The 50539-nt window shown below is 67.5% G+C and carries 45 protein-coding genes and 4 pseudogenes (1 of these 49 only partly in view); 16 read left to right on the top strand and 33 right to left on the bottom strand.

The window, feature by feature from the left end:
• The first annotated feature begins 123 nt into the window (after positions 1–123).
• The gene (locus CHC08_RS25895; protein ID WP_089209253.1) at positions 124–861 is read left to right on the top strand and encodes a response regulator transcription factor; all 738 of its coding nucleotides are present in this window, start codon (positions 124–126) and stop codon (positions 859–861) included.
• Complete coding sequence (locus CHC08_RS25890) at positions 837–1187, top strand: GtrA family protein (protein ID WP_089209975.1); 351 nt, start codon at positions 837–839, stop codon at positions 1185–1187. The genes CHC08_RS25895 and CHC08_RS25890 overlap by 25 nt, the downstream gene beginning before the upstream one ends.
• Before the next feature lie 584 nt (positions 1188–1771).
• Here CHC08_RS25890 and CHC08_RS48540 read toward each other — a convergent pair.
• The 4 genes from CHC08_RS48540 to CHC08_RS25875 form a co-directional block, all read right to left on the bottom strand.
• The gene (locus CHC08_RS48540; RefSeq protein ID WP_143653347.1) at positions 1772–2290 is read right to left on the bottom strand and encodes a hypothetical protein; all 519 of its coding nucleotides are present in this window, start codon (positions 2288–2290) and stop codon (positions 1772–1774) included.
• Between the two features lie 236 nt (positions 2291–2526).
• Complete coding sequence (locus CHC08_RS25885; protein WP_218825480.1) at positions 2527–3951, bottom strand: sensor histidine kinase; 1425 nt, start codon at positions 3949–3951, stop codon at positions 2527–2529.
• 2 nt (positions 3952–3953) lie between these two features.
• Positions 3954–4619, bottom strand: a complete 666-nt coding sequence (locus CHC08_RS25880) for a response regulator transcription factor (protein ID WP_275937209.1) — start codon at positions 4617–4619, stop codon at positions 3954–3956.
• A gap of 331 nt (positions 4620–4950) precedes the next feature.
• Positions 4951–6006 (bottom strand): trypsin-like serine peptidase, encoded by a 1056-nt coding sequence (locus CHC08_RS25875; protein ID WP_245878569.1) that lies wholly within the window; start codon positions 6004–6006, stop codon positions 4951–4953.
• Positions 6007–6679: 673 nt separating this feature from the next.
• Here CHC08_RS25875 and CHC08_RS25870 point away from each other — a divergent pair.
• A complete protein-coding gene (locus CHC08_RS25870) occupies positions 6680–7126 on the top strand; it encodes a hypothetical protein (protein WP_089209960.1) in 447 nt (148 codons plus the stop codon).
• 637 nt (positions 7127–7763) lie between these two features.
• Here the strand turns inward: CHC08_RS25870 and CHC08_RS25860 are convergent.
• The 5 genes from CHC08_RS25860 to CHC08_RS25845 all read right to left on the bottom strand — a co-directional run bounded on the left by CHC08_RS25860 (position 7764) and on the right by CHC08_RS25845 (position 11233).
• Entirely contained in the window at positions 7764–8006 is a 243-nt protein-coding gene (locus tag CHC08_RS25860; RefSeq protein WP_089209973.1) for a recombinase family protein, read from the bottom strand.
• Positions 7999–8139 carry a hypothetical protein gene (locus CHC08_RS49730; protein WP_179282206.1) on the bottom strand — a complete coding sequence of 47 codons (141 nt, stop codon included), beginning with the start codon at positions 8137–8139 and terminating at the stop codon, positions 7999–8001. Before CHC08_RS49730 ends, CHC08_RS25860 begins: the two co-directional genes overlap by 8 nt.
• 304 nt (positions 8140–8443) lie before the next feature.
• Positions 8444–9061, bottom strand: coding sequence for a maleylpyruvate isomerase family mycothiol-dependent enzyme (locus tag CHC08_RS25855; protein ID WP_089209959.1), 618 nt, complete (start codon positions 9059–9061; stop codon positions 8444–8446).
• A 100-nt stretch (positions 9062–9161) separates the two neighbouring features.
• Positions 9162–9923 (bottom strand): alpha/beta fold hydrolase, encoded by a 762-nt coding sequence (locus CHC08_RS25850; RefSeq protein ID WP_089209958.1) that lies wholly within the window; start codon positions 9921–9923, stop codon positions 9162–9164.
• The gene (locus tag CHC08_RS25845) at positions 9920–11233 is read right to left on the bottom strand and encodes a M14 family zinc carboxypeptidase (protein ID WP_089209957.1); all 1314 of its coding nucleotides are present in this window, start codon (positions 11231–11233) and stop codon (positions 9920–9922) included. Before CHC08_RS25845 ends, CHC08_RS25850 begins: the two co-directional genes overlap by 4 nt.
• A 26-nt stretch (positions 11234–11259) precedes the next feature.
• Between CHC08_RS25845 and CHC08_RS25840 the strand changes: the two genes are divergently transcribed.
• Positions 11260–11874 (top strand): TetR/AcrR family transcriptional regulator, encoded by a 615-nt coding sequence (locus tag CHC08_RS25840; protein WP_245878568.1) that lies wholly within the window; start codon positions 11260–11262, stop codon positions 11872–11874.
• Positions 11875–12127: 253 nt separating this feature from the next.
• Here CHC08_RS25840 and CHC08_RS25835 read toward each other — a convergent pair whose 3' ends face one another.
• The 4 genes from CHC08_RS25835 to CHC08_RS25820 form a co-directional block, all read right to left on the bottom strand.
• Positions 12128–15178: a Tn3 family transposase gene (locus CHC08_RS25835; RefSeq protein WP_089209955.1), complete on the bottom strand. Its 3051-nt coding sequence runs from the start codon at positions 15176–15178 to the stop codon at positions 12128–12130.
• A gap of 165 nt (positions 15179–15343) precedes the next feature.
• Positions 15344–15595: a hypothetical protein gene (locus tag CHC08_RS25830; protein ID WP_089209954.1), complete on the bottom strand. Its 252-nt coding sequence runs from the start codon at positions 15593–15595 to the stop codon at positions 15344–15346.
• 415 nt (positions 15596–16010) lie between these two features.
• Complete coding sequence (locus tag CHC08_RS25825) at positions 16011–17279, bottom strand: alpha/beta fold hydrolase (protein ID WP_089209953.1); 1269 nt, start codon at positions 17277–17279, stop codon at positions 16011–16013.
• Between the two features lie 75 nt (positions 17280–17354).
• Positions 17355–17579 carry a hypothetical protein gene (locus CHC08_RS25820; RefSeq protein ID WP_218825479.1) on the bottom strand — a complete coding sequence of 75 codons (225 nt, stop codon included), beginning with the start codon at positions 17577–17579 and terminating at the stop codon, positions 17355–17357.
• A gap of 153 nt (positions 17580–17732) precedes the next feature.
• On the opposite strand from CHC08_RS25820, the gene CHC08_RS25815 reads away from it, so the two are divergent.
• Positions 17733–18584 (top strand): LysR family transcriptional regulator, encoded by an 852-nt coding sequence (locus tag CHC08_RS25815; protein ID WP_089209952.1) that lies wholly within the window; start codon positions 17733–17735, stop codon positions 18582–18584.
• On the opposite strand, the pseudogene CHC08_RS51690 reads toward CHC08_RS25815, so the two are convergent.
• Together CHC08_RS51690 and CHC08_RS25805 are read right to left on the bottom strand one after the other, a co-directional pair.
• Positions 18562–18883: pseudogene (locus tag CHC08_RS51690) on the bottom strand (hypothetical protein); the annotation flags it as partial. The gene CHC08_RS25815 and the pseudogene CHC08_RS51690 sit on opposite strands and share 23 nt — an antisense overlap.
• A gap of 432 nt (positions 18884–19315) precedes the next feature.
• On the bottom strand, positions 19316–20179 hold the full coding sequence (locus tag CHC08_RS25805; protein ID WP_089209972.1) for a LysR family transcriptional regulator: 864 nt from the start codon (positions 20177–20179) through the stop codon (positions 19316–19318).
• Between the two features lie 93 nt (positions 20180–20272).
• Between CHC08_RS25805 and CHC08_RS25800 the strand changes: the two genes are divergently transcribed.
• Positions 20273–21010 (top strand): SDR family oxidoreductase, encoded by a 738-nt coding sequence (locus CHC08_RS25800; protein ID WP_089209951.1) that lies wholly within the window; start codon positions 20273–20275, stop codon positions 21008–21010.
• A gap of 317 nt (positions 21011–21327) precedes the next feature.
• Here CHC08_RS25800 and CHC08_RS25795 read toward each other — a convergent pair whose 3' ends face one another.
• Both CHC08_RS25795 and CHC08_RS25790 read right to left on the bottom strand, forming a co-directional pair.
• A complete protein-coding gene (locus CHC08_RS25795) occupies positions 21328–21786 on the bottom strand; it encodes a hypothetical protein (protein ID WP_143653346.1) in 459 nt (152 codons plus the stop codon).
• 182 nt (positions 21787–21968) lie between these two features.
• Positions 21969–23204: an iron-containing alcohol dehydrogenase gene (locus CHC08_RS25790; protein WP_089209949.1), complete on the bottom strand. Its 1236-nt coding sequence runs from the start codon at positions 23202–23204 to the stop codon at positions 21969–21971.
• On the opposite strand from CHC08_RS25790, the gene CHC08_RS48535 reads away from it, so the two are divergent.
• Positions 23203–23445, top strand: coding sequence for a hypothetical protein (locus CHC08_RS48535; protein WP_143653345.1), 243 nt, complete (start codon positions 23203–23205; stop codon positions 23443–23445). The two genes, CHC08_RS25790 and CHC08_RS48535, sit on opposite strands and share 2 nt — an antisense overlap.
• Here CHC08_RS48535 and CHC08_RS25780 read toward each other — a convergent pair.
• From CHC08_RS25780 to CHC08_RS25755, 6 genes are all read right to left on the bottom strand, one after another.
• Positions 23421–24881: an NAD-dependent succinate-semialdehyde dehydrogenase gene (locus tag CHC08_RS25780; protein ID WP_089209947.1), complete on the bottom strand. Its 1461-nt coding sequence runs from the start codon at positions 24879–24881 to the stop codon at positions 23421–23423. The genes CHC08_RS48535 and CHC08_RS25780 overlap by 25 nt on opposite strands.
• Before the next feature lie 251 nt (positions 24882–25132).
• Positions 25133–26209 (bottom strand): ABC transporter ATP-binding protein, encoded by a 1077-nt coding sequence (locus CHC08_RS25775; protein ID WP_089209946.1) that lies wholly within the window; start codon positions 26207–26209, stop codon positions 25133–25135.
• Positions 26209–27276, bottom strand: a complete 1068-nt coding sequence (locus CHC08_RS25770; RefSeq protein WP_089209945.1) for an ABC transporter ATP-binding protein — start codon at positions 27274–27276, stop codon at positions 26209–26211. Before CHC08_RS25770 ends, CHC08_RS25775 begins: the two co-directional genes overlap by 1 nt.
• Entirely contained in the window at positions 27276–28187 is a 912-nt protein-coding gene (locus CHC08_RS25765; RefSeq protein WP_089209944.1) for a carbohydrate ABC transporter permease, read from the bottom strand. The genes CHC08_RS25770 and CHC08_RS25765 overlap by 1 nt, the downstream gene beginning before the upstream one ends.
• A complete protein-coding gene (locus CHC08_RS25760) occupies positions 28187–29053 on the bottom strand; it encodes a carbohydrate ABC transporter permease (protein ID WP_218825478.1) in 867 nt (288 codons plus the stop codon). Before CHC08_RS25760 ends, CHC08_RS25765 begins: the two co-directional genes overlap by 1 nt.
• Before the next feature lie 80 nt (positions 29054–29133).
• Positions 29134–30513 (bottom strand): extracellular solute-binding protein, encoded by a 1380-nt coding sequence (locus CHC08_RS25755; RefSeq protein ID WP_218825477.1) that lies wholly within the window; start codon positions 30511–30513, stop codon positions 29134–29136.
• 439 nt (positions 30514–30952) lie between these two features.
• Here CHC08_RS25755 and CHC08_RS25750 point away from each other — a divergent pair, with 439 nt between their 5' ends.
• The 3 genes from CHC08_RS25750 to CHC08_RS25740 all read left to right on the top strand — a co-directional run bounded on the left by CHC08_RS25750 (position 30953) and on the right by CHC08_RS25740 (position 33199).
• Positions 30953–31696, top strand: a complete 744-nt coding sequence (locus CHC08_RS25750; RefSeq protein WP_089209941.1) for a GntR family transcriptional regulator — start codon at positions 30953–30955, stop codon at positions 31694–31696.
• 92 nt (positions 31697–31788) lie between these two features.
• Positions 31789–32358, top strand: coding sequence for a DJ-1/PfpI family protein (locus CHC08_RS25745; protein WP_089209940.1), 570 nt, complete (start codon positions 31789–31791; stop codon positions 32356–32358).
• A 19-nt stretch (positions 32359–32377) separates the two neighbouring features.
• A complete protein-coding gene (locus CHC08_RS25740; protein WP_089209939.1) occupies positions 32378–33199 on the top strand; it encodes an alpha/beta fold hydrolase in 822 nt (273 codons plus the stop codon).
• 426 nt (positions 33200–33625) lie between these two features.
• Here the strand turns inward: CHC08_RS25740 and CHC08_RS25730 are convergent, their stop codons facing one another.
• From CHC08_RS25730 to CHC08_RS25705, 6 genes and pseudogenes are all read right to left on the bottom strand, one after another.
• Complete coding sequence (locus CHC08_RS25730) at positions 33626–34807, bottom strand: zinc-dependent alcohol dehydrogenase (protein WP_089209937.1); 1182 nt, start codon at positions 34805–34807, stop codon at positions 33626–33628.
• A 24-nt stretch (positions 34808–34831) separates the two neighbouring features.
• A pseudogene (locus CHC08_RS25725) lies at positions 34832–35232 on the bottom strand (SDR family oxidoreductase); the annotation flags it as partial.
• Between the two features lie 558 nt (positions 35233–35790).
• Positions 35791–38061 carry a catalase/peroxidase HPI gene (katG, locus tag CHC08_RS25720; protein ID WP_089209936.1) on the bottom strand — a complete coding sequence of 757 codons (2271 nt, stop codon included), beginning with the start codon at positions 38059–38061 and terminating at the stop codon, positions 35791–35793.
• 15 nt (positions 38062–38076) lie between these two features.
• Positions 38077–38508, bottom strand: a complete 432-nt coding sequence (locus CHC08_RS25715; protein WP_089209935.1) for a Fur family transcriptional regulator — start codon at positions 38506–38508, stop codon at positions 38077–38079.
• A 253-nt stretch (positions 38509–38761) separates the two neighbouring features.
• Positions 38762–39622: an alpha/beta fold hydrolase gene (locus CHC08_RS25710; protein WP_089209934.1), complete on the bottom strand. Its 861-nt coding sequence runs from the start codon at positions 39620–39622 to the stop codon at positions 38762–38764.
• A 432-nt stretch (positions 39623–40054) separates the two neighbouring features.
• Complete coding sequence (locus CHC08_RS25705) at positions 40055–40672, bottom strand: NAD(P)/FAD-dependent oxidoreductase (RefSeq protein ID WP_245878567.1); 618 nt, start codon at positions 40670–40672, stop codon at positions 40055–40057.
• 229 nt (positions 40673–40901) lie between these two features.
• On the opposite strand from CHC08_RS25705, the gene CHC08_RS25700 reads away from it, so the two are divergent.
• The 3 genes and pseudogenes from CHC08_RS25700 to CHC08_RS25690 all read left to right on the top strand — a co-directional run.
• Positions 40902–41177 (top strand): DUF2795 domain-containing protein, encoded by a 276-nt coding sequence (locus CHC08_RS25700; RefSeq protein ID WP_179282205.1) that lies wholly within the window; start codon positions 40902–40904, stop codon positions 41175–41177.
• Positions 41178–41588: 411 nt separating this feature from the next.
• A complete protein-coding gene (locus CHC08_RS25695; RefSeq protein ID WP_089209931.1) occupies positions 41589–43886 on the top strand; it encodes a catalase in 2298 nt (765 codons plus the stop codon).
• Positions 43887–44008: 122 nt separating this feature from the next.
• Positions 44009–44227 (top strand): annotated as a pseudogene (locus tag CHC08_RS25690) (VOC family protein); the annotation flags it as partial.
• Between the two features lie 389 nt (positions 44228–44616).
• Here the strand turns inward: CHC08_RS25690 and CHC08_RS52800 are convergent.
• A pseudogene (locus CHC08_RS52800) lies at positions 44617–44970 on the bottom strand (transposase); the annotation flags it as partial.
• Positions 44971–45205: 235 nt separating this feature from the next.
• Here CHC08_RS52800 and CHC08_RS25675 point away from each other — a divergent pair.
• Positions 45206–46426 carry a GAF domain-containing protein gene (locus CHC08_RS25675; protein ID WP_218825476.1) on the top strand — a complete coding sequence of 407 codons (1221 nt, stop codon included), beginning with the start codon at positions 45206–45208 and terminating at the stop codon, positions 46424–46426.
• Between the two features lie 692 nt (positions 46427–47118).
• Here CHC08_RS25675 and CHC08_RS25670 read toward each other — a convergent pair.
• On the bottom strand, positions 47119–47331 hold the full coding sequence (locus CHC08_RS25670) for a winged helix-turn-helix transcriptional regulator (RefSeq protein ID WP_245878570.1): 213 nt from the start codon (positions 47329–47331) through the stop codon (positions 47119–47121).
• Between the two features lie 5 nt (positions 47332–47336).
• Between CHC08_RS25670 and CHC08_RS25665 the strand changes: the two genes are divergently transcribed.
• Positions 47337–48260, top strand: coding sequence for an alpha/beta fold hydrolase (locus tag CHC08_RS25665; protein WP_218825474.1), 924 nt, complete (start codon positions 47337–47339; stop codon positions 48258–48260).
• 172 nt (positions 48261–48432) lie between these two features.
• On the opposite strand, the gene CHC08_RS25660 is transcribed toward CHC08_RS25665, so the two are convergent.
• Entirely contained in the window at positions 48433–49158 is a 726-nt protein-coding gene (locus tag CHC08_RS25660; protein WP_089209929.1) for an SDR family oxidoreductase, read from the bottom strand.
• 134 nt (positions 49159–49292) lie between these two features.
• Here CHC08_RS25660 and CHC08_RS25655 point away from each other — a divergent pair, with 134 nt between their 5' ends.
• Complete coding sequence (locus tag CHC08_RS25655) at positions 49293–49757, top strand: MerR family transcriptional regulator (RefSeq protein WP_089209928.1); 465 nt, start codon at positions 49293–49295, stop codon at positions 49755–49757.
• Between the two features lie 616 nt (positions 49758–50373).
• Here the strand turns inward: CHC08_RS25655 and CHC08_RS25650 are convergent.
• A protein-coding gene (locus CHC08_RS25650; protein ID WP_089209927.1) for an iron-dependent transcriptional repressor DtxR crosses the window boundary here: on the bottom strand, positions 50374–50539 show its 3' end. The gene runs 527 nt beyond the window's last position; 166 of the gene's 693 nt are visible here — the last part of the coding sequence; the start codon falls outside the window, past its right edge — the gene reads right to left on this strand; its stop codon occupies positions 50374–50376.

The following is a 50539-nucleotide window of genomic DNA, read 5'->3' as shown; positions in this document are numbered from 1 at the left end:
CGGCGCCATGCCGGTGGCGCCGGCAGGCCACGGGCACCCGATGCGATCGTGCGCCCGCATTCGCACAGGTGATACACAGGATGTGAAAAGGATGCCGACAGCTTCGCCGCTGATGATCGGGTGATGACGATGGCGAACGCGCAGACCCGCGGGCCGATGCGCCGGCCGGACGGCAGCCCCGTACGGGTGCTGGTGGTCGACGACGAGCCCACGCTGGCGGAGCTGCTGACGATGGCGCTGCGCTACGAGGGCTGGGAGGTGCGCAGCGCCGGCGACGGCCTGAGCGCCGTCCGGACCGCACGCGACTTCCGGCCCGACGCCGTCGTGCTCGACGTGATGCTGCCCGACATCGACGGCCTGGAGGTGCTGCGGCGGCTACGCGCGGAGACCTCGGATGTGCCGGTGCTGTTCCTGACCGCCAAAGACTCCCTGGAAGACCGGATCACCGGCCTGACGGCGGGCGGCGATGACTACGTCACCAAGCCGTTCAGCCTCGAAGAGGTCGTGGCCCGGCTGCGCGGGCTGATGCGCCGCACCGCCCGCTCGGAGCTGAGCCCCGGCTCCCAGCTCGTCATCGGCGGCCTGACCCTGGACGAGGACAGCCACGAGGTCCGGCGAGACGGCGAGCTGATCACTTTGACGGCCACCGAGTTCGAGCTGCTGCGCTTTTTGATGCGCAACCCGCGGCGGGTGCTCAGCAAGGCACAGATCCTGGACCGGGTATGGAACTACGACTTCGGCGGCCAGGCGAACGTGGTGGAGCTGTACATCTCCTACCTGCGAAAGAAGATCGACGCCGGCCGGGCACCGATGATCCACACGTTGCGCGGGGCGGGATATGTCCTCAGACCCGGCGAATAAGCCCCGCATCAGCCGCCGGCGCCCAGGCGGCCAACCTCATCGCCCTCCTCGTCACCGCCGTGGCCAACACCGCCCTCAACCGCCGGCTCACCTTCGGCATCCGCAGCACCGGCCGCCTGTGGCTGCACCAGGCCCAGGGCCTCGCCGTCTTCGCCGCGAGTCTCGGCCTGACCGGCGGCTCGCTGGCCCTGCTGCACACCGTCGACGATGCTCCGGCCCGGCCGCTGGAACTCGGCGTGCTGGTCGCGGCCAACCTGGCCGCCACCTGCCTGCGGTTCCTGCTGCTACGCACATGGGTCTTCGGCCCTCAACAGCGGCCGAGATGAAGGCCTGATACGTCCCGTCTTGTATGGAGTTGGAGCGTGCAGGAGACGACCGATGCCTCGGAGCGCTCCAGCTGATGCGACCCTTGCAGGCAGCCGCCACGGCCGACGGCCGAGAACGACCGATCATCTGACCCGTGGCGTCGACCGGCGCGCCACCGAGGCTGCTGCGGAAAACGGCACTGCGGTGGGTAGAAAGCACCACTGTGGAAGTTGAACTGGTAGCGCCCCAGGACGTTGATATGCCGGGATGTGGAGCGGGACCGGCTTTGCGCTGTTTGCTACGACGTCCACGACTGTGCCAGTGGAAAGTTCCGGCCGAAGGTCTCGGCCCATTCGTGACGGCCGACGAACCAGGGGGCAGGCCGATCACCGGCTGCCATGTCCCAGACCGGGCGGAGCCTTCAGAGGATTATCCACCCGCACGTAGAGTGCGGGTGGGAGGGGTGTCTGTCTCGGGCGTCACAAACTGAGCGTGGGCACCTTCGCCCTGTCTCCGCGGCCGCGTCTTCCTGCAGCCATGAATGTGGTACCGGGAATCCTGAAGATGGCGTTGCCACGGCTGCCGACCCGTATTTCCGTCTGCTCTACCCGGCGGATCCACCGGATGTCGGCCTGAGCGAGCCGCAGGCCTCAACGGCTTTAGCGATCTTCGGGTCGCTCTCGTCGAGCCCCTGGGCGCCCGCTCCCTGGGGCAGTTCCGCGCCGTTGTCCTTCATACAGGTGCGGAATGCCTGCATGGCCGAATTGTTGGAGCCACCACCCGTGGAGCCGGAACCGTTGGTGGGGCGCAGGGACGCGCAGGCCTGCATCGCCTTCTGCCTGTCGGGAGACACCCCCGCCCCGCCCCGGCCCGCACCGGGACCGCCTGACGACCCATCAGTCGGCCTGGGCCGGGCGGAGGGGTCTCCGCCCGGCCTGGTGGAGGGTGCGGACACCCCGTTCTTCTGCAGGCACTCGGCGTATGCGGCGTCTTGGCCTCCGGGGCCGGCCGACTGCGCCGGGGCGGCACTCGCAGGCGCCTCTCCGCCGCAACCGGTGGCGAGCAGAACGGCGGTGGCGACGGCAGCCGCGACACCGACGAACCGCGAAGAGATCAATTCCACGATGAGACTCCCGGGGTGAGACCTGCAGATTTACGGCTCAATACCAGCTCATGAACCTATGCGTGAGATAGCACGAACCTGAGAGCCACCTGGCAACGTCCGCGGCAGGAAGACTGACATGGGAAGGCTCCTCCCGAACCCGCGGTTCACGGGGCGGGCGTCCCTCCGTCTTGCCAGGTATGCGAATCCTGTGGGATTCCGTGCTCAGAATGCTGGGAAGTGGCGGGATCATCTGCTCAGCAGCGGAGCGCCGCCACCGGAAGCACCAGGGCGAAGATGGTGTCGCCCGGCACGCTGGTCACCTCCACCCGCCCGTCGTGCGCCGCCGCCACCGCGGAGACGATCGCCAGGCCCAGGCCCGCGCCTCCGGCCCGGCGGGAGCGCGAGTCGTCGCCGCGGGCGAACCGGCTGAACACCCGGGGAAGCACGTCCTGGGGAATTCCCGGCCCATCGTCCCGCACCCGCACCGTCAGCCTGTCCGGCTCGACGTGGATCGAGGTGGTGACGGTGGTGCCGGGCGGGGTGTGGGTGCGGGCGTTGGCGAGCAGATTGGTCAGGACCTGGTGGAGGCGGTCGGCGTCACCGATGACCAGGGCCGGTTCGTCGGGCAGGCTGATCAGCCAGCGGTGGCCGGGGGCTACCGTGTAGGCGTCGCCGACGGCGTCGACCACCAGCGGGGACAGGTCCACCTCCAACTGCTCCAGTGGCCGTCCCGCATCCAGCCGGGCGAGCAGCAGCAGGTCTTCGACGAGCGTCGTCATCCTGGTAGCCTCGGACCGGATGCGTCGCAGCGCGTGCGTTGTCTGCGGCCCGTGGATCTCGCCGCTCCGTGCCGTCAGTTCCGCGTAGCCGGCGATCGAGGCGAGCGGTGTGCGCAGTTCGTGGCTGGCGTCGGCGACGAACTGGCGCAGCCGGGTCTCGCTCTCGTGCCGCACCGCGAAGGCCTCCTCGACATGGCCGAGCATGCGGTTCAGCGCCGCGCCCACCTGCCCGACCTCCGTACGCGTGTCGGTGCCGATCGCCGGCACCCGGGCCAGCCGGACCGCGTCCCCATTGGCCAGCGGCAGTTCGGAGATGCGGGCGGCGGTGGATGCCAGGCGGTGGAGCGGGCGGACGGCGAGTCTGACGGCGACGGTGCAGGCCAGTGCGATCAGCGCCACACCGCCCAGGGTCACGGCCGCCTCCACCGCGACGAGGCGTGTCAGCGTCGCCTGCACCCCCTCGGCGGGCAGCCCGGTGACGAGCAGGTCGCCGTCCGGGGCGCGGGCCGCCGCCAGCCGGTAGTCGCCGAGGCCGCCCAGGGTCAGCGTGATCGGAACGTCGGTGACGTGGACGACCAGCGGGGGGGCGTCCACGTCCAGGACCGTGCCCGTCCCGGTCAGGATCGCCGCGCGCCGCACGGCGCCATGGTGGACCCGGGCCCCGAACGTGCCCTCCGCCTGGCCGGGGAAGAGCAGGAAGGCCACGCCGATGTCGGCGGTCGGGCCGGTGCCGGGCCGCCCCGCCGCCGTGGTGGAGCGCTGGGCTGCGGACGTCACCCGGCTGTCCAGCTGATCGACCAGGAAGACGTTGAGGAGCAGGGTGGTCGCCGTGGCGATGACCGCGGAGACCATGGCCAGGAGCGCGATCGAGGAGAGCACGAGCCTGGTTTTGAGCGACATGGTCATCGGGCTGGTCTGAGCAGGTATCCCACGCCGCGCACGGTGTGGATCATCGGCTTCCGCTTGGTGTCGATCTTGCGTCGCAGGTACGAGACGTAGAGTTCGACGACGTTGCTCTGCCCGCCGAAGTCGTAGGTCCACACCCGGTCCAGGATCTGCGCCTTGCTCAGAACCCGCCCGGGATTGTGCATCAGGAAGCGCAGGAGCTCGAACTCGGTCGGGGTGAGACGGATCTCCTCCCCGTCCCGCCACGCCTCCCGGGTCTCCTGGTCCAGGGTGAGGCCGCCGACCGTGAGCCGCGAATCCGGGCGGGCCTGCACCGCACCCGACCGGCGCAACAGGCCGCGGAGCCGGATGATGACCTCCTCCAGGCTGAACGGTTTGGTCACGTAGTCGTCCGCCCCCGCCCTCAGCCCGATGATCCGATCCTGGACCGAGTCCTTGGCGGTCAGGAAGAGAACCGGCACGGAGGGCAGCACGGCACGGAGCCTGGGCAGCAACTCCAGTCCGTCCATGTCGGGGAGCATGAAGTCGAGGACGATGGCGTCGGGACGGAAGGTGCGGGCTGTCTGGATGGCGTCGCCGCCGTCGTGCGCGCAGCGCACGTCCCAGAACTCCAGTTTCATCACCATCGAGAGGAGCTCCGTCAGCGGCGGTTCGTCGTCCACGACAAGGATGTTGATTGAGCCGCCGTCCGGCCGGCGCACGGGTTCGGACCGAAAGCTCGGGGTGATTGCGTGCATCCCGCCACGATGCCTCGCATGGATGTGGGTTTGCTTATTTTCGCATGTGAATCACCTATGACCTGCACAGAAGCGGTCCGGGGCCGCCCTGCGGCCCGGCGTAAGCGGGTATCCGAGGGTGGCGGGGTTCCGGCGGAAGCGGGCATGCGAGAGGGCCCGGCGGTGTGCCAGGCCCCCTCTATCCCTTTATCGCTTCCTCCGCCAAGAAGTACTGTCCTGGGCGTCCCTCCTCCCTGTCGTGTGCCCTGGGCCGGTTCTAGAGGAGGGTCCCGGACCAGAGGTTGGCGGCGGAGGCGTAGACGTTGTAGGTGTCGCCGTCGAAGTAGGGGGTGCTGAGGTAGTCGACGCGGTTGTTCTCGTCCTGGTCGTTGAAGGTGCTGGTGACACCGTTCAGGTAACCAAGCCGCTTGGTGTTGCTGTACTTGAGCAACCACGGGCCGCCGTCGGCTCCGGCGGTCATCGAGCACTTGATGCCGACGTGCTCCTCGATCTTCTTGGCGGCGTCACCGACGGTCTTGGCCGTGGTCTTGCCATAGCACCACTTCGGCGTGGCTCCGGTGAAGGGCTTGTTGCCGTCGGGCTGCGCTGCCTGGGGATAGCCGAAGACGAAGTTCGCCTGCTGCAGCTTCTGGTTCCAGGCGAAACCCTGCCCGGCGACATTGTCACCCAGGCGGCCGGCGTCCGTCACCGTGATGTCGCTGAACTGCTTGACGAAGGCGTAGTCGCGGTCGTAGTCCTCATAGACACCGAAGTCATAGTGGACGAAGGCCTGCTTGCCCACGTAGATGCCCCACGGGGCCTTGCCCTGGTAGTAGCCGGGGACAAAGACCCACTTGTCGAGCAGCTGCTCGTCGTTGGCGGTGTCGTACGTGCAGTGTCCGGCGGTCGCGACCACGTTCTGGTACTTGGACTGGACCGAGGTGGCGGAGCACCACTTGTTCTCGCCCGCGGCGTTGACGAAGAAGACCTTGCCGATGGTCCTGGGCAGATTGACGTTCTTCGACGTCGTGGTGGCAGTGGTGGTGGTCGGCGCGACCGAGCCGGGCTTGGTGTCGGCCTCCGCGGTGCCGGTGGAGGTCAGCTTGGAGACCTCGGTCGTGTCCTCCTCAAGGTAGGTGGCGGCCTCCAGCGCGGCGGCGTTGTTCCTCAGCCAGAAAGTGGCGATGCCCTGAGCGTCGGGGGTGCCGACGCTCTCGGAGTGCTTCACGATGTCCGTTGCCTGGGCGGTGCCGGGCATGGACGCGCCGAGGAGCGCAGCGACGGCGAGGCCGCCGCCGAGGGGAAGGAGGGTGCGCTTCAGTGGGGTGTTCAAGGATGCTCCCTGATCGTCGCGAGAACGCTTGAGGCGTTCGGTGCGTCTGTGGGGGAGAAGGTATCGACGTTGACGAAGAAACCTAAGTCCGCTTTGTCCGGATTTGATGACTCCCAGTCTGGCGTGACACCGCCGTTACCTCCGGCGGCCCCAAAAGTGCCGGCGAGAGCGGTCGAAAGGGGCCGAGTTTCGCGAGGTCAGCGCCGTTGCTGAAAATAACCTGAATGCATCTTAGGGGCGACATGTGTGTTTCTTTTGAGAGTTTATGTGTTTCAGATCACAGATCATAATGGGGTCAGAATGGCCCGGCGGATACGTCTAAGGATTTTTCTATGAAAATAGTAAGCGGTCTGTGGATTCTATGAGAGACGTTTCCGGGGTCCGGCCGCCATTCCTTTCCGCTCCCGGCGGACCATCGTCGCCCTCCATGGTCACCGCAGGTCAGAGAGGATTTTCGTGGGACGGGCGTAGGCCGTCGCACCGGCACCGGCGTGTCGGCGTAACGGTGGCGCGGATCTTGGTGCCCTGCGGCGCGGGGGCCGCCCTGACAAAAAATGCTTAGGGCAATCACAGATTGTTCTCAGCTTCCGGCTGCAGAGTGCTTCATGTGTAAGCGGCCTCCGTGAGCCGGGTATCAAAATCCGGTCGGGCCGTTCATGATTGGAATTACGCCATGCGTTTCGCTAAGCCTCTTGCGGCCACCGTCCTCGGCATGACCCTGATCGGCGTCCCGTTCGCGGGTAGCGCGCTCGCCGACAGCGGTTACAAGCCGGCCCCCACCAAGCACGCGGCGCCGGCCAAGCCCGCCAAGCCCGCCAAGTACAACTCCAGCGTGACCTCGCTCAGGGCCTCGGTCAGCCCCGGTGAGGTCAAGCAGGGTGGCTCCTACACGGTGTCGATCCTCGCCCGTGGCGCGGCAGACGGCGCCACCGCCACCGTGACGAGCCCGCAGGGCAGGAGCTACTCGGTGACCGTCACGGGCCAGAAGGCCTCGAAGACCCTCACCGTCGCGTCGGATGCCGAGCTCGGCGACAAGACGGTGACCGTCACCGTCGGCAACAAGACCGCCACGGCCGAGTTCACCGTCATCAGCACCAAGAAGCACAGGAATCACAAGTAGCGTGACCGTGTGGGCCGCTGACCTGCCCGCCGTCAGGTGAATCGTCGCATAGGCCGGCCCCTCCCCGGAGGGGCCGGCCTATGCGTTTCACCGCGGAGATTGGAATCGACTGGGCCGAGGAGTTTCATGTCGTCACCCTCGGCCGCCCCGATGAGGGAGGGACGACGGCGACGGGAAGATCCGGCGGGAGGGGTGTGTGCGTCCGCACGGGGTTCTCAGTCCGTGCCACTCGCGTGCCAGTAAGGCCGGGAAACAAGGGGGAATCACGGGGGCTCACGGGCAGGATAAGACCGCCTCTGACCTGGCTTGTAGCAGCTCACAGGGTCGCGTACCGAGATCTTCCAAACTGGCGGTCTAGGTCCCCTCAGATCCCACACCGCTACGCTTGCTAACGGGCTCTTTCGGACAGCAGTCCCGCCCACCCTTGGGCTGTCCTTGGGCATGACCCGCCCTGGCGATTCCCTTCCTCGCGCTGGAGTCCCTGCTCGGTTTCGCCGGCCTGGGCGCCGGAGCCGCCGTGATGATGCTCATCGGCAACCCGCTGTCCGGCATGACCGGCCCCTACTGGCTGCCCACCGGCTGGGCCACCCTCGGCCAGCTCCTGCCCCCGGCGCCTCCGGCGGCCTGGTCCGCGCCATCAGCTTCTTCGACGGCACCGGAGCCGGCATCCCCGCCCTGACCCTGGCCGAATGGTGTCGCCGACGGCGGCCTCGTGCAGCAGTGTGGTGAAGCCTGCGCGGTCGAGGGAGAGTTGCCGGCTGGAGGTGGCGGGATCTTCGTAGACGGGGGCGCCTGCGGCCAGCAATGCGGTGAGGGCGTGCCGCTGGCGGGCGTCGGTCTGCTTGTCGGTGGAGTGCCGCAGGTAGACCAGGTCAGCCACGCCCGGCATCCGCGGAGTGGTTGCTGGTGAAGGGGATCTCCGTGCCGTTCCAATCGGTCTGCTTGACCAGGGCCATCGTGTCCCCTTCCCGAAGGTCGGCCTTGTGGTAGCCGGTGGGTGTCTGCGCGACCACTTTAAGGGGGCGGAAAGGGGAGGCGGAAGTCTGTATCGGATTCCATTGGATCGACCGGCCGTTTCCGCAGGTGGCGGACGGCGGCTTGATTGGATCCGCTTATGGGGGCGAAATTGACTGATTCAGCCCCCCCGCTCTTCATTCGACAGGTATCCAGACGATCACCACCGTGCCGAATGCGGCGGGGTCGCGGGAGATCGCGGGTGGGTGGTCCTCATAAGTGCAGGCGATGCGGGCGGCTGACTGTCACCCGGTTCAGCCGAGGCGATGCCGACATCCAATCCGCTGAGTCGGGACATTCGGTTCACGCGGCGATGTATCGATCCCAGGCTGAGCCGTGGAGGTGTCCCGGCGGTAGCTTGCGGCCGTAGGCGACCAGCAGGAGGTCCTGGGCGGTGCCGGTTAGGGGTGTGCCGGTGCCGAAGGACCACTCGAGGTCGTCGGCGCGCAGTTCGACGCCGTCGAGATCGGCTCCGAAGAATTTAAGGGTCCGGGGAGTGACGTGCTCCAGGAGGACGCGCACGCGGTCTTCCGGGACGCGTCGGTCGATGCCGAGGGCAACGGTGATGTCCAGGCCGTGGATCACATCGTGGCCCAGGGCGGCCGTGATGCCGCCGACCGGTGGCTTCCAGGGGTGACCTGCGTTGTCGCGGATCGCGCTGACCAGTTCGGCCGTGGACAGGGTGGCCGCGTCCTGGAGGGCCCGCCGGTCTGCCATCCGGTTGATGTCACCCCGCGCCTTGATGAGTTCGAGCACCATCCTGGGCAAGGGATAGCGGAATCCCATCGACATGTGAGCCGCGACCTCTCGTACGCGCCATCCGGCGCACAAGGTCGGTGCGTCCCACTGCGCCGGTGTCAGGTTGTCCAGCATCGCCGCCAGTTCCCGGTGTTCGATCGCGATTGCGGTGGTGATGTCCATGGTTGTGCTCTTTCTTGGGAGTTCAGTGCCCCCGTTGGCCGCTCCGGGCCTGGGTCGGCTCGCCGCGATCAGGGGTGGCCAGGATCAGGTCGGTGGTTGATCAGCCATTGAGGAGAAAGGTCAGCGCGTCTGACACGAACCGCTTGTCGGTGAATGTCGCGGCGTGACTTGTGCCGGGGTAGCTGATCAGGCGCGCGCCGGGGATGCCGCGAGCGGTCTGGCGGGCCAGTTCCAGCGGGTAGACGAGGTCTTCCTCGCCTTGGATCAGCAACGTGGGAGCTTTGATGTCGTGCAGTCGCCCGCGCAGGTCGTAGGCGTCTTCGGCGTTGAGCATGGTGGCGGCGTCGGTGTGGTCCTTGCGGCCGTCGGCTACCCAGCCCAGAGCCTTGACGAGGGCTCGGCCGATCGCCGACTCGGTCACCAGTTCGGCCAGGGCGGGGCTCGGGCGTTGTCCGCGGCGTGCCCGGTCGACGTAGGCACGCTGGGCGCGTTTGCCGATCGGCCCGAGCGTGCATGCCGTTCCGCCCAGGACCAGGCGGGCGACCAGGTGGGGGTGGTCGGCGGCGAGCTGGAGGGCTATCGAACCGCCGGTGGACATGCCGAGCACGTTCACCGACTCGGAGAAGGTTGCCTCGATCGCCCCGGCGTAGTGGGCGGCCAGCTCGGCCATGGTCGTGGTCGGCGACAGCCCGGGCCGGCGGGTGAGGACGTGAACGGTGAAGTGCTCGGTGAAGGGCCCTACCGTTCGCATCAGGTAGCGGCGTCCCAGGCCGGTCGGGATGGCGGCCTCTGGCGTGAAGAGCAGGACGATCAGCGGCGGTCCGGCGCCGATCGACAGGCACGGCAGTCCGCTCATCATCATGCCGCCCCTTCTGCCAGGTGGAAGGCGGCGGCCAGAGCGGCACCCAGCTGGACAGCGACCAGCTTGCGCAACTCGATCGGCAGGCCGGGCGGGTCCGCTTCGGCCTGGCCGTACCACGTCTCGAACTGCTCGGCGAGCAGACGTCGTTGCTCGCGGACGGCCGACGTCAGGTTGCCCGCGGCGATCTCCGCGTCCAGCATGCGGAGGAAGGTCCCGAGCGGGCGCAGCCGCATCAGGTGCAGCATCTGGCGGTTGCCGAACTCCTCGGCGACCGTGGCCGGGCGGGCCAGATCAGGCATGGTCTCTTCGAGTTCGCCGAGCTTGCGGAAGGTCTCCAGCGTGTTCTCGGTCGAGCGGCGGAACGGCGAGCGCACGCTCAAGTCGCCGGCGACAGCCCGCATGCCCGCCAGGATCGTGTCGATCAGGTCGCGCCGGGCCGCCCCCTCGGCGAGGACCTGCCCGTAGGTGCGGCCCGTCGGGCTCTGGTCGGCCACGCGTTCGTCGGCCCAGGTCGGCACCTCGGTGACCAGATGCAGCGCGCCGAAGGCGGCCGAGTAGTCGGCGCTGCTGCCGCCCGAGCCGAAGGCCTTGCCCACCTGCGCCCCGGGCGGGGTCAGGTAGACGGCGGGGACGATCGGTTCGGCGCCGGGCAGCTCCGGCTCGCCATGGTGCAGCGGGAGACCTTCCAGGCCGGGCAGGGCGGCCAGCCGCCGCGCCAGCGTCGCATCGTGGCGGTTGAGGTAGAAGAACGCGCCCTGGTACTCACCGTTGTGCAGCGAGCAGACCAGCGACGGGCGTACCCCGTCCATGAGGCGCATCAGCGCCTGCGTTTCCGGCAGCGGCTGGTCGAAGCGGTAGGCGTCCGTGGTCAGCGGGAAGGTCCACTCGACCTGGTCGGCCAGGTCGGGACGGTAGAAGTGCTCGGCGTAGGCGCGTCGGTCGCCCGGCCTGGCGTACCAGCCCTCGTTCAGCCGGGCCCCGTCCGGGTCCGCGCACGCCACGACGTGCCAGCGAAGGCCCAGCTCTGCCTGGAGTTTCGAGTCCTCGCAGAGCAGTTTGATCAGCGTGAGGGCGGTCAGGGCCCCGACAGGCTCGTTGGGATGCGGCCCAGCGATCACCACCGCGTCCGCCGGCCCGTCGCCGACGGTGACAGCGTGCAGCGGCTCACCCAGCCGCGAGTCGCCGATGCGGCACAGCCGCACTTGGTCGGGGCGGGCGGCTGCCAGCTCCTGCAGCTCGGCCTGGAGGGCATCGACGGTCGGGAACACGGCACAGCCGGGGTCACGGCTCATGTGCTCAGCAGCATTCATAATGATATTACTGTAATAATAAGATTATGAGAATGACAAGAGCCGAGGCCAAGGAGCACAACCGGCAGGCCCTGCTGGCCGCCGCGCGCCTGATCGTCGCCCGCGACGGCCACCGGGCCAAGCTGGAGGAGATCGCCGAGCAGGCCGGCCTGACCACCGGCGCCGTCTACTCGCTGTTCGGAAGCAAGAACGGACTGCTCGTCGCTCTGGTCACCGACTACCTCGGCCCGCACTACGACGGCATCGAGCAGGCCGTCCCCGACGACATGAGCCTGGTCGAGGCGGTGGAGGTCTTCGCCCGCCACTACCGCCGCCTGTGCGACGACCCCGACGCGCTGCGCCACCTGTCGTTCGAGATCAGCATTCAGGACCTGGCCCTGCGCGATCCCCAACTGGCGCCCAGGCTTGCCACCTCCGTCCAGGCACATGAGGAACGCCTGACCGCGCTGCTGTCCGGCAGGCTCAACCACGGGAACGCCCTCACACCGCGCCAGGCGCAACGCCTGGCCACGGCGCTGCGAGCGCTCCTGGTCGGCCTTAGTCAGGGTGTCATCCTCGGCCTCGCCGACGCCGCCCCCGGTGACTATTTCGCCGCCACCGCCCGCGCCCTGATCACCCCGGACGTCCTTGGACCGCCCTGACATCCCCGCCCGGGCACAGGAAGCGGTCCGACGTAGCCGAATCGCCAATCACGCCGACGGCTTGCACTCTGTCCTCGTCCCCCGAAACACCGCAGCCGCCTCATAACAAACTCACCGTGGAGGACAGCAACCTGGCTGCATCGGAGTCTGACCCTCTGCCATCGCTCAACCCCATCCCCACGTCCGGTGATCAAGACCGATCACCCTGACACATCGGGACGGGCGGCGGGAGATGGATCAAAACTCCGGACACCTAGAGAATGTCCTCTTCCCAATCCGGCTCGTCGGGGTTGCGAAGCTGCCGGACTCCGGCAGGACCAAGGTCGGGCTGGGCGAAGGAGTAGGTGCCGATCACGTTGATGTGCTGGCGGACGAAGGGTGACAACCGCGCGACGTCTTCCCCTGCCAGCGGATAGCCCTCGGCCTTGAGCTGATCGAGAGCCCGGTCCATGTAGAAGGTGTTCCACAGCGTGACGCAGTTGAGCACCAGGCCGAGCGCGCCGAGCTGGTCTTCCATGCCCTTGTAGTAGCGCTGGTAGATCTCGCCTTTTCTGCCGTGGAAGATCTTCCCCGCCAGTGCATGGCGGGATTCTTGCAGGTTGCGCACGCCCTTGATGTCGCGCCGATAGGGCTCCTCCACGGCGTAGGTGAGGATATGGAGGGTCTTGAAGATCCGCCCGTAGTGGGCGATCGCCTCCCCGAGCGGAGTTGGGTTGCCGTCCCGCTGGATCATGCGCATCACGTCGTAGGCGCGGATCTCACCGGTGTAGATCGACACCACGATGCGCAGGATGTCGCTCCAATGCCGCTTGATCTTTTCCAGGTCGATCTTCCCGCGCGCGAAGCGGGACAGGCTGCCGTAGTCGGCGTCCTGGATGCGCCAGCCCTTCTGGTCGGGGATATCGGCCAGCGCGGGCCGGTACTGCATACCCAGCAGGTGGACCAGGCCGAACACGACGTCGCTGTAAGATCCGGTGTCGGTCACCAGAACCTCAGGGCGTGGTCCGCCGTCCCGCCGGAACGCCACATCGATCATGTGGAGCGAGTCGCGCACGGTCCCGGTGACGACCTTCGCCCCGAGCCCCACTCCACGGTCGTTGATCATGTTGAGCCACGTGACACCGCGCGAACGGCCGAAGAACTTCTTGTTCGGGCGGGTGTAGATCGAGGGCACCGGCACCACGAACCGCATCCCGTCGATCGCCGCGACCAGCCCACCGCCGAGCGCCTGGGCGAAACCGATCTTGCCCTGCTCATCAATGAGCGGACCGTTGCCCAGAGTGTAGGTCTCCGCCGACAAGCAGTTCTGCACCACATGCGACAACCGGCCGCGCTCCAACGCCGGCGTGCCCGCCTTCACCACCGGCGCGTACCCAATATTCAGGGACTGCGCCGTCAGGCAGGCCGCGACCGAGACGTGGAAGTCGGCGAGCTTGCTCACCCCGCCGGCTACCGAGGTGAACGCGGCCTCGAACTCCGGAACCCGGCCCATCACCTCCAGCAGTAACTCGGGCAGATCCACCCGCGGCAACATCGCGAGAACTCGCTTGCGCAGGTCGATCAGGGACGGCGGCTCCGGAAGGGCGGCCAGCTTGGCCACGTGCAGCCGTCCCTCCCCATCCACGCTCACATCCACACCATCCTGCCCGGCCCGGCCCGCGACATCGTTGAGCGCCAGATGCAGCACCAGCGCGTGCTCGGCAAGTAACCGCCCGGGATCCTCGGGAAGCTGGAGGTCGACCAGCGCCGGACCCTTGGCCGCCTCCCACTTCGCACCGTCCAGCAGCTGCCCGCGTGGATCCCGCCAGCGCGCCGAGGCCTCGGCATAGACGTCGCGGCGCTTGAGGTGCCGATGAAACTGGGTGAGCACGCACATGGTGTAGGCGTTCTTGTCCACGGTGCTGCCATTCGGCAAGCTCTTGAACACCAGCCGCTTCCAGGACCCAGTCACCAGCTCGGGGTCGATGTCGGCCTCGGTCACCTTCTTCTTGCGGCCGTCCAGCAGCCGGGGCAACTGCTTCATCGCCGCGAGCGCCCGCGCGCCCTCAGCGTTGGCACCGAACTCGATCACCGTGGTCAACGTCTTGAGGAACCCCGACACGGTGGCGATCCGCGAGGCCAGCAGCGCCCGCATCTCACCGTCGGCATCGACGTCGGGCGACGGCACCATCTCGGTCACCGCTGCGACCGCCTCCCGCAACTCCCGCCGGGGCACGATCGCGTCGATCGCCTCCCACACCTGATCCAGCCTGAGTTCCTCGCCGTACTCGGTGACCTCCAGCAGGGTTTCCACCGCTGCGGCCAGCGTGGCCGAGTGCTTGGCCAACTTCGGATGCTGGCGTACCCGCTCCTTGTCGGTCGCGGTCTCGGCCTTGCCGACCAGTTCGGTGGTGACCAGCAAATCCAGCATCTCCAGACAGTCGTCGACCGCCTTGCCCTCCAGATAGATCACCGTGGCCAGCAACGTGGCGAGCTGGCGAGAGGGGCCATGGCGGCGCAAAGTCGTCGCCGTGGCCTGCATGCCGTACCGCGCCAGGTCGACCATCCGCCGGTGCGGCACCTCCGGCGGCAGCGGCATGACCCCCAGCCCCACACCGAGGGTTTCCGCAGCGAGCTCCAGCGCCTTCTCCAGATTCCTGCGCGAGGGCGCCGCCGGGCCCTTGCGCCAGCGCTCCAGGTTCGAGGAGCGCCGGCCCTCGGGCACCTCCAGCAGCATCTCCAGGATCACCCGCTGCCGCGGCGACAGCACCCCGCGCAGCGCGCCATAGAGACGGTCGGTGGCCTCATCCCGCACCCGGGCGACCAGCCGTGCCAGCGTGGTCACACCCGGGAGCAGTACCTTGTTGGTGCGCAGCCACATCACCCCGTCATAGAAGATCGTCTTCTTGCCGTCGCCGGTGTTCCACGCCCTCGCGCTCGCCCACACGATGAAATCCGCCTCTGCCTGGGAGAACTCCTTCAGCGCGTATGCCTTGCGGATCGCCTCCTGGTGCTCGAACGGCGTGCTGCGCCGCTCGGTGTATTGGTTGGTCTGCGAGACATCCTCGATCCCGAGTTGCTCGCCGAGGTACACCAGCACCTCGTCGGGCACGTCCAGCGGGTCGGTCAGAAAGCGCCCGACGTAGCGGGCTGTCGTTAATTGGAGGGCGAAGCCGAGGCGGGCGTGTGTCCCACGCCGTTCGGCGATCAGCGCCCGATCCGCGTCGTCCAGGTAGAAGAACCGCTCCAGCTCCGCCTGCGACGGAGCACCCGAGAAGCGGTCATAGGCGGCCGCCTCACCATCACTCAAGAACTCAACCGGCATAGACGCCGAAGGTAGGACAGTCTCAGCAAGCAGGACGAGCGGAAGATCAAATAGTTAGCTGGAGCCACCCGCTAACGGGACTTTTCGTTCGGATGCTCGTCATGCCCCGGTGAGCCGGTCCACCACGAACTCGAACTTTCCGTCCATCGCCGGGCGCGCGATCAGCTAGTAACGGTCCTGCGACGACCGTTGGGCGAACCACTCGGACAGCACGGGATCGTCGAAGTCCGGATACGAGCGGAGCAGGATGCCGAGCGCGGCGGCATTGGATTCCACCTGGCGCGAATCCGCGTCCGCCAACGACACCAGGTCGGAGTAACTGCCCTGATCGGTGGTGATCACCTCGGGGTGCTCGACCGCGTCCAGGCGGTGGATGGCGTCCAGGATGAACAGCGAGTCCCGCAACGTGCCGGGCACCAGCAGACCCCCAGCTCATCACCTTGTCCGAGACGGTGTTCAACCAGGTCGAACCTCTCGCCGCTTCCTGATCCCGAAATAGAGAGGTGACGGGCGGGCGTACAGGGGGTGCCGTTGACGAGCGGCGATCCAGGTGACAAGTAACCCGCGAGTAGCTTTCGGATCGAAGATGGGGTCGCCGTAACATCCGCCGAAAAACAACACATATGCCTGCACTCGGGGAGCTTCCGAACGGACAGTCCGTTACGGAAGGTCGCCGCACCGGGCGCGTCCGTGTCCGCCGTGCACCGCGCTGCGCTCGCCTCCATCCCGTTCACCAGCGCCTCGCCAGCTAAATGGGACTTCTCGTTCCATTTCTACCCGTGGGCCGATTCGGGTAGGTACGTGGCGGTTCTCAGCCGGTTGGCGCTCCGCTTCAGATCTGGCCGTGCAGCATTCGCAGCAGGTGGTCGAGGACGCGTCCGCTACTGGCGCGAAGCCCGTCGTGCTCGTACTCGTTGGTCGCCCACAGCCGTAGGCCCCTGATGGTCTCAGCGGTCTGCAGCGAGTGAGTGGCATCGACGTACATGTCGTCGAGGTAGACGGCGGCGGCCACGGGGACGTCGTTCGCGGCCAAGCGCTGAGGATCGTAGAGGTCGGGCCAGTCCCCGCGGGCGAACAACGCCTCGGCCGGCTCGCGCAGGGGCGCGAGCCAGGGTTGGTCGAAGTGGAACCGGTAGGTCATCTCGCCGGTGAACAATATCGGGTCGCCCCCGGCCAACGCCATGCGCGCGTCAAACTGGGGAAACTCGCCGCGCACCCGCTGAGCCGCCCAGTTCGTCGCGCCGGTGCCGCGCTGGGCGTAGGAGAGTTCATGCATGAGCGGGTTCAGCGGCAGTTGGGCGTAGCTGAGGAAAGCCGCGGCGCGGGCGAGGAACCTGTCGGACAGCTCCGCTCCGGCCCAGGTGTCTTCGAGAAGGTAGTGCAGCACGTCCGCGCCGTCGCTCATGCCGAGCATCAGCCCGAGCGACTGGAAGGCCTCGACGGTGAGCAAGGATCCGTCCGGCATCGGTGCCGGACGCTCGATCAGGTGCGCGGCGATGCGGCGGACCGAGGCGGCGTCCTGCGGGTACCGGCGATAGTACGCGGTGTTCTTGCGGTGCACGCGCGGATAGGCGGCACGGTAGGCCTCGTCGGCGGTGACGCGCAAACCGGGAAGACCGCCGGTGATTATTGCCTCGCGCAGGCCCTCGGGCGCGAACGAGAGGTATGTGACGGTGCACATGCCGCCGAAGCTCTGGCCGAGCACCGACCACGGTTCGTCGGTCAGTTCGCGCCTGATCAGTTCGGCGTCGCGGACAATGGCGTCGGCGCGGAAATGGGTGAGGTAGTCGGCCTGCGCGGCGGGCTCGCCACGAGCCGAAAGCGTTTGACGGGTGATCGGACTGGAGCGGCCCGTGCCGCGCTGGTCAAGCAGTAGGACGCGGTAGTCGTCGAGTGCGCGGTCCAGCCAGGAGTCCCGGCCGACCGGACGCGGCGGCAGCATGCCGGGGCCGCCTTGCAAAAACAGCAGCCAGGGAAGCCGCTCGCGCTCGCGTCCGGTGGCCACCACCTCGCGAGCGTAGATCTCGATGTGCTCGCCATCCGGCCGATCATGGTCGAGGGGGACGGAGAAGAGATGATCGGTCAATGTGACACCGGGCATGGAAGGCTCCTTTGCGGCAATGGAGTGATCTTGATACGGGCACTGCTTCGGCGTACGTTAAACACCGTCGCGGCGTCAAGCGTGCCTCGGCTGTGCGAGGATGCTGATGGCGTTAGCCGCGATGCTCAACCAGGCGGCCACGTCGAGCTTCTGTCCCAGAACGAGCGCACCAACGGCTGCGGCGAGCACCGGGTTGACGCTCATGAACAATCCGAACGCCTCTGCGGGAACGCGGCGCAGCGTGAAGGCAAGCGACCCGATCGCGGCGCCGAGCTGGGTCGAAAGGCCGCTGGCGAGCATCGTGCAGACCCCGGCTATGGGCACGGCGCCCCGTTTCGTGGGCAGGACTGCCCGGTCTGCTGGGCGAGTGGGGGGCTGCTTGCATGCATCGATCCTGTGCCACGCCGGACCATGCGCAAAATGCATGGAGACCGCCCACTATACGATTCGGTTATGGATGTCGAGCTGCGTCACTTGCGCTGCCTCGTCGCGATCGTGGACGAGGGCACGTTCACCGACGCCGCGATCGCTCTGGGTGTCTCACAGGCTGCGGTCTCCCGCACACTTTCGGCGCTCGAGAAGCGCCTCGGCGTACGGCTGCTGCGACGTACGTCCCGCGAAACCTCGCCGACTGCGATCGGACTACGCGTCGTGGCGCACGCCCGGCGCGTGCTGGCCGAGGTCGACAACCTGGTACAGGAAGCGACATCGGGCCACGTCGAACTGCGTATCGGCCACGCCTGGTCGGCACTCGGCCGACTCACACTCGCCTTTCAACACCGGTGGCGGGAATCGCACCCGGAAACGCAACTGCACCTGCTTCGCATCAACTCCCCGAGCGCCGGCCTGGCCGAGGGCACCGCGGACCTTGCGGTCATGCGTAGGCCGCTGGAGGACCGCCGCTTCGAGGGCGCCATCGTGGGTCTGGAAGCACGCTGGTGCGCGATGGCCGCCTCCGACCCCCTGGCGCGGCGCCGCTCGGTGCATCTGGCCGATCTCAGCAGCCGCGTCCTGCTCGTTGATCAGCGCACCGGGTCGACCAATGCGGATTTGTGGCCCGCGGACGCGCGCCCCGCGACACAGGAGAGCCGCGAGATCGACGACTGGCTCACGGTCATCGCCACCGGTCGCTGCGTGGGGGTTACCGCGCAGTCCGTCGTTGACCAATATCCAAGGCCCGGCATCGTCTACCTGCCGGTGCGCGACGCCGAACCGGTCGCCGTACGACTGGTCTGGTGGCGCGACGACCCCCACCCGGCCACCCGCACCGTGCTCGAGCTTCTTACCGAGCTTTACCGCACATGACCGATCGAGTGTGCTTCGAACATGCAGAATCTTGTGGGTGCGCCTCTTTGACGGCGCGTTGGATGGGTATCAAGCCGTCGAGATGGCGTGAGGCGTGGTTGGGCTCTCGTTCTTGGTGAAGGTGGAAGTCCCAGCAGGGGTCGAAGTCGCCGTTGGCGTGCAGGGCGCGTAGGCGTACCCTCCAGGCCCCAGCGGGCGCCGGTGAAGTTCATCCTGTCTTTGACTAGGTAGCGGCAGGCGCCCTCGATCATTCCGGTGGCGATGGGGTAGCCATTGGTCAGGGCGGTGGGGTAATCGAGGTAGGCCCACTGCTCCCGAACGTATCCGAGGCCGCCGAGTATCCGCTTCGTGGCAGGTGAGAAGCCCGATCGGCAGATCGTTCGCCCGCATCCTGGGGGATGTACCGAATAATGTGCTCGATCCGTACACGGGGATCAGTAGCTGACGTGCAGGTCACACGGCCTGACGCGGCGTCATGTACGTGATAGCCAGTTATCCCGCACATCGAACTGGACGCGCTCGCTACATGGGACTTCAGGGGGTCTCCGTAGTACTCGCCGAAAATCGGGTGGATATGGCTGAGTAGGCTTCTGGGCTGGGAATCTGTGGGCTCACTGGAGGTCGTTCTTGGCTACGCAGGTGTTCGCCGACGGGGGTTTCCGGAGATCGTGAGCCGTCTTAGCGACTGAGAAGGACCAGAGGCGCATTCCAGCATGCAGGGCAAGAATGGGTCATAGCTGTGCGGCCGTGCGGATCAGCCCGGCGAGGGCGAGGGAGTGGCTGTGCGTGGGCCAGGCGATGTGGGTAACGATGGGGGGCGCGTCGGTCAAGGGGACGGCGGTGTGCTCGGCCCATAGCCAGGCTCGGGCGGAGTCGGGGATGACGGCCACGGTGCGTCCGAGGGCGATCAGCTGGGCCAGCTGCGTCTGGTCGTGGATCTCGGGGCCCGGGCCGGGTGGGTACGTGCCGTGGCGGGGCCAGCGGGCGAGCGGAAGATCGGGGACGTCGCTGACGTCGGCCAGGGACAAAGTCTTGCGCGCGGCGAGGGGGTGCCTGGCGGGCAGGATAGCGATCTGCCCCTCGGTCAGCAGTTCCTCGCTGTCGAACCCGGCGAGGGAGTTGTACGGCGCCTGCATGAGCGCCACATCAGCGCGGCCATCGCGCAGCAGCCCTTCCTGCTCACCAATGCCGCACGGCAGCACCTCGATCTCGGCGGCGTCGGGCTCGGCCGCGTAGGCGTCGAGGAGCTTGTGCAGCAGTTCGTGAGACCCGGCGGCCTTCACCGCCAGCACCAGGCGATTGCGGGGGCCACCCGGACCATCAGCGCCACCGGCGCGACGGGTGCGGCGAGCGGCAGCGGTGGTCGCGTCGAGGGCTGCGCGGCCCTCGTGCAGCAGCACCTCCCCGGCGCCGGTCAGGGAGACACCGCGGCGGTTACGTTCCAGCAGGGAGACACCGAGGCGCCGCTCAAGCTGCTGGATCGCCCGGGACAGCGGTGGTTGGGCCATGCCGAGGCGCTCGGCGGCGCGGCCGAAGTGCAGTTCCTCGGCGACGGCTATGAAGTACCTCAACTCGCGGGTCTCCAAGGTGTCCACGGCCACAACATATCTCAGTGATACCTACCGGGTATGACAGTGCACCGTATCGGTGTTGGATGCACCGCTCGTCCGTGAGCGAACATCAACGGCATGAGCGAAACGAAGATCGCGCTGGTGACCGGCGCGAACAAGGGAATCGGGTACGAAATTGCGACCGGGCTGGGCGCCCTCGGGTACCGCGTGGGCGTGGGAGCCCGCGACGAGGCCCGGCTCGAGACCGCCGTTGAGAAGCTGCGCGCCGCCGGGGTGGACGCATTCGGGGTGCTGCTGGACGTGACCGGCGACCAGAGCGTCACCGATGCCGCGGAACTGATCGAACGGCAGGCCGGGCACCTGGACGTCCTGGTCAACAACGCCGGCATCTCAGGAGAGATGGGTCCGGGGTGGGTGCAGGACCCGACCACTCTCGACCTCGACGTGGTCCGCACGGTCGTGGAGACCAACGTCATCGGTGTCATCCGGGTGACCAACGCGATGCTGTTGCTGCTGCAGCGCTCGACGTCGCCACGCATCGTCAACGTCTCCAGTGGCGTCGCCTCCCTGAACCGGCAGGCGGACCCGGACATCGAGATCGGCCCCATTATGGCGGCCTACGCGCCGTCGAAGTCGTTCCTCAACGCCGTCACCGTGCAGTACGCCCGGCAGTTCGCCGGTACGAACATCCTGATCAACGCCGCCTGCCCGGGCCTGGTCGCGACCGACTTCACCGGCTTCCACGGGCCCCGCACTCCTGAGCAGGGCGCAGCCACAGCGATCCGGCTCGCCACGCTGCCCGACGGCGGCCCGACCGGTTCGTTCTTCGAGGACGACGGCGTCATCCCCTGGTGACCCCGAACCTGTCGTGATCATGTTGTAAGCCCTACGGCTTGTCCAGCTCCATCCGCTCTCCCCGGGGCGCTCGATGTCGCCGGCGCCTCCGCCCTGGCGCGCTATCGCGCCGAGCTCGTCGCCGGGCGCCGTGCCCGGCTCATCTGACGCGCGGTCAAAGCGCTCGGCGCTGGCCTCGTGGTCTGGCTGCTGCTCTCGCTGTGGTTCGTCGCCATGGCGGCTGCGGTCAGCGTCGCCCCAGTCCGCCCCAACCAGACCCCCGACATGGCTCATGAGTCGCCCTCGAAGCGCCGACAGCAGAAAGACGGGACCACGAATCATCCGTGGTCCCGTCGTCGGCGGGGTCTCTCGTGCTGCCGCGGGCTCAACAGTGCTTCGACGCCGTCCGAGTACAGGGTCCACTTCGCACCTTCCACCCAGCAGTCGCCGCTGTTCATCTTGCCCCAGGAGAACGACTTGGAGGCCGTAGACGCGCTGGCCGCGCCGTTCGAGGCGCCTCTGGCCACCCGGCCGGCCGCGGCGGCGTTGTCGGCACGCACCTGCTGGCGGACGGTGGAGGTGACGCAGACGTCGTCGCCGGAGAACGCCTCGCGCCAGACGTATCCCTGGGCGCAGGTGTGCGCGCCGAACGCGCCGGAGACCCAGCGGGAGGCCTTCACCTGGTTGTCTCGCGCGGTTTGGTCCCGTACCGCGGGGGTGACGCAGACGTGGTCGGTGGGGCGGGCCCCGCGCCAGACATAGCCCTGAACGCAGGTATCCGGGGCGGCGGCCGACATCGTGGCAACGGACGCCGCGGCGGCCGAGGCCGAGGTGGCGGGAACGGTGACGGCCAGGCCGGCCTGGTGGGCGCGCAGCCGTGCGCCAGGCCTGGGAATGGGCGGCTCCCATTAAGGCGTAGCCGACAATTCCGATGCCCAGGGTGGGACAGGGAACTCGTCGTCATGTGAAAGGCCCGTCACTATCTCTGCTCCGGAGTCAGGACGTGTCGGGTCCGGTCCCCGGTCCAGGCCGCTTCGAGGATCGCGGTCAGGCTGGCGGTGTCGGTCGGGCCTGGATGGTTCTGGATCAAGCGGGTGACGCCACTGGCCATCTCCGCGAAGCGCGGGAGGTCGGCGCGTGCCACGCCGATGTCCGCCAAGGTGGTAGGGATGCCGATGTCGGCAAGGAGCCCGTCGAGCCAGGTGAGGAACGTATCTGCGCCCTCGGCATCCGAGGCGTCGGTCACGTCGAGCCCGCACACCCCGGCGAGGATGGTCAACCGGTCGCCGATGGCATCCCTGGCCGCGTCCAGCGCGTAGGGCAGCAGCAGCCCGACGCCCAGGCCGTGCGGTGTGTGGGTGGCTGCGCCGATGGGGTACTGGAGGGCGTGCGGAGCCGCGTTGCCTGCGTGGGAAAATGCGAGCCCGGCCAGCATGGACCCGTAGGACATGTCCGCGCGCGCGTCCTTGTCGCCTCCGTCCCTGACGACACGGGGCAAGCTGCGGGCGATCCGCTCCGCGGCCAGGAGCGCGTAGTGATCGGTGATCGGGTTGCGGCCGAGGAAGACCTGCTCCACCGGGTCGCGCGGTCCGTGGGCCCGGGGTCGCGCGGTGTAGCTCTCCACCGCGTGACAAAACGCGTCGATGCCGGAGTAGGCAGTGACGGTCGCAGGGCAGGTGTAGGTGAGCTCGGGGTCGACGATGGCGAAGTCGGGCACGATGTGGACGCTGGAGACCCCCACCTTCAGCTCGCGGTCCGGGTCGGTCAGCACCGAGACGGGCGTGAGCTCGGAGCCGGTGCCTGACGTCGTCGGGACCGCGACGAGAGGAATCGTCGGCCCCGGCACCTTCGACTCGCCGTAGAAGTCGCGCGGCGTCCCACCGTGGCGCCGGATGACGCCGACGATTTTGGCGAGGTCGATCACCGTGCCACCCCCGACGGCGAGGATTACGTCGGCGTCCACCTCTGCGGCGACCGAGACGGCCAGGGCGACATCGGCGAGTGGCACGTCCGGAGTCGCGTCGGCGAACACCCCGACGACTTCGACCTTCTCCCGCACGGCGGCCACGATCTCGGCCACGCCCGGCTGCCCCAGAAGAACCCGGTCGGTCACGATGAGGACTCGCGAGCCACACTCGGCCACCACTCGTGGGATGTTCTGCGCGACCCCTTCACCCACTATCAGCTGGCGTGGTCCGCGGACGGTCTCAAGCATGTCAGTGCCTCTCTGGAACGTCGGCGGTGATTTGCTGGGCGGACGTCCAGGTCACCTGCGAGACCGGGACGGCGTCGGCAAGGTTGGCTGCCGGGTGGCGCAGGCGCGCGCCGGGCTTCCAGACTCGGTCGTGCCCGGGCGCCCTCTGGAGACCGGTCAGGTCATGTGTGCACAGGGCGCGGTGATCCTCGGCGGGCACCCGGAGCAGCGGGCCGGTCACGGTAGGTCGATCGCCGCGTAGGTGACGTCGAGGTACTCAAGGATGCCCTCGTGCGACCCCTCCTTGCCGATCCCGGACTGCTTCACGCCTCCGAACGGAGCTGACGGGTCCGAGATCAGACCACGGTTGATGCCGACCATCCCCGTCTCCAGCCCCTCGGTGAACCGGAGCGCCCGCTGGAGGTCACGGGTGAAGACGTATCCGACCAGGCCGTGCTCGGTGTCGTTGGCCTTCGCCATTACCTCGTCGTCGGACGTGAACGAGATGATCGGCGCCACCGGGCCGAAGATTTCCGCCTCCAGCATCCGCGCGTCTTCGGGCACGTCGACGAGGACCGTAGGCGGGTAGAAGTGGCCCGGCCCATCCGGACGCTCGCCGCCCACCAAGACACGGGCGCCGCGATTGACCGCGTCGGCGACGAGCTCGTCGATCTTGGTGACCGAGGCCTCGTCGATCAACGCCCCGACGTCCACACCGTCGTCGAGACCATGGCCCACCGAGAGCGCGCCCATCCGCTCGGCGAAGCGCGCCGTGAACTCCTCGCGCACCGGCTCCTCGACGTAGATTCGGTTGGCCGCGATGCAGGACTCCCCGATGTTGCGCATCTTGGCCACCATGGCACCGTCGAGCGCGACGTCCAGGTCCGCGTCGGCACACACGATCAAGGCCGCGTTGCCGCCCAGTTCCATGGAGGTGCGCAGCACGTTGTCCGCCGCCTGCCGTAGCAGCACGCGCCCGACCTCGGTCGACCCGGTGAACGAAAGCTTGCGGGTCCGACGGTCGGCTAGCAGTGCTGAGACCACCTCGCCGGCACGCTTGGTTGTCACGACGTTGACGACGCCCGGGGGAACGCCGACCTCCTCCATGATGCGGGCCAGGAACAGCATGGTGAGTGGCGTCTGGGCTGCCGGCTTGGTGATCGTCGTGCAGCCCGCCGCCAGCGCAGGAGCGATCTTGCGGGCACCCATGGCCAACGGAAAGTTCCAGGGCGTCACGAAGACGCACGGTCCGACCGGCTTCGGCACGGTGAGGATGCGATATCCACCGGCGGGAGCGGTGTTGTAGCGCCCCTCGACGCGCACCGCCTCCTCGGCGAACCAACGGAAGAACTCGGCGCCGTAGGCCGCCTCTCCCCGAGCCTCGGCGAGCGGCTTGCCCATCTCGAGCGTTATCAGCCGGGCGACCTCCTCGGATCGCTCGGTCAGTGCCCGGTACGTCGCGGTCAACAACTCTGACCGTTTTCGCGGCGGGGTCGCCGCCCACTCCGCCATTGCCTCGCTCGCCGCGTCCAGGGCGGCGAGCCCGTCAACGACGTCGGCGTCCGCCACCTCGGCGATGGTCTTGCCGGTGGCCGGGTCCTCGACGACAAAGGTGGCTCCGCCGGCGGCGTCGCGCCAGGCGTCGCCAATCCGGAGCCTCCGGTGCTCGGGGGCCAGGACGTTCATCGGGTCACTCATTGCGTCGCCTCCTGTGATGTTCTTGGTGATGTCCAGCGTGACCTCAGCGATCGCGCCACGCCCGTTGACGAACGGGTCACACGACCTCGCCGGGGTCGAGGTTGCCGAGCGGGTCGAACGTGGCCTTGGCCATGGCTGCAGGGCGACGCCCCGCGCCACCGATCGCCTTCTCGGGCCGTAGCTGCTTCTGACGGTCCGCCGAGGCTCGATTGCCACGTGCGGGCGAATGTTGACGTCGCCGCCCTGCGCGGTTACCTCCCGGCCTCGGACAGCGCCAGCCCGGTGCCCGCATCGAACAGGTGCGCACGGTCCAGGTCGACCGTGACATGCAGCCGCTCGCCCGGCGTACCGGTGACGGTGGGTCGTGCCTTGACCTTGAGGATCTCCGTCCCCACCCGGACGTCGACCACCGTTCGGTCACCGAGCGGCTCAAGGCCGTAGAGCTCACCCGACAACGACGCGTTCCCACGCTGCTCGACGGACAGGTCCTCCGCGCGAAGGCCCAGCAGCAGCGGACGACCGTCCTCAGCCGTGGTCCAGCGGGGCCGCGGCAGCGTCCAGCCTTCCGCACCGACCAGACGATCTCCCTCGGCGTGGCAGGCGAGCAGGCTGATCTGCGGGCTCCCGACGAATCCCGCGACCCACTGGTTGGCCGGCCGCTCGTACACCTCGGTCGGCGTTCCGACCTGTTGCACCTTCCCCTCCTTGAGGACCGCGACCTGGTCGGCCATGGACAGAGCCTCGACCTGGTCGTTGGTCACGTAGACGAAGGTTGCTCCGAGGCTCCGGTGGATGCGGGTGAGCTCGGTGCGCATCTCGACACGGAGCTTGAGGTCGAGGTTCGTCAGCGGCTCGTCCATGAGAAACGCGCGAGGGCTACGGACCAGCGCCCGGGCCAGGGCGACACGCTGCATCTCACCGCCCGACAACTGCGCCGGACGACGCTTCAGCAGACGTTCGATGTGCAGCAGGTTCGACATCTGCTCGACGGCAGCGGCGATCTCGCTCGAAGAACGGCGGCGTGCCCGCAGCGGCGAGGCGATGTTCTCGTACACCGTGTGTCGCGGGTAGAGGGCGTAGCTCTGGAAGACCATGGCCAGGTCGCGTTCGGCCGGGGTGTCACCGGTCGCGTCCCTCCCGTCCAGATGCACCGACCCGGCGTCAAGCTTCTCAAGGCCGGCGATCGCTCGCAGGGTTGTCGTCTTGCCTGCCCCGGAGGGTCCGAGCACGACGAAGAACGATCCGTCCGGCACGTCCAGCGTCACCCCGTCCAGGGCCTGGACTTTGCCGAAGGACTTGCACAGCCCGTGCGCTGCCACGGTTCCCATCAGGCCACCAGCTCTTCCGTGTTCACGTCGTAGACCACCGGGGGCCCGCCGGTGTGCCGCAGCCCGACCGGTGCGTCAGTGGCGAAACGGACAGTCAGTGGCATCCGAACCCGTACGTCGCGCTGGCCGCCGTAGTCGACCACGTAGATGATTTCGTCGCCCAGCCACTCCGCCGAGACCACGCGGGCCGGGACCGAACCTTCCGCCCCTGGTTCTGTGACTTCCAGCGCCTCCGGCCGGACGCCTGCGACCAGGGAACGGTCGCGCGGCAGGCCTGGCGGTGGCGTGAGGACCAGTCCGCCCTTACTGCGCAGCTTCCCGTCGGCCACCTCCACCTCGATCAGGTTCATCGGCGGGGAGCCGATGAATGCGGCGCAGAAGAGACTCGCCGGACGGTCGTAGACCTCCAGCGGCGTGCCGATCTGTTCGACGCGGCCCTTGTTGAGGATGGCGATTCTGTGACCGAGCGACATCGCCTCGACCTGGTCGTGGGTGACGTAGACCATCGTCGTTCCCAGCTCCCCCTGCAGGTGCTTGATCTCCGTGCGCATGTCCGCCCGCAGCTCCGCGTCCAGGTTGGTGAGAGGTTCGTCCATGAGGAACGCGCGCGGACGTCGCACCAGGGCGCGAGCGAGCGCGACGCGCTGCTGCTCCCCGCCGGACAACCGGTTCGGTCGCCGGTCCAGGAGCGGACCGAGCCGCATCAGCCGGGCGGCCTCGGCGACCCGATCCTCCACCTCCGGCTTGGGCAGTCCCTCGGCCCGCAAGGGGAACGCCAGGTTGTCGCGGGTTCTCAGATGCGGGTAGAGAGCGTAGAACTGGAACACCATGGCGATGTCGCGCTCGGCGGGCGGCAGGTCGTTGACCAGCGTGTCGCCGATGCGGATGTCGCCCGTCGTCTGCCTCTCCAGGCCGGCGATGGCCCGCAGCGTGGTCGTCTTGCCGCAACCCGAAGGGCCGAGCATCACGAACAGTTCGCCGTCGCCGATGGACAGGTCCACGTGTTCGACCGCGACCGTCCCGTCCGGGTAGCGCTTGTGCAGGGCGGTCACCTCGATGCCCGCCATCAGCGTCGCACCGCCCCGAGCGTCACACCGGCGATGAGGTGCTTGCGCACCAGGTAGGCGAAGACGAGCACCGGTAGGGCGAACACCACGGAGGCGGCGGCCACGAGGCCCCAGTCCACAGTGGTTCCACCGATGAGGCCGGCGATGGCGGGTGGGGCCGTCCGCACGGTGTCACTGGAGGTAAGGAAGATGGCGAACACGAACTCGTTCCACGAGAAGATGAGGGCGAAGACCGCCGTCGCGGCGATACCGGGCACGAGCAGGGGAAGGGTGAATTTCCAGAACGCCTGCAAGCGGGTGTAGCCGTCGAGCATGGCGGCATCCTCGTACTCCGCGGGCACCTCGTCGACGAACCCCTTCATCATCCAGATCGTGAACGGGACGTTGAAGGCGGCGTAGATGAGGATCAGGCCGAGCTTGGTGTCGATGAGTCCGACCTGGCGGTACATGAGGAAGATCGGGATAACGACCACCACGGGCGGCATGAAGCGGGTGGACAGGATGAAGAACAGTTGGTCCTTCTTGGCCTTCACGGAGAAGCGCGAGTAGGCCCAGGCCGCCGGGACCCCCAGCACGGTGGCCAGCACCGTGGAGACCCCGGCGACCACGACGGAGTTGAGGAACGCGACGGACAAGGTCGAACGACCGCCGCCGGAGGCGACGAACACGTCCTTGAAATGGTCCAAGGTGACCGTGAAGTCGAAGAACTTGGCCGGGATGGCGTAGACGTCCCGGTTCTCCTTGATGGACGTCTCGATCATCCACAGCACCGGGAAGAGCATCACGACGGCCAGCACGGTCAGCAGCGCGATCTCCAGCACGGAGCGGCCCCGGCCGCCGAAGCGGCGCGCGGCGGGCGTGCGATCCCGGACAGGACCTGTGGACACGGCCTCGTCGACGGAGACGGCCATCAGTCCTCCTTGAGCTTGTTCAAGTAGCGCAGGTAGAGCTGCGTGAGGACGATGACGATGAGGACCATGAGGATCCCGTACGCCGAGGCGGTTCCGGTGTTGAAGCCCAGGAACGCCACCTTGTAGACGTGGAACGACAACGTCTCGGTGGAGACCCCCGGACCTCCGCTGGTGAGGATGTAGACGAGGTCGAACAGCCGGAAGGCCTCGATGGCCCTGAACAACACGGCGATGAGGAGTAGCGGCCACACCAGCGGAAGAGTGATGGTGCGGAACCGGAACCACTCGGACGCCCGGTCGATCGAGGCGGCCTCGTACAAGTACTTGGGGACCGCGGTAAGGCCCGCAAGTGCGATGAGCATGATGAACGGCGTCCATTGCCAGGTGTCGACCACGATCAGGGAAATCAATGCCGTCTGCTGCCGGGTGAGCCACTCCACCTGCCCCAGGCCGAGCGAGCCGAGCATGCTGTTGATCACACCGAATTGCGCGTCGAGCATGAATTTCCAGAACAGCCCGACCACGACCTGCGACAGCATCATCGGAACCAGGAACAGAGTGGTCAGCAGTCCTCGCCCGTGCGTGCGCCGTGAGATCAGGTAGGCGATGGCGAAACCGAGCACGGTCTGCAGGGCGACCGCGCCGACCACGTAGATCAACGTCGTCAAGGCCCTCAGGTGGACCTGCGCCGAAGTCAGGATGGCGGTGTAGTTCTCGAACCAGACGAAATGGGCCGACCCTCCGCGGGTGGCCGAGTAGTCGGTGAAAGACAGGTACAACGCCCACAGCAATGGGAACACCGACATTGCGAGCAACAGCAGCAGCGCCGGGGAGATGAAGGCCACGGCGAGCCAGCGGTCGCTCAACCGGCGGGACCGACCCGGTGCAGGCGGCGTCGCGGACGCCACCTGCCCCGGGTGGTCGGTCGTCAGAGGGACGGGGCCACTCACAGTCCGCCGCCGCCCTTGCGGTTGCCGGAGTCGAGTACGCCCTGCTGCTCCTTGGCGATGTCGTCGAGCGCGTCCTTCGGCGGCTTCGCGCCGTTGAGAGCCGCGTTCACGTTGGTGTTCTCAATGTCGACGAGGCGCGCGTACTCGGGCACGTTCCACATGTCCCGCATCCGCGTAACCGAGTCGGCGTACACCTTGTTGAACGGCCCGGCGTTGAGGAACTCGGGCGACTCCAGGGCGTCCGTACGCGCCGGCACGCCACCGGCCGCGGCCCACTTCTTCTGGATGTCAGCCTGCTCGAACCACTTCATGAAGTTCAGGGCCTCCGCCTGGTTCGCCGCGGGAGAATAGGCCGACACGTGCATCCCCATGCCGCCGAGAGGCACCAGGTTCGTCTTCTGGCTCGGCAGGGTGGCGAAACCCAGCTTGTCGAGAATCTGCTCCCGCGTGGTGCCGAGCGTCGACTGCTTCGGGTCGAGCAGGCCGCCGCTCGCGGCGATCCAGTTGAACGCGATGCATGCCTTGCCCTGGGCGACCGCCGCGTTCACCTCGTCGATGAACCAGTTGCCGGAGCCCTTGGCGGTCAGCGGCTTCATCTTGTTGACCAGGACGTCCATCGCCTCCTGGCCCGCAGCGTCGTTCATGACGCCGTCGATCTTGCGCGTCTTGGAGTCCCAGAGGTTGCCGCCGTAGACGCCGTTGACCGTGTTGTAGGTCACGGCCGCGGCGTCGGAGCCGTTGGCCTGGTGGAAAGCCAGCCCGCTGACGCCGGGGTTGTCCGCCTGGCACTTCGCGGCGACTGAGATCATCTCGTCCCACGTCTGCGGCGGCTTGTCACCGATCAGGTCCTTGCGGTAGATCATCGTCCAGGTGTCGCCGAGCAGCGGCAGTCCGTACAGGCTGGCGTTTTCGTCGCGCTTCCCGGTCTCCGCCTGGGGGTACTGGCCATAGGCCGCCAGGAGGTACGGGTTGTAGGCCTTGACGTCGATGTTCTGCTTGACGAAGTCGGTGATGTCGAGGATGTTGCCGTTCGTCACGGCCTCGCCGATGTGCTGCGAGTCCAGGATCGGGATGTCGAAGTCGGTCTTGTGCGCTGCGAACTGGGTGAACATCGCGTCGTGCCAGTTCGCGTTCGGCACGGTGTTGACCTTGATGGTCACGTTCGACCGCTGCTTGGTGTACTCCGCGTTCGCGAAGTCTTCCAGCGCGTGGGCAGGGGGCCAGTCGAACCAGATGAAGCTGAGGGTCAGCGGGTCCTTGGTGAGCTCCGGGATGGTCGCCGGTGCCTTGGGGGCGCTCGCCTTCGCGCCGTCGTCCTGGCCGCCGCAAGCCGCCACGGTCGTGGCCACCAACATGGCCGCCGTCGCCAGCTGCACCTTTCGACCGGGAACGGACAGTCGTCCTATTCGCTTTGGATACCGCATCTTCTTGCCTGCTTTCTGGGGGGTGGACTTCTGAAGCCTTGCTGCGTGCATCGCCGAGCAGTTGCTGGGTTCAGGCGTGTTGACCGGCTGGCGCAGGGGCTGACCCGCGGACCGGCGTCACGAGTACGCCGCGACGCAATGGGGCTTCAGGCAGTCGAGAAGTCCTTCGGTCCTTGTGCGGCCCGGTGGCGAACCGAGTAGGACATCGAGCATGCTCATGGGAGCTCCAACTGATCGAAGCGGAGCGATGGCGGGCGGTTCCCCGATGAGTGAAGGATGGCTGGCATCCGTCACCTTTCCTATACGATCCGAGTGGGGGCGTCAATATCCCGCAGCGTTGCGACCGATGTCAACATGTTCTCGAAGACGCAAGAAAGGACCTCACGTCACGATGGACGACGAAGCGATGATCATGCGGCGCCGTGGGGCCACGACGGGCGGAACGCCGCCGGGAAGATCTCGCGGCCGGCTTGCCGACGAGGTGTACGACACGCTGCTCGGACAGCTGATGTCGCTACGGATCGAGCCTGGCTCCCGCGTCACGATCGACGCCCTGGCGCGAGAGCTGGGGGTCTCGCAGACACCGATCCGAGACGCTCTGAATCGCATGGAGGCCGAGGGCCTGGTCGTGCGTGTGCCCCATGCCGGATATCGCATTCCCCCACAAATCACCCGTGACCGATTCGAGGACATGCTTGAGGTCCGCCTGCTCCTCGAGTCGGCAGCGGCGCGCAGATCCGCCGAACGCGCATCCTCGAAGCAGGTGGCCGGTCTGCGACGAATGCTTGAGGAGATGGCGGAGCTGGAGGGGGGCGACGGGCCCATGGCCTATGGCGCCTTCGGGCTACGCGACGCCGCTTTTCACGATCTCGTCGCCCTGAGCGCGGAGAACCAGGTCATCCGCGAAGCGCTCGCTCGCCTGCACACGCACGTGCACCTGTTCCGGCTTCTCCACGACACCCAGGTCACTCACTTGGCCATGGCCGAGCACGAAGAAGTTCTGGCCGCGATCGCCGCGCGTGACCCCGACGCCGCCGCCTACGCCATGCGTCGGCACATCCTGCTGTCCGGCGAGCGGTTCCGACGATTGTTCGACGAGGCCAAGGGCGCGGACGGAATGACGGAAAAGGCTTGACGGGCGGACTGGGCCGAGGAATGCTAACCCGATCGGATCGGATTGGATCGGATTGGATCCACTTCACCCGCCCCAGATACGAGGAGAAGCAGGTGCCCAGAGCGCTGCTCCTGACCGGCGACGCCGCCGAGGAGCTCGACACCATGTATCCCTACTATCGCGTGCAGGAGGGCGGCTGGGACGTTGACGTCTCGTCACGCACGATGCGTGACGTTCAGCTGGTAATCCACGAGTTCGACCCCAACTCCGACGCCTACGTGGAGAAGAACGGCCGAAAGTTGCCGGTCGACGTGCCCTGGGCCGAGGTCGACGTCGAGCGCTATGACGCCCTCATCATCCCTGGGGGGCGTGCCCCCGAGTGGATCCGGGTCGACGCCGACGTCAGGCGCATCACCGAGCACTTCTTCGCGCGCGACCTCCCGATCGCGCTGGTGTGCCACGGCGCGCAGGTGCCGGCTGTGTACGGGCTGCTGAAGGGTCGAAAGACGGCGTGCTTCCCCCCCATCACCGGTGACATGGAGAACGCGGGCGCGACGGTCATCGACGCTCCCGACGTCGTGGACGGCAACCTCGTCTCCTGCCGGGGGTGGCCTGACATGCCGCAATTCGGCAAGGCGATGATGGAGCTCTTTTCGAAGTCCATCAACTCCGCATCGGCATGAGCACACCTGGCCTGTCTCGGTGACGGCACTTCGGACCGTCACCGTCGACGACTCCCCCGTCCACGTCCTGGAGAGCGGCACCGGGCCCGCGGTGCTGATGCTGCACGGCTCCGGACCCGGTACGACCGGATCCGGCGCCTGGGCAACGACGGCACAGGCGCTGGGCACGTCCTGGCACCTGGTGGCTCCTGACCAGGCGGGGTTCGGCCGTACACCAATCCCGGCGGGCTCCAGGAGTGGGCTCCGGCTGTGGGCGGAGCAGGCCGCGGGCCTGATGGATGCTCTCGGTGTCGAGTCCTACGCCGTGGTGGGCCACTCCATGGGCGGTGCCGTGGCGCTGGCGTTGGCGGCCGCGCGTCCCCAGCAGGTCACCCGTGTCGTGGCGGTCTCGACGATGGGCGCCCCCGGGGCGCCGCTGTCCTCCGAGCTCGACGCGGTCTGGGCCGCCCCCGCCGGCCCGCTCGGGGCACGAGACATGTTGAGTCGCCTCGTCCTCGACCAAGCGCTCGTGACCGAGTCGGCCGTCGCTGCCCGTGCAGCTGCGATGCGAGCGGGGGCGGCCGCATACGCGTCGTTGTTCCCTCCACCTAGGGCACGTTGGGCCGACGATCTGACCCTCTCGGCGCAAACGCTGGCAGGGGTCCGCGCGCCCGTGCTGCTCGTCCACGGCGCCGAGGACCGAGTCACCCCGCTCGGGATGGCAGCCCTGCCCCTGCTCGAACACCTGGCCGATGTCCGTCTGCACGTGCTCGGCCGATGCGGGCACGTGCCGGCGCTCGAGCACCCGCACGACTTCAGGCGACTCCTGTCGTGCTTCCTCGGCCGGGAACGAGGTCACTGATTGCTGCGACAGGTCCGCAGCCCGTGCTCAAGCAGATCAGCATGAAGCAGGCGTGATCCGCGCAGAAGCTAGCGCCCTCCCCGAGACCCGAGCCATGACGAGGCAGTGGCCAGGGCGGCGTTTCGACACGGGTCGCTGGCGATGCGGGTCCGTGATGAGTTGGGCGAGATGTTCTTCGATGGCGCGTTCCTGGACGGGTTCGGGATCCGGGGCAGGCCCGGGATCTCGCCCGGACAGTTGGCGATGGTCACCGTGTTGCAGTTCGCGGAACTCCGTTGCGTCGGCGCTTGCGGACCCGGGACAGAGTTGACGCATGGTGGTCATCGACAACGTCACTTCCTGCAGGGCGTCGCCACGACGGGCCGCCGCTTAGGGCCGCACCTGTGGATGGGTGAAGGCGTGCCTGAGCACGCCTTCACCTCAACATCATGGCCGTAGAAGGATCTTGATGGCGCCGTCGCGCTTCTTCTGGAACATCTCGTACGCCTCCGGGCCCGCCGACAGCGGCAGCGTGTGTGTCGTGAGGTCCAGCACGCCCAGCGGGTCGGCGTCGTCGGTGACCAGCGGCAGCAGGTCGTCGATCCAGCGCTTCACGTGGGCCTGGCCCATGCGCAGCGTCAGGCCCTTGTCGAACAGCTTCAGCATCGGCATCGGATCGGTCATGCCGCCGTAGACGCCGACGATCGAGACGGTGCCCCCTCGGCGTACCGAATCGAAACTGGCGTAGAGCGCGCTGAGGCGATCCACGCCCGCGGTGGACATCAGCGGCGCGGCGACCTTGTCCGGCAGGAAGCCGGTGACGGTCTGGGCCATCTTGGCGACGGGCGAACCGTGCGCCTCCATACCGACCGCGTCGATCGCCGAGTCGGCGCCCCGGCCATGGGTCAGGTCCAGGATCGACTGGGGCACGTTGCCGGCCTGGGACGCGTCGACGATCTCCACACCGTGCCGTCCGGCCATGGCCAGCCGCTCCGGCACCCCGTCGACGCCGATCGTCCGGTAGCCACGATGGACGGCGATCCGCGCGGCCATCTGGCCGATCGGGCCCAGACCGAAGACGACGATCGAGCCGCCCTCGGGGACGTCGGCGAACTCCACGGCCTGCCACGCCGTCGGCAGTACGTCCGACAGGAACACGAAGCGCTCGTCCGGCGGCCCGTCGGGCACCTTGATCGGCCCGAACTGCGCCTGCGGGACGCGCAGATACTCGGCCTGGCCGCCGGGGACCTGCCCGTACAGCTTGGTGTAGCCGAGCAGCGCCGCACCCTTGCCCTGGTCGCGGACCTGGGTGGTCTCGCACTGGGCGTACAGGCCATGGCCGCAGGTGTGGCAGTGGCCGCACGAGATGTTGAACGGTATGACGACCCGGTCGCCGGCCTTGATGTGGGTGACCTCGGGGCCAACCTCCTGGACGATCCCCATCGGCTCGTGACCCAGGATGTCGCCCTCGTCCATGAACGGGCCGAACAGCTCGTACAGATGCAGATCGGAGCCGCAGATGCCGCTCGAGGTGACCTTGATGATCGCGTCGTTGGGTTCCTTGATCGTCGGATCGGGAACCTCGTCGACGCGGACGTCACGCTTGCCGTGCCAGGTCAGGGCCTTCATAGTGGCTCCCTTTCGTCAACTTTGTCAGCCGGGAAGCGTCTCGCCGCCGATCGGCGCCAGGACCTCGCCCGTGTAATAGGAGGACATGCGCTCAGAGGCAAAGAACACGTACGACGGGGCGATCTCGTCGGGGTCGGCGGCCCGCTTCATCGGTACCTGCTCACTGAACTTCTCCACCTTCTCCGGCGGGAACGTCGCCGGAATCAGCGGCGTCCACACCGGGCCGGGCGCGACCGCGTTGACGCGGATCTTTCGCTCGATGAGGTTCTGTGCCATCGAGTATGTGAACGCGTTGACGCGCCCTTGGTCGCCGCGTAGTCGATCAGCGTCTTGTTACCGCGCAGCCCGTTGATCGAGGAGGTGTTGATGATGGCAGCCCCCTCGCGGGACCATGTCGTCGGTGTGACCTGGGTATCCCTGGTCCTGAGGGGGTGGCTTTTGGTGCTGTTCGTCTGGCATTCGCGTTCTGTGCCCGTGTTGAACATCAGCTAACGGCCTCTGGGGAGATGCGTTGGCCCGCGATCTCGAAGCGGTCGGCCTTCCGGACGGCGTCGAGGTCATGTCGGGGTGACCTGGCCGGTCCGGGCACTCTGCACGCACCCCCGAACGGGGTCGAGGCCGTTTTTTCCTCTGGCCGTTCGCTACGGCCGAGGGGATGCCCGCGGTTCTCGATGTGGTCGCCGCGTATGCCCGCCGCGTCGTCCACCTGCCTTCAGCGGCTGTGCGCGACGACGAACGACAGTTCTCGATGCAGGGCCTGCTAACTCTGCCACCGCGTCGCCCGCCTGAGCCCGCCTGAACCCGTTTGTGCTTGCCGAGCGTCGCCAAGGCCGGTTCCGGCGCGGCTCAGGCTGAAATCGCGGCTGGATGAGGTCGGGCCGGACGGTTGCGCCAAGGTCAGCGATGGTGGCCTTGCCGGGGCCGATAGTCGACGAGCCCGGTCGATCGTGGTGGCTCGACCGGGCTCGTCGGGTGGAAATGGATCAGGCGAGGTCGAACCGGTCGAGTTCCATGACCTTGGTCCAGGCCGCGACGAAGTCGGCCACGAACCTGTCGGAGGCGTCCCGGCCGGCGTAGACCTCGGCGAGGGCTCGGAGCTGGGAGTTGGAGCCGAAGACGAGGTCGACCGCGGTGGCGGTCCACTTCACCTCATCGGTGTTCACGTCGCGGATCTCGTACACGTGCTCCTCGGACTCCGATGCCTTCCACCGGGTGCCCGGGGAGAGCAGGTTGATGAAGAAGTCGTTGGTGAGCACGCCGGGTCTGTCGGTGAGGACGCCGTGCCGGGTACCGCCGACGTTGGCTCCGAGAGAGCGCAGGCCGCCGATGAGGACGGTCATCTGGGGCGGGGTCAGGCTGAGCATGTAGGCACGGTCGACGAGCAGCACCTCCGGCGGGGTCTTCACCCCGGAGGACAGGTAGTTGCGGAACCCGTCGGCGCGGGGCTCGAGGACCCGGAAGGACTCGACGTCGGTCTGCTCCTGGGTGGCGTCGGTGCGGCCCGGGCGGAACGGTACCGTCACCGTCACGCCGGCCTCGCGTGCCGCCTTCTCGACGGCGGCCGAGCCGGCCAGCACGATCAGGTCGGCAAGCGAGATCTTCGCGCCGCCGGCCTCGTTGAACTCACGCTGGATGCCCTCGAGGGTGTCCAGGACCGTCGCGAGCTGCTCGGGCTGGTTGACCTCCCAGCTCCGCTGTGGCTCCAGACGGAGTCTGGCGCCGTTGGCGCCGCCGCGCTTGTCGGTGGACCGGAAACTCGCGGCGGAGGCCCAGGCGGTGGAGACCAGCTGGGCGGTCGTGAGGCCGGACTCCAGGACCTTGGCCTTCAGGGAGGCGACATCGCCGTCACCCACCAGTTCGTGCTCGACGGCCGGCACCGGGTCCTGCCACAGCTGGGGTTCGGCGACCCACGGTCCGCGGAAGCGGCTGACCGGACCCATGTCGCGGTGCAGCAGTTTGTACCAGGCCTTGGCGAAGGCCAGCGCGAACTCGTCGGGGTGCTCCAGGAAGCGGCGGGAGATCTTCTCGTACGCCGGGTCGACGCGCAGCGACAGGTCGGTCGTGAGCATCGTCGGCTTGTGTTTCCTCGACGGGTCATGGGCGTCGGGGATGATCGCCTCGGCGTCCTTCGCGACCCACTGCTTCGCGCCGCCGGGGCTCGTGGTGAGCTCCCACTCGTAGCCGAAGAGGATCTCGAAGAAACGGTTGCTCCACTGTGTCGGCACGTCGGTCCACGTCACCTCGAGACCGCTGGTGATCGTGTCTCCGGCCTTGCCGGTGCCGTAAGTGCTCAGCCAGCCCAGTCCCTGCGACTCCAGCGGCGCGCCCTCGGGCTCCGGCCCCACGTGGTCGTCCGCGATCCCGGCGCCGTGGGTCTTGCCGAACGTGTGGCCGCCGGCGATGAGAGCGACGGTCTCCTCGTCGTTCATCGCCATCCGTCCGAAGGTCTCGCGGATGAAGTACGCCGCCGCGGCCGGGTTCGCGTTGCCGCGGGGACCCTCCGGGTTGACGTAGATGAGACCCATCTCGGTCGAGCCGACGTCCGGCGACATCTCATTTTCGGTGACGTAGCGCGCGTCGCCGAGCCAGGCGTCCTCCGGACCCCAGAAGATCTCCTCTGGCTCCCAGATGTCCTCGCGGCCGAAACCGAAGCCGAAGGTCTTGAACCCCATGGACTCCAGGGCGACGTTGCCGGCGAGCACGAGCAGGTCGGCCCATGAGATCTTCTGGCCGTACTTCTGCTTGACCGGCCACAGCAACCGGCGAGCCTTGTCGAGGTTGGCGTTGTCGGGCCAGCTGTTGAGCGGGGCGAAACGCTGAGAGCCGTCGCCGGCCCCGCCGCGACCGTCGTGAATGCGGTAGGTGCCCGCGGCGTGCCAGCTCATCCGGATCATCAGGCCGCCGTAGTGGCCGAAGTCGGCCGGCCACCAGTCCTGCGAGGTGGTGAGCACCTCGATGATGTCCTGCTTGAGGGCCTCGACGTCGAGTTGCTCGAGCTCCTTGGCGTAGCTGAAGTCCTCTGCCAGAGGGTTGCCCTTGGAGGAGTGCGCGCGCAATATCGAGAGGTCGAGCTGGTTGGGCCACCAGTCCCGGTTCGTGTGCGGACGACCGCCGGTCTTCGGAGTCGGCGAGTCGATGGCCGGGTTCTCGCTCTCGCTGCCATGCGCGGTCACGGAGTCGTGCGCGATCGGACAGCCGCCTGCTTCACTCCCGCTCTTTGTGTCGGTGACGATCGCGTCGTGGTTCTCGGTCATGGAAATCCTTCCGGATCAGCTAGCGGTGGAACAGTTGAGGCATATGCCCCAGTAAATGACCTCGGCCTCGTCGATCGCGAAGCCGTGATCGTTGGACGCGGTCAGGCAGGGCGCCTCACCGATCGCACAGTCGACGTCGGCGACCACACCGCACGATCGGCACACGATGTGGTGGTGATTGTCGCCGACCCGCCCCTCGAACAGGGCCGGACTGCCCGGCGGTTCTATACGGCGGACGAGCCCCGCGGTGGTGAGCGCGTGGAGGGCTTCGTACACGGCTTGGAGGGAGACCTGGCCGATACGGTCACGCACTCCCGAGGTGAGCGCCTCGACACCGAGGTGGTCACCGTTTCGGACGGTTTCGAGCAGCGCGACACGGGCCGCCGTCACCCGTAGGCCGGCACCTCGCAGCTCCTCGGCGGTGGTCGGGGGCTGGGATGCGGTCATAAATCCATGTATATCGTCACAAACATGAATAATTCAATATATTGACTAATTCATGTCTTAATAGGTCCCCTCTGATGTCCAGGAGCACATGCGTGTACGTGTTCATGATCAGCCCGATCCGGCTGTGACCCGGCGTCTTCGTCACGGCCCGAGGCGAGGCGAGGCGAGGCATGGCGCAGGTTCCTCAACCCCGGTCAGGTGGTCAGGGTGGTCACCGCCAGCGGGTAGACCCATCGGATGGTCCCGTCTTGGATCAGCCGCCGAAGAAGTCGCCCAGAGCGGCGGCGAGAGCGTCCGGGGCCTCTTCGGCCACATGGTGGCCGGAGTCGATCCCATGGCCACGTAGGTCACCGGCCCAGTGTTGCCAGATCTTCAGCGGGTCGCCGTACAGGTCTTCGAGGTCGTCGCGCAGTGACCACAAGGCCAGAGCGGGACACCGCAGTCGCACGCCAGCGGCCCGGTCGGCTTCCTCATGGCGCAAGTCGACGGTGAGACCGGCCCGGTAGTCCTCCAGCATGGCCCGCACCACGTCGGGATTCCTGGTGGCCGCACGGAACTCGTCGTAGTTCTCCCGGCCCATGCTCTTCGGGTCGCCGTGGTACCAGCTGTCGGGGTCGGCGTTGATGACGCGTTCGGGGATGTCCGGCTGGGCGAAGAAGAACCAGTGCCACCACTGGGTCGCGAACGTCGCGGTGATGCGAGACAGGTGCTCGCTGATGGGCAGACAGTCCAGCAACGCCACCTGAGACACCGCGTCGTGGTGATCCAAGGCGAGGCGGAACGCCACGGCGCCTCCTCGATCGTGTCCGGCCAGAGCGAACCGGGTATGTCCCAAGGAACGCATCACCGCCGCCATGTCGTTCGCGACGGCGCGCTTGGAGTGCCCGCAGTGGTCGGCAGTGGGTGCGGGGCCGCGCGAGCGACCGTATCCTCGCAGGTCAGGGCAGACGACCGTGAAGCCGCGCGCGACCAGGCGAGGTGCGACGCGATGCCATGTCGCGGAGGTCCGAGGATGACCATGCAGCAACAGCACCGGCGGCCCCTCCCCGCCGTAGCGAACAAAGATGGACGCTTCCCCGACCCGGACCGGTCTCGCCTCGAAGCCTTCAAACATCGCCTCGATATCCCCCAGGCGCGGCTCGATAATCATCGATCTGTGACGTGCGCCGCAGCGTGATCATGTCCGAGAATCGATCCTGGGTTCGATCGAGGAGCACCTCACCCCCATTCGCTGACGAAACCGAGCAGGATAAGTGCTACTCGACCTGCGAGAACATGGTGAACTCCTGCCACGGCCGAGTTCACGGTGAGGACAGCATCAAGAGGTCTACCGACTGCTGGCCGATTCGTGCTCGGGCAGAACGGGCTGACTGGAGAATGGTGATCGGCACAGCGAAGCGTCTCGCGGGTCACCATTGATCAGGCAACCTCGGGCCGGTCCATGCTTCAGTGCGAAATGATTTTGCCGCTAAAACCCTCGCTATGGCCAAGCTCTCAGTTATCGGGGCGGCATGGCACATCAGCAAGGATGTTCCACTCGGGCGGTTCACCTTCCGAAGGTGGCGGCGACGACCAACTCCCGGTGCGGCTGCATCCGGGCGAACAGCAGGGCATGGTCGAAGATCGGATAATGCGTGGCCACCACCACGTCTCCTGCCGTGATGGTCATCCCGGCGGACGTGGTGAGGCGGCAGGGATTGCCCTCATTCAGGCCGACGACACGTGTTCCCTCGAAGACGAGCGTACCGGAGGCGGTCATCGCCTCCGAGAGCGCGAGGAGGTAGGCGCGAGGATGGAACTGGGCCTGGTCCTCCACCCGCACCGCGCCGGCGATCGGGAAAGGTAGCGAACTCTCGGTCACGAAGGAGGCCGGCAACCCGGCCTGTGCGGCGGCCTCGGCCTCCGCCTGCAACCGGACAAGATCGTCGATTGATTCGGTGTAGGTGAGAGCGGGCACCCGTTCAAGGCCGCAGTCGATGCCGAGATCGGCGGCGGTGGAGATGAGGTGCTCGATCGCCTCCTGCTGGGAGCGAGCATAGAGGCCGGCCGCAACCGGCCCGATCAAGGAGACGAGCACCTGATGGGGTTCAGCCAAGGCATGCGGAAAAACGGCAGCGAGCACCACTGAACCGCGGCGCCGAGCTTGGTTGATCTGCCTGTTCATCACCGATCGGTAAAGCGCAAACCTGCGTCGATTTGATGTTTGCCCACGATAGGACGGGTAAGGGTCGGGTCGCATATGGAAATAGGCGTCGATCATGGAGTGTGGAGAGGCGGGCACGGCACGTTTGGACGAGCAATACCCGCACGCGTCTCACAGACCTGTCAGGAACGGATATCCCAGGGCGTGAACAGTGGGGTCTCCGTCCGTGACCATGTTGAAGAAGGACGATATGGCATCCACATCCCGTACGCCCGACCACGAGCCAGGTACGCCGCAAGGCATCAGCGCGCAGGGCGCGGAGGCTCGCAGTGATCTGGCCAGATGGATCAGCGGCGCCGGTGTCTTCCCTACTGACCGTGCCACTCTGCTGGCCCGTGCCGAGGAGCAAAACGCGCCCGATTCAGTGATCGACGCGCTCCGGTCCCTGCCGGAGCGGACCTTCACCAATATGGCGGACGTGGCAGAGACGCTCGGATACGGCAAGGAGGAGAAGGGACAGGGCTGAGGCCGGCGGGTGGTTAGCGCGGCTCCGCCGCGTGCGCAGGCCGTGCTCGCCATCGCCGCAGATACATTCACTGGCCGACTCCCGATCCTGTCCTGACCGGAAGACCGCTCGATCGTGTGAGGAGCGCGACCGTCGCGATGTCCGGGCGCGTCGCGGGCATGAGATGTACGCACCTCGGCCGCATAGGTCGCGGGCAGCGGCCAGGACGTCGCCCGCGACCTATGCGGCCTCGCTTAGGTCCTTCGGTGAGCGCCGGGCCTCGGCCATGTGCCGAAGCAGAAATGCGGCGCAGCGCCACCGCTGGTTTCCGATGGTTCGGCCTGCGCTCCCAGCGCCTCGGCGTGCTGAGAGCCGAACTCGATTCTCGATAACGGTGACAGTCTCCTGTCGCCACAGCTCAAGGGGGAAACGATGGAAGAGTCTCATCCGGTGAAGGAAACGGTCGACAAGGTCATCGACACGGTGGTCGATGCCGTGTCCGGCGGTGGACCGTCCGGCACGATTCCCGGTAGGCCGGGCAGCGAATCACCATCGCTGGATGAGCCGACCGAGCCCCGGGAGCCTCCGGCGCCCAAGCCCGATCAGAGCGGACCGCAGGCGTTCACCGCCACGGGGCAGGCCACCGACGTGCCACCGGCGGCACGGGCGCAGACAGGCGAGTATCTGACGACGGCTCAGGGCCTGCGGCTGGCAGACACCGATCATTCGCTCAAGGCCGGTCCGCGCGGACCGGTGCTGCTGCAGGACCATCACCTGCGCGAGAAGATCATGCATTTCGACCACGAGCGCATTCCCGAGCGCGTCGTGCACGCCCGTGGAGCCGCCGCACACGGCGTCTTTCGCGCGTACGGCACGGCCGCGACGGTGACCAAGGCGGCATTCCTCGCCGAGGACGTCCAAACCCCGATCTTCCTGCGTTTCTCGCCGGTACTGGGGTCGCGGGGGTCGGCCGACACCGTGCGTGACACGCGTGGTTTCGCGACGAAGTTCTACACCGGCGAGGGCGTGTTCGACCTGGTGGGCAACAACATCCCGGTGTTCTTCATCCAGGACGCGATCAAGTTCCCCGACGTCATACACGCGGGCAAGCCGCACCCGGACCGGGAGATCCCCCAGGCCCAAAGCGCCCATGACACGTTCTGGGACTTCGTCTCCCTGCACACCGAGGCCACCCACCACACGTTGTGGAACATGTCCGATCGCGGCATTCCCCGCTCCTACCGGACGATGGAGGGCTTCGGTGTCCACACCTTCCGGCTCATCGACGCCGCGGGGGCGACGACGCTGGTGAAGTTTCATTGGAAGCCCAAGGCCGGGGTGCATTCACTGCTGTGGGAGGAGGCGCAGCTGATCAACGGCGTGGATCCGGATTTTCACCGGCGTGATCTGGCCGACGCGATCGAGGCCGGGGCCTATCCGCAGTGGGAGTTGGGCATCCAGGTCTTTCCCGATACCCCCGAACAGACCTTCGAGGGTATCGACCTGCTGGATCCGACGAAGATCGTGCCCGAGGAGCTGGCACCGGTCCAGCCGGTCGGCCTGCTCACTCTCAATGCCAACCCGGTCAACTACTTCGCCGAGACCGAGCAGGTCGCCTTCCATCCGGGCCATCTGGTGCCCGGCATCGACATCACCGACGACCCGCTGCTCGCAGGACGCCTGTTTTCCTATCTGGACACCCAGATCACCCGTCTGGGCGGCCCCAACTTCGCGCAGATCCCGATCAACCGCACGCACGCCCCGGTCAACGACATGCTGCGTGACGGTTTCCACCAGACGGCGGTGCACTCCGGTGTCGCACCCTACAAGCCCAACTCGCTGGACGGCGGTTGTCCCTTCTTCGCCGGGCAACAGGAGGGTGGGTACCGGGAGACGCCCGTGCAGGTGCCCGCGGCAGGGAAGGTGCGTGAGGCTCCGGCGTCGTTCGCCGACCACTTCAGTCAGCCTCGCCAGTTCTGGTTGAGTCTGACCCCGGTGGAGCGCGAGCACGTCATCGCCGCGTACGCCTTCGAACTCGGCAAGGTCTACGAACAGGCGATCAAGGAGCGCACCCTGAGGGTGCTCGCCGAGATCGACCCCTACCTGTGCCAGCAGGTGGCCCAGGGCCTGGGCCTGCCGGCCCCCACGTCGGCGGGCCCGCTGCCATCGGTCGAGCCCAGCCCCGCGCTGTCGCAGCTCGGGCGGACCTGGCCCACCACGGGGCGGATCATCGGCATCGTCGCCGGCGACAGCAGCGATCTGGAGGTGGTCCGCGCCGTCCGCCAGCAGGTCCTGGACGGCGGCATGGTGCCGCTGGTCATCTCCGCGGCGGGCGGCCTACTCGGCGCCGACAGCAGTGATCCTGTCACCGTGCAGCGCACGTTCGCCACAGCCCGCTCCGTCGAGTTCGACGCCCTGCTGCTGGCCGGCGCGCCCGCACCGGGCAAGGACGCCTACGGCGCCCGGGACGCCAAGGCCGGCAACGGAACGCCCGCCGGAGCGCTCATCGACCCGCGAGTGCTGCTGATGCTCAGCGAGGCGTTCCGCCACGCCAAGCCGCTCGGCGGCTGGGCGGACGCCGAGCAGGCACTCACCGCCGCGGGGATCGACACGGCGGCGCCCGGCGTGCTCGTCGCAGACAGCGGCGAGGCGGCGCTGCAGGAGGTCGTCCGGCTGCTGGGACGGCACCGGGTCTGGGAACGCTTCCCCACCGCGGCCGACATCGTCTGACCGCTGCGCAGCGCGGGTTCCGGCCCCTGGTGAGGGAAAACGGCCGGGACCCGCCATCCCCGCCGCTCGACCGGTAGGGATGACGGCCTGTTCATGCGACTGGTGGCCCGCCGAACCAGCACGTCGATCAGCTGCCGGAAGCGACGTGGCCGGAGGGTCAGGTGCCACAGCAGCTGCACTTGGACTTGACCGTGGACTCGGTTGAGAGCTTGCAGGTTCAGCATGAACGTGTCCTGCGCCTCGGCGGTCGGCTGCTGTTGGACCGCAGCGACGATCCCGAGGAGCCCCTCCGCGTGTACGCCGACTTGGCTGGCCATCCGTTCTGCATTTTCGTTACCTAGTGCTCTGACCGCATACGTTCACCGGCTTTGGGATCGGTGACGTGGTTGGGCCTGAGTACCCTCGGCTTGTGGAAGATCGCGAGCAGTATGTGAGGTATCAGCAGGACCGGACCGTGCCGGCGGCGATCGGGGCTCATCTCGATCCCCAGATCAGTCGGATCCGGGTGCGGTTGCCCCGGTCCGTGGCTGAGCCGGCGGTCGCTGCCTGGGATCGCGAGGAGTCGGGTGGGATCGGGAGGAGAGCCGCGAAGAGTACGAACTGCGTGACGATGCCGCCGAGCTGGCGTTGATCGGCCTGGCGATCACCTCGCGCGGTGTATGGGATGGCGAGGAGGTCGTCGACCTGGATGTCACCCAGATCTCGGCGGCGTTGCGGGCCACGCGGTAGGTCAGGCTGCGGCAGCCAGAGGTCGTCCTCCCCAGCGCAGTCCCTTCTCGCTTCGGACGCGGGCGCGCTCGCGGCGTTGGGCTGTGAGGACGTCGGGGTGACGGGCGCCTGCGTTGCGCCAGCGCAGGTAGGCGTGCAGAGCCCGGGTCTGCACGGGGTGGTTGGGGTGATTGGAGTTGGCGATGGTGAATTATCTCAGCGGTCCGAAGTGCGCCTCGATCGGGTTGGCCCAGGAGGCGTAGGTCGGGATGAAACAGAGCTCGACCCGGTGCTTGTTGGCCCGGCGACGGATCCGCTCGCCCTTGTGCGCGGACAGGTTGTCCGGGATGACGTAGATCGGGGCGCCGTCAAACGCAACGTTTCTGCAGCTCAGGAAGGTATTCCTTCATAGCGACTGGTGCCACGGTTCTTAGTCGCTGAGCTGCGTTCGAGGGGATGCTTCGGGGTTGGGGCGGTAGCCTGCACTGGCCGGTGCTGTCGATTTCCGGTTTTGTCCACCTTGAAAGGCCAACCAGATTATGACGTCGGTATCGGACCAGGGACCGGATGCGGCGGGGCCGGCAGGTACCGGGCAGGCTGGCGAGGAGGACTTGCGGGCGCTGTTCGGGCAGTCCATCGCGGTGTTCGCCTTGCTGGCGGGACCGGCGCATGTGGTGGAGACGGCGAACCCGGCGTTTTTTGCCGCCTTCGGTCAGAAACGGGCGCGCACCGGGGTCCCGGTCGTCGACTTGGTGCCCGAGCTTGCCGGCCATGGCTTCCTTGAGGCGCTGGACCGGGTCTACCGCACTGGTGAGTCGCGTACCGGCCGGGACGTCAGGATCGTGCTGGGCGCCGGCCCGCAGGCGCGGGAGGTGTTCTTCGACTTCACATACGAGCCGCGGCGCGACGCCGAGGGCACCGCGACCGGGGTCCGGGTGATCGGTGTGGAGACCACTCAGGTGAAACACGCCCAGCGGCTGATGGCCGAACATCGGGCTCTGGTGGAACAGATCGCCCGCCAGGTGCCCCTGGCCGAGGTCCTGGAGGGAATGGCCCGCTGCATCGAGGACCTGGCGCCGCACCGGGTGCTGGTCTCGGTGCTGCTGGCCGATTCCGATGGCCGGCATCTGCGCCACGGCGCCGCCCCCAGCCTGCCCGACTTCTACAACCAGGCCATCGACGGCATTGCCACCGGCGAGGGCGTGGGCTCGTGCGGCACCGCCGCCTACCGGCGCGAACAGGTCATCGTCACCGATATCGCCACCGACCCGTTCTGGGCCGACTTCCGTCACCTGGCCGAGCCCGCGGGCCTGGCCGCCTGCTGGTCCACGCCGATCCTGGCCCGCGACGGCAGCCTGCTGGGCACCTTCGCCATGTACCACCCCGTTCCCCGCGCACCCCAGGACGCCGACCTCGCCCTGGCCCGCCTGTTCACCGACACCGCCGCTCTGGCGATCGAACGCCACCACATCGAACAGGCCAAACTCGCCGCCGAGGCGAGCGCCCGCTCAGCCCTGGAGGAACTGGCCAAAGCGGTCCGCGCCGAGCAGCAGTTGCGCGCTGAAGCCGAACAACGCGCCGGCTCCGCCGCCGAACTCGCCGCCCGCATCCGCACCGCCGCGGCCCTCCAGGCCACCGCCCCCCACCCCGAGAAGTGCCAGCTCGGCGGTGCCGCCGGATGCACCGCACCGGCCGAGATCAAGGTCGCCGACTCATGGGGCGACTCGGCGTGGGGCTGCATCGCCCACGTCGATGAAGCCCTCTTCAACGTGAAGCCGGTGTTCATCGCCAACGAAGAGTCCGGCGGGCTGGCCGCCTATCTCAACCGCTGACCTGGGCTAGCCCGAGACGGGCGGTACGGCGGGTGGGAAGCAAGATGGTTGGTGGAAGGTCCTCTTCGTTGAGGTTTTTGTCGTGGTGGTGAAGCCGAGGAGTCGCGTGCCGGCCCCGTTCGAGGATGGCCCGTCCGGCGCTGGGCGCCGCCTTGGCAGAGAACGCCTGCTCATGCGGGGGGCAGTGGCTCCCCGGCCGGCGATGTGGTCTTGGGGTCGCCGGCCAGGACGGCTTGCACCGCCGGAGTTCAGCTACCCGTCCAGATGGTGTGAGTGTCGATGTCCTGGAGCTGATCCCAACGGCCCGGCCCCCGGGTCGTCCCCTGACGCCCTTCGGCCGGTGCGCGGACCAGACCACCGCCCGGCTCCTTCGGGAAGGCGGCGGAGCATGGAGCCGCTACGCCGCAGGGGAACACGGAAGGTCACCATCAGACCCAACGGGAACGACAACTCGCGACAGCTGAATAGGAGACCTCACCAGTACCAAGGCCGGTAACGCTCTCGGATGAGGAGCGGGTGATCCTGGAGCGCTGGGCGCGGCGAGGTAGGTCCCCGCAGGTCCTGGCGATGCGATCCAAGATCATGCTGGCGTGCGCGGCTGGTGGGGACAACATCGAGATCGCCGCGCGGTTGCGGATGCACCGCGACACGGTGTCCACTGGCAGAAGCCTGCGCCTGCTGACTTGCGGTCGTCAGTCGTCGGTGGTGTGTTCTTGGTGTCGCTGGTTGGCGCGGTCGACCTCGGCCATGTGTTCCTCGGCCCATACGCGGACCGCAGCCAGCGGCCCTTCCAGTGACAGGCCGAGCGGAGTGAGCCGGTAGTACACACGTGGCGGCACCGACGGTTCCACCCGGCGGCTGACCAGGCCGTCACGAGTCATCCCCTGGAGGGTGACCGACAGCATCTTCTGTGAGACTCCGGTCATCCTGCGCTGCAGTTCCGCGAATCGCACCTCCTCCGGGACCCGGCGTCGAACTCCGGCGGATCAGGGTCAACGGCGTCGACCTCAACGTCGCCCTGGCCGGCGAGGGCCCGGCCGTCCTGCTCCTCCACGGCTTCCCGCACACCTGGCAACTATGGACCGCCGTCCTGGACCGGCTCGCCGGGCGATACCGCGTGATCGCATCCGACCTGCGAGGACTCGGCGCGAGCTCACGAGCGGAAGACGGCTACGACGCCGGCACGCTCGCAACCGACGCCGAAGCCCTCCTCGACGCTCTCGGCGAGGACTCCGCAGCCGTGATCGGCATCGACGCGGGCACACCGCCGGCCTTCCTGTTTGCCATGCGCCGCCCCGGCCTCGTCCGACAGCTCGTGGTCATGGAGTCACTCCTGGCCACACTGCCAGGCGGTGAGGAATTCCTCACCGCGGGCCCACCATGGTGGTTCGGCTTCCACACCGAACCCGGCCTCGCGGAATCCGTACTCACCGGGCACGAAGAGCAGTACATCGACTGGTTCCTCAACGCCGGCACCCTCGGACAGGGCGTAGAACCCGCCATCCGTGACGCGTTCGTCCACGCGTACACCGGAACCGAGGCCCTGCGCTGCGTCTTCTCGTACTACCGTGCGCTGCCCTCCAGTGCCCGGCAGATCCAGGAAGCCGCCCGTACGGGCCGGCTGACCGTACCCACCATGGCCATCGGCGCCCACCCCGTGGGCAGGGCACTCGAACAGCAACTACGGCCGATGGCCGACCATCTCGTCGGCCACACCATCGAGGACTGCGGCCACATCATCCCCCTGCACCGCCCCGACGCACTGCTCGGCCTTCTGGAACCATTCCTCGCCTTGGCGGGGCCCACGGTCGATCCTCACCCGGGCCACGTGTGAATCCTCGGCGCGCACGGACCCGCGGCGGTTGCCGGAAGCGGGGCCGCGCACGCCAGCACTAGAAGCGGAACCTTCGCTACCGCCAATGGCTGCTCGAATGTTCCTCAGCCCCGTGGAGGGCGGGTCGGGTGCGTCGGGAGTGGGAGCCGGAGGAACCGATCGCGGCGTGGACTCAACTCGCCCCGAGCAACTCGGTGATCTGTGCGTAGAACGCGGCGGGGTCGCCGACGAGCGACGCCTTCACCATTGCGGTCCAGTCATCGACGATCACCTCGATCGAGCCGGCGGCCAGGCCGTCGAGCGAGCGGCGCGGCACGTCGCGGGGATCGATCTTGGGTCCGTCGTATCCGGCCATGATGTCCGTGTCGGCGGCGCCGAGGAGGACGCCTTGGACGAGCGTGCCCTGAGCCGCGAGCTCGAGACGGACGCCGTTCGTCATGTTCCACTCCGCAGCCTTGGCAGCGGAGTACGAGCCGGTACCCGGGCCGGCGAACCACGACAGCGCCGACAGGACGTTCACGATTGCACCTCCGCCGTTGGCCGCGAGGACGGGGCTGAACTCGCGGATCACGTCGAGCGTGCCCCAGAAGTGCGTGTCCATCTCGCGGTGGATCTCGTCCAGGTCACCCGTGACGAGGACGGCACCGGTCGCGATGCCGGCGTTGTTGACGAGGAGGGTCACATCCCGCGCGGTCGCCGCTGCCGCGATGACGGACTCGTGGTCGACAATGTCGAGTCGCAGCGGCACCACCCGGGTGTCGTCGAAGTCGAGGCTCTCGGGGCGGCGAGCCGTCGCGTAGACCTTGCTCGCCCCACGCTCGAGCAGTTCGAGCACGAACTGACGGCCGATACCGCGGTTGGCTCCGGTGACGAGGGCGATCTGGTCGGTGACGTTCATGGGTTCCTTGCTTCCTGCGTAGATCTCTCGGGTTCGGCGGGCCGCATCCGGCCCGGCATCGGCTACCCTAAAACCTCACATTGACGTCAGGGTCAAGTCGAGAACCGCGAAGCCGGAATCAGAGGAAGACGCAGATGCGGATAGGCGAGATCGCACACCAGGCGGGGGTCAGCACCAGAGCTCTCCGGTACTACGAAGAGCAGGGTCTGCTCACCTCGGAACGCACCCCCAGCGGCCAGCGAACCTACCCCGAGTCAGCCGTCGAACGTGTCCGGCTGATCCAGCAGTTCTTCACCGCCGGCCTGCCCAGCCGGACCATCCTGCAACTGCTGCCCTGCGTCGATACCGGGCACGCCTCCCCCAAGGCCTTCGAGCTGCTGGCATCGGAGCGCAACCGCATCACCGCCGCCATGGCCGACCTTGCTGCCGCACGCGACGCTCTCGACCGCATGATCGACATCGCGAACCATCCAACTCCCGAACACTGCCCTGCCCTCCGTGAGCCCGCCTGGGCGCCGTACAACCCTGCCGACGCAACGCGGACTGCACCTGGCCCGACTGAGGCTCTCGTTGCGTCAGCCACGCTCATCACCATGTGACCATGGCACAGCGGAGACCAGGCCTGCCTTGTCGCTGCCCCCGCCCGGCGCACTCTGCGCGTACGCCGGGACGACTGACAGCAGCAGATAGAAGCTCGCCGAGGAGCCGACGACCGTCGCAAAGCGCAACAGCAGCGGGCGGATCACCAGACGCGGCCGCGCCTCGGCAACTCGGTCTTGGCGTCCTCCTCCCGAACGCGGCCTCAGCTCCAAGGTAAGCCGATCCGCGCAGGTCACCGAGCTGCCGAGAAGATCGTGTTCTCGGAAGCGGAGACGGCCATGACTTCCGAGAACACGCACGGCTGAGAGGCGAAACCTCAGCTCGGCACTTCCGAGAACAGGACCGCACCGCTAGTTGGCGGCTGGGGACATGTTCGGGAAAAGGACGCCGTTACGGTGGCCTGTGAGGAGGATTGGAACGGTGGGTAGCGGTTGAGGCCGCTACCTGCGGTGATGCGCACGACGAATCAGATGGAATCGGTGTATTTTCTGGTGATCTCTCCCCGCGATGACATCGCGGGGTGCCGCAACGAGGGTGGCTCCCGGCCCCGATCGGGGCCGGGAGCCACCCTCGTGCTTGGACGAGCCATGACAATGGGCTGGCGTCCGGCTGGGCTCAGCGCCTGGCCACGAAGACGTGCGCAGCGCTCTGAGCAGGAAGTTCGGCAGTCTCCCCGCCGCTGCCGACCGTCACGCCGCCCGGCGACGATGTCACGCTCACGACGGCGCCGGGCTGTACTCCGGCGTGCCGCAGGGTGTACATCAGCCGAAGGTCGGTCTGG

Source organism: Streptosporangium subroseum, from assembly GCF_900188345.1.
GTDB lineage: Bacteria > Actinomycetota > Actinomycetes > Streptosporangiales > Streptosporangiaceae > Streptosporangium > Streptosporangium subroseum.
This window is presented reverse-complemented; position numbering and strand designations above follow the sequence as displayed.

What these genes read in the sequence shown, in the direction of transcription:
- CHC08_RS25895 (WP_089209253.1), top strand. Translation starts at nt 124, where the DNA reads ATGACGATGGCGAACGCGCAGACCCGCGGGCCGATGCGCCGGCCGGAC.
- CHC08_RS25885 (WP_218825480.1), bottom strand. Translation starts at nt 3,951, where the DNA reads ATGTCGCTCAAAACCAGGCTCGTGCTCTCCTCGATCGCGCTCCTGGCC.
- CHC08_RS25870 (WP_089209960.1), top strand. Translation starts at nt 6,680, where the DNA reads ATGCGTTTCGCTAAGCCTCTTGCGGCCACCGTCCTCGGCATGACCCTG.
- CHC08_RS25855 (WP_089209959.1), bottom strand. Translation starts at nt 9,061, where the DNA reads ATGGACATCACCACCGCAATCGCGATCGAACACCGGGAACTGGCGGCG.
- CHC08_RS25850 (WP_089209958.1), bottom strand. Translation starts at nt 9,923, where the DNA reads ATGATGATGAGCGGACTGCCGTGCCTGTCGATCGGCGCCGGACCGCCG.
- CHC08_RS25845 (WP_089209957.1), bottom strand. Translation starts at nt 11,233, where the DNA reads ATGAATGCTGCTGAGCACATGAGCCGTGACCCCGGCTGTGCCGTGTTC.
- CHC08_RS25840 (WP_245878568.1), top strand. Translation starts at nt 11,260, where the DNA reads ATGAGAATGACAAGAGCCGAGGCCAAGGAGCACAACCGGCAGGCCCTG.
- CHC08_RS25835 (WP_089209955.1), bottom strand. Translation starts at nt 15,178, where the DNA reads ATGCCGGTTGAGTTCTTGAGTGATGGTGAGGCGGCCGCCTATGACCGC.
- CHC08_RS25825 (WP_089209953.1), bottom strand. Translation starts at nt 17,279, where the DNA reads ATGCCCGGTGTCACATTGACCGATCATCTCTTCTCCGTCCCCCTCGAC.
- CHC08_RS25820 (WP_218825479.1), bottom strand. Translation starts at nt 17,579, where the DNA reads ATGCTCGCCAGCGGCCTTTCGACCCAGCTCGGCGCCGCGATCGGGTCG.
- CHC08_RS25815 (WP_089209952.1), top strand. Translation starts at nt 17,733, where the DNA reads ATGGATGTCGAGCTGCGTCACTTGCGCTGCCTCGTCGCGATCGTGGAC.
- CHC08_RS25800 (WP_089209951.1), top strand. Translation starts at nt 20,273, where the DNA reads ATGAGCGAAACGAAGATCGCGCTGGTGACCGGCGCGAACAAGGGAATC.
- CHC08_RS25795 (WP_143653346.1), bottom strand. Translation starts at nt 21,786, where the DNA reads ATGTCGGCCGCCGCCCCGGATACCTGCGTTCAGGGCTATGTCTGGCGC.
- CHC08_RS48535 (WP_143653345.1), top strand. Translation starts at nt 23,203, where the DNA reads ATGTCAGTGCCTCTCTGGAACGTCGGCGGTGATTTGCTGGGCGGACGT.
- CHC08_RS25790 (WP_089209949.1), bottom strand. Translation starts at nt 23,204, where the DNA reads ATGCTTGAGACCGTCCGCGGACCACGCCAGCTGATAGTGGGTGAAGGG.
- CHC08_RS25780 (WP_089209947.1), bottom strand. Translation starts at nt 24,881, where the DNA reads ATGAGTGACCCGATGAACGTCCTGGCCCCCGAGCACCGGAGGCTCCGG.
- CHC08_RS25775 (WP_089209946.1), bottom strand. Translation starts at nt 26,209, where the DNA reads ATGGGAACCGTGGCAGCGCACGGGCTGTGCAAGTCCTTCGGCAAAGTC.
- CHC08_RS25770 (WP_089209945.1), bottom strand. Translation starts at nt 27,276, where the DNA reads ATGGCGGGCATCGAGGTGACCGCCCTGCACAAGCGCTACCCGGACGGG.
- CHC08_RS25765 (WP_089209944.1), bottom strand. Translation starts at nt 28,187, where the DNA reads ATGGCCGTCTCCGTCGACGAGGCCGTGTCCACAGGTCCTGTCCGGGAT.
- CHC08_RS25750 (WP_089209941.1), top strand. Translation starts at nt 30,953, where the DNA reads ATGGACGACGAAGCGATGATCATGCGGCGCCGTGGGGCCACGACGGGC.
- CHC08_RS25730 (WP_089209937.1), bottom strand. Translation starts at nt 34,807, where the DNA reads ATGAAGGCCCTGACCTGGCACGGCAAGCGTGACGTCCGCGTCGACGAG.
- katG (WP_089209936.1), bottom strand. Translation starts at nt 38,061, where the DNA reads ATGACCGAGAACCACGACGCGATCGTCACCGACACAAAGAGCGGGAGT.
- CHC08_RS25715 (WP_089209935.1), bottom strand. Translation starts at nt 38,508, where the DNA reads ATGACCGCATCCCAGCCCCCGACCACCGCCGAGGAGCTGCGAGGTGCC.
- CHC08_RS25710 (WP_089209934.1), bottom strand. Translation starts at nt 39,622, where the DNA reads ATGTTTGAAGGCTTCGAGGCGAGACCGGTCCGGGTCGGGGAAGCGTCC.
- CHC08_RS25705 (WP_245878567.1), bottom strand. Translation starts at nt 40,672, where the DNA reads ATGAACAGGCAGATCAACCAAGCTCGGCGCCGCGGTTCAGTGGTGCTC.
- CHC08_RS25700 (WP_179282205.1), top strand. Translation starts at nt 40,902, where the DNA reads ATGGCATCCACATCCCGTACGCCCGACCACGAGCCAGGTACGCCGCAA.
- CHC08_RS25695 (WP_089209931.1), top strand. Translation starts at nt 41,589, where the DNA reads ATGGAAGAGTCTCATCCGGTGAAGGAAACGGTCGACAAGGTCATCGAC.
- CHC08_RS25670 (WP_245878570.1), bottom strand. Translation starts at nt 47,331, where the DNA reads ATGCTGTCGGTCACCCTCCAGGGGATGACTCGTGACGGCCTGGTCAGC.
- CHC08_RS25660 (WP_089209929.1), bottom strand. Translation starts at nt 49,158, where the DNA reads ATGAACGTCACCGACCAGATCGCCCTCGTCACCGGAGCCAACCGCGGT.
- CHC08_RS25655 (WP_089209928.1), top strand. Translation starts at nt 49,293, where the DNA reads ATGCGGATAGGCGAGATCGCACACCAGGCGGGGGTCAGCACCAGAGCT.